Annotated in this window: 53 protein-coding genes and 1 pseudogene (1 of these 54 only partly in view); 19 read left to right on the forward strand and 35 right to left on the reverse strand. The window is 62.8% G+C overall.

Annotation, left to right across the window (positions count from 1 at the left end; all coding sequences use genetic code 11):
• The 13 genes from ACUY1T_RS11795 to puuE all read right to left on the reverse strand — a co-directional run.
• On the reverse strand, positions 1 to 609 hold a 609-nt coding region (locus tag ACUY1T_RS11795), incomplete at its 3' end, for a pyruvate kinase (protein ID WP_446022997.1).
• Complete coding sequence (locus tag ACUY1T_RS11800) at positions 606 to 1,910, reverse strand: glycerate kinase type-2 family protein (RefSeq protein ID WP_446022998.1); 1,305 nt, start codon at positions 1,908 to 1,910, stop codon at positions 606 to 608. The genes ACUY1T_RS11800 and ACUY1T_RS11795, both read right to left, overlap by 4 nt.
• 221 nt (positions 1,911 to 2,131) lie before the next feature.
• Positions 2,132 to 3,145: a 2-hydroxy-3-oxopropionate reductase gene (locus tag ACUY1T_RS11805; RefSeq protein ID WP_446023000.1), complete on the reverse strand. Its 1,014-nt coding sequence runs from the start codon at positions 3,143 to 3,145 to the stop codon at positions 2,132 to 2,134.
• A gap of 115 nt (positions 3,146 to 3,260) precedes the next feature.
• A complete protein-coding gene (gene hyi / locus ACUY1T_RS11810; protein WP_446023002.1) occupies positions 3,261 to 4,034 on the reverse strand; it encodes a hydroxypyruvate isomerase in 774 nt (257 codons plus the stop codon).
• Between the two features lie 207 nt (positions 4,035 to 4,241).
• Positions 4,242 to 6,017 carry a glyoxylate carboligase gene (gene gcl / locus ACUY1T_RS11815; RefSeq protein WP_446023003.1) on the reverse strand — a complete coding sequence of 592 codons (1,776 nt, stop codon included), beginning with the start codon at positions 6,015 to 6,017 and terminating at the stop codon, positions 4,242 to 4,244.
• 185 nt (positions 6,018 to 6,202) lie between these two features.
• Complete coding sequence (locus ACUY1T_RS11820; protein ID WP_446023005.1) at positions 6,203 to 6,688, reverse strand: ureidoglycolate lyase; 486 nt, start codon at positions 6,686 to 6,688, stop codon at positions 6,203 to 6,205.
• Positions 6,689 to 6,964: 276 nt separating this feature from the next.
• Entirely contained in the window at positions 6,965 to 7,798 is an 834-nt protein-coding gene (locus ACUY1T_RS11825; protein WP_446023007.1) for a bifunctional allantoicase/(S)-ureidoglycine aminohydrolase, read from the reverse strand.
• A 143-nt stretch (positions 7,799 to 7,941) separates the two neighbouring features.
• Positions 7,942 to 8,670, reverse strand: coding sequence for an amino acid ABC transporter ATP-binding protein (locus ACUY1T_RS11830; protein ID WP_446023009.1), 729 nt, complete (start codon positions 8,668 to 8,670; stop codon positions 7,942 to 7,944).
• Positions 8,651 to 9,307, reverse strand: coding sequence for an amino acid ABC transporter permease (locus ACUY1T_RS11835; protein ID WP_446023011.1), 657 nt, complete (start codon positions 9,305 to 9,307; stop codon positions 8,651 to 8,653). Before ACUY1T_RS11835 ends, ACUY1T_RS11830 begins: the two co-directional genes overlap by 20 nt.
• Entirely contained in the window at positions 9,304 to 9,981 is a 678-nt protein-coding gene (locus tag ACUY1T_RS11840; protein WP_446023013.1) for an amino acid ABC transporter permease, read from the reverse strand. Before ACUY1T_RS11840 ends, ACUY1T_RS11835 begins: the two co-directional genes overlap by 4 nt.
• A gap of 8 nt (positions 9,982 to 9,989) precedes the next feature.
• Complete coding sequence (locus ACUY1T_RS11845; protein ID WP_446023015.1) at positions 9,990 to 10,817, reverse strand: transporter substrate-binding domain-containing protein; 828 nt, start codon at positions 10,815 to 10,817, stop codon at positions 9,990 to 9,992.
• A 268-nt stretch (positions 10,818 to 11,085) separates the two neighbouring features.
• The gene (locus tag ACUY1T_RS11850; RefSeq protein WP_446023017.1) at positions 11,086 to 11,940 is read right to left on the reverse strand and encodes a MurR/RpiR family transcriptional regulator; all 855 of its coding nucleotides are present in this window, start codon (positions 11,938 to 11,940) and stop codon (positions 11,086 to 11,088) included.
• 35 nt (positions 11,941 to 11,975) lie between these two features.
• Complete coding sequence (gene puuE / locus ACUY1T_RS11855; RefSeq protein ID WP_446023019.1) at positions 11,976 to 12,908, reverse strand: allantoinase PuuE; 933 nt, start codon at positions 12,906 to 12,908, stop codon at positions 11,976 to 11,978.
• 567 nt (positions 12,909 to 13,475) lie between these two features.
• Between puuE and ACUY1T_RS11860 the strand changes: the two genes are divergently transcribed.
• The 3 genes from ACUY1T_RS11860 (at position 13,476) to ACUY1T_RS11870 (ending at position 17,225) form a co-directional block, all read left to right on the forward strand.
• Positions 13,476 to 14,222: an aspartate/glutamate racemase family protein gene (locus ACUY1T_RS11860; RefSeq protein ID WP_446023021.1), complete on the forward strand. Its 747-nt coding sequence runs from the start codon at positions 13,476 to 13,478 to the stop codon at positions 14,220 to 14,222.
• 105 nt (positions 14,223 to 14,327) lie between these two features.
• On the forward strand, positions 14,328 to 15,704 hold the full coding sequence (locus tag ACUY1T_RS11865) for an NCS1 family transporter (RefSeq protein WP_446023023.1): 1,377 nt from the start codon (positions 14,328 to 14,330) through the stop codon (positions 15,702 to 15,704).
• A 63-nt stretch (positions 15,705 to 15,767) separates the two neighbouring features.
• Positions 15,768 to 17,225, forward strand: a complete 1,458-nt coding sequence (locus tag ACUY1T_RS11870) for an NCS1 family nucleobase:cation symporter-1 (RefSeq protein WP_446023025.1) — start codon at positions 15,768 to 15,770, stop codon at positions 17,223 to 17,225.
• 97 nt (positions 17,226 to 17,322) lie between these two features.
• On the opposite strand, the gene ACUY1T_RS11875 is transcribed toward ACUY1T_RS11870, so the two are convergent.
• From ACUY1T_RS11875 to uraH, 3 genes are all read right to left on the reverse strand, one after another.
• Positions 17,323 to 18,009, reverse strand: a complete 687-nt coding sequence (locus ACUY1T_RS11875; RefSeq protein ID WP_446023535.1) for a GntR family transcriptional regulator — start codon at positions 18,007 to 18,009, stop codon at positions 17,323 to 17,325.
• Between the two features lie 186 nt (positions 18,010 to 18,195).
• Positions 18,196 to 19,407, reverse strand: a complete 1,212-nt coding sequence (locus tag ACUY1T_RS11880) for a urate hydroxylase PuuD (protein ID WP_446023027.1) — start codon at positions 19,405 to 19,407, stop codon at positions 18,196 to 18,198.
• A gap of 92 nt (positions 19,408 to 19,499) precedes the next feature.
• Positions 19,500 to 19,853 carry a hydroxyisourate hydrolase gene (gene uraH, locus ACUY1T_RS11885; RefSeq protein ID WP_446023029.1) on the reverse strand — a complete coding sequence of 118 codons (354 nt, stop codon included), beginning with the start codon at positions 19,851 to 19,853 and terminating at the stop codon, positions 19,500 to 19,502.
• Positions 19,854 to 20,052: 199 nt separating this feature from the next.
• Here uraH and uraD point away from each other — a divergent pair, with 199 nt between their 5' ends.
• The 3 genes from uraD to ACUY1T_RS11900 all read left to right on the forward strand — a co-directional run bounded on the left by uraD (position 20,053) and on the right by ACUY1T_RS11900 (position 23,041).
• The gene (gene uraD, locus ACUY1T_RS11890) at positions 20,053 to 20,583 is read left to right on the forward strand and encodes a 2-oxo-4-hydroxy-4-carboxy-5-ureidoimidazoline decarboxylase (RefSeq protein ID WP_446023031.1); all 531 of its coding nucleotides are present in this window, start codon (positions 20,053 to 20,055) and stop codon (positions 20,581 to 20,583) included.
• Between the two features lie 304 nt (positions 20,584 to 20,887).
• Entirely contained in the window at positions 20,888 to 22,270 is a 1,383-nt protein-coding gene (locus ACUY1T_RS11895) for a uracil-xanthine permease family protein (protein ID WP_446023033.1), read from the forward strand.
• A gap of 159 nt (positions 22,271 to 22,429) precedes the next feature.
• Positions 22,430 to 23,041 carry a phosphoribosyltransferase gene (locus tag ACUY1T_RS11900; protein WP_446023034.1) on the forward strand — a complete coding sequence of 204 codons (612 nt, stop codon included), beginning with the start codon at positions 22,430 to 22,432 and terminating at the stop codon, positions 23,039 to 23,041.
• Positions 23,042 to 23,137: 96 nt separating this feature from the next.
• Here the strand turns inward: ACUY1T_RS11900 and ACUY1T_RS11905 are convergent, their stop codons facing one another.
• Both ACUY1T_RS11905 and ACUY1T_RS11910 read right to left on the reverse strand, forming a co-directional pair.
• Positions 23,138 to 23,491: a phasin family protein gene (locus ACUY1T_RS11905; protein WP_446023036.1), complete on the reverse strand. Its 354-nt coding sequence runs from the start codon at positions 23,489 to 23,491 to the stop codon at positions 23,138 to 23,140.
• Positions 23,492 to 23,619: 128 nt separating this feature from the next.
• The gene (locus ACUY1T_RS11910) at positions 23,620 to 24,327 is read right to left on the reverse strand and encodes a glutathione S-transferase N-terminal domain-containing protein (protein ID WP_446023038.1); all 708 of its coding nucleotides are present in this window, start codon (positions 24,325 to 24,327) and stop codon (positions 23,620 to 23,622) included.
• Between the two features lie 360 nt (positions 24,328 to 24,687).
• On the opposite strand from ACUY1T_RS11910, the gene ACUY1T_RS11915 reads away from it, so the two are divergent.
• Positions 24,688 to 26,391, forward strand: coding sequence for an L-lactate permease (locus tag ACUY1T_RS11915; protein WP_446023039.1), 1,704 nt, complete (start codon positions 24,688 to 24,690; stop codon positions 26,389 to 26,391).
• Positions 26,392 to 26,429: 38 nt separating this feature from the next.
• Here ACUY1T_RS11915 and glcC read toward each other — a convergent pair whose 3' ends face one another.
• Positions 26,430 to 27,206: a transcriptional regulator GlcC gene (gene glcC, locus ACUY1T_RS11920; protein ID WP_446023040.1), complete on the reverse strand. Its 777-nt coding sequence runs from the start codon at positions 27,204 to 27,206 to the stop codon at positions 26,430 to 26,432.
• A gap of 202 nt (positions 27,207 to 27,408) precedes the next feature.
• Here glcC and glcD point away from each other — a divergent pair, with 202 nt between their 5' ends.
• The 4 genes from glcD (at position 27,409) to ACUY1T_RS11940 (ending at position 31,842) form a co-directional block, all read left to right on the forward strand.
• Positions 27,409 to 28,911 (forward strand): glycolate oxidase subunit GlcD, encoded by a 1,503-nt coding sequence (gene glcD / locus ACUY1T_RS11925; protein WP_446023042.1) that lies wholly within the window; start codon positions 27,409 to 27,411, stop codon positions 28,909 to 28,911.
• Positions 28,912 to 28,913: 2 nt separating this feature from the next.
• Positions 28,914 to 30,020 carry a glycolate oxidase subunit GlcE gene (glcE, locus tag ACUY1T_RS11930; protein WP_446023044.1) on the forward strand — a complete coding sequence of 369 codons (1,107 nt, stop codon included), beginning with the start codon at positions 28,914 to 28,916 and terminating at the stop codon, positions 30,018 to 30,020.
• Between the two features lie 18 nt (positions 30,021 to 30,038).
• Positions 30,039 to 31,274 (forward strand): glycolate oxidase subunit GlcF, encoded by a 1,236-nt coding sequence (glcF, locus tag ACUY1T_RS11935; protein WP_446023046.1) that lies wholly within the window; start codon positions 30,039 to 30,041, stop codon positions 31,272 to 31,274.
• Between the two features lie 166 nt (positions 31,275 to 31,440).
• Entirely contained in the window at positions 31,441 to 31,842 is a 402-nt protein-coding gene (locus tag ACUY1T_RS11940; protein ID WP_446023048.1) for a GlcG/HbpS family heme-binding protein, read from the forward strand.
• 84 nt (positions 31,843 to 31,926) lie between these two features.
• Here the strand turns inward: ACUY1T_RS11940 and ACUY1T_RS11945 are convergent, their stop codons facing one another.
• Positions 31,927 to 33,576 carry a BCCT family transporter gene (locus tag ACUY1T_RS11945; RefSeq protein WP_446023050.1) on the reverse strand — a complete coding sequence of 550 codons (1,650 nt, stop codon included), beginning with the start codon at positions 33,574 to 33,576 and terminating at the stop codon, positions 31,927 to 31,929.
• Positions 33,577 to 33,854: 278 nt separating this feature from the next.
• Between ACUY1T_RS11945 and ACUY1T_RS11950 the strand changes: the two genes are divergently transcribed.
• A complete protein-coding gene (locus ACUY1T_RS11950) occupies positions 33,855 to 34,106 on the forward strand; it encodes a hypothetical protein (RefSeq protein ID WP_446023052.1) in 252 nt (83 codons plus the stop codon).
• A gap of 216 nt (positions 34,107 to 34,322) precedes the next feature.
• On the opposite strand, the gene ACUY1T_RS11955 is transcribed toward ACUY1T_RS11950, so the two are convergent.
• Positions 34,323 to 35,231 (reverse strand): choline sulfate utilization transcriptional regulator, encoded by a 909-nt coding sequence (locus ACUY1T_RS11955; protein ID WP_446023053.1) that lies wholly within the window; start codon positions 35,229 to 35,231, stop codon positions 34,323 to 34,325.
• Positions 35,232 to 35,376: 145 nt separating this feature from the next.
• Here ACUY1T_RS11955 and betC point away from each other — a divergent pair, with 145 nt between their 5' ends.
• From betC to ACUY1T_RS11975, 4 genes are all read left to right on the forward strand, one after another.
• Entirely contained in the window at positions 35,377 to 36,903 is a 1,527-nt protein-coding gene (gene betC, locus ACUY1T_RS11960; RefSeq protein ID WP_446023055.1) for a choline-sulfatase, read from the forward strand.
• A gap of 2 nt (positions 36,904 to 36,905) precedes the next feature.
• Positions 36,906 to 38,567: a SulP family inorganic anion transporter gene (locus tag ACUY1T_RS11965; protein WP_446023057.1), complete on the forward strand. Its 1,662-nt coding sequence runs from the start codon at positions 36,906 to 36,908 to the stop codon at positions 38,565 to 38,567.
• Positions 38,568 to 38,580: 13 nt separating this feature from the next.
• Complete coding sequence (betT, locus tag ACUY1T_RS11970; RefSeq protein WP_446023059.1) at positions 38,581 to 40,635, forward strand: choline BCCT transporter BetT; 2,055 nt, start codon at positions 38,581 to 38,583, stop codon at positions 40,633 to 40,635.
• A 166-nt stretch (positions 40,636 to 40,801) separates the two neighbouring features.
• A complete protein-coding gene (locus ACUY1T_RS11975; protein ID WP_446023061.1) occupies positions 40,802 to 41,068 on the forward strand; it encodes a DksA/TraR family C4-type zinc finger protein in 267 nt (88 codons plus the stop codon).
• Between the two features lie 31 nt (positions 41,069 to 41,099).
• Here ACUY1T_RS11975 and ACUY1T_RS11980 read toward each other — a convergent pair whose 3' ends face one another.
• Positions 41,100 to 41,504: a hypothetical protein gene (locus tag ACUY1T_RS11980; protein ID WP_446023063.1), complete on the reverse strand. Its 405-nt coding sequence runs from the start codon at positions 41,502 to 41,504 to the stop codon at positions 41,100 to 41,102.
• Positions 41,505 to 41,718: 214 nt separating this feature from the next.
• On the opposite strand from ACUY1T_RS11980, the gene ACUY1T_RS11985 reads away from it, so the two are divergent.
• The 3 genes from ACUY1T_RS11985 (at position 41,719) to ACUY1T_RS11995 (ending at position 44,476) form a co-directional block, all read left to right on the forward strand.
• A complete protein-coding gene (locus tag ACUY1T_RS11985) occupies positions 41,719 to 42,618 on the forward strand; it encodes a DMT family transporter (protein WP_446023065.1) in 900 nt (299 codons plus the stop codon).
• A complete protein-coding gene (locus ACUY1T_RS11990) occupies positions 42,615 to 43,184 on the forward strand; it encodes a gamma-glutamylcyclotransferase (protein WP_446023067.1) in 570 nt (189 codons plus the stop codon). Before ACUY1T_RS11985 ends, ACUY1T_RS11990 begins: the two co-directional genes overlap by 4 nt.
• A gap of 86 nt (positions 43,185 to 43,270) precedes the next feature.
• Positions 43,271 to 44,476: a diguanylate cyclase gene (locus ACUY1T_RS11995; RefSeq protein ID WP_446023068.1), complete on the forward strand. Its 1,206-nt coding sequence runs from the start codon at positions 43,271 to 43,273 to the stop codon at positions 44,474 to 44,476.
• A gap of 63 nt (positions 44,477 to 44,539) precedes the next feature.
• Here ACUY1T_RS11995 and ACUY1T_RS12000 read toward each other — a convergent pair whose 3' ends face one another.
• The 13 genes and pseudogenes from ACUY1T_RS12000 to ACUY1T_RS12060 all read right to left on the reverse strand — a co-directional run.
• On the reverse strand, positions 44,540 to 45,307 hold the full coding sequence (locus tag ACUY1T_RS12000) for a MauE/DoxX family redox-associated membrane protein (protein WP_446023070.1): 768 nt from the start codon (positions 45,305 to 45,307) through the stop codon (positions 44,540 to 44,542).
• A 53-nt stretch (positions 45,308 to 45,360) separates the two neighbouring features.
• Positions 45,361 to 45,456 (reverse strand): annotated as a pseudogene (locus ACUY1T_RS12005) (carbohydrate ABC transporter permease); the annotation flags it as partial.
• Positions 45,456 to 45,971 (reverse strand): N-acetyltransferase family protein, encoded by a 516-nt coding sequence (locus ACUY1T_RS12010; protein ID WP_446023072.1) that lies wholly within the window; start codon positions 45,969 to 45,971, stop codon positions 45,456 to 45,458. The pseudogene ACUY1T_RS12005 and the gene ACUY1T_RS12010, both read right to left, overlap by 1 nt.
• 10 nt (positions 45,972 to 45,981) lie before the next feature.
• Positions 45,982 to 46,842: a diaminopimelate epimerase gene (dapF, locus tag ACUY1T_RS12015; RefSeq protein ID WP_446023074.1), complete on the reverse strand. Its 861-nt coding sequence runs from the start codon at positions 46,840 to 46,842 to the stop codon at positions 45,982 to 45,984.
• Positions 46,843 to 46,853: 11 nt separating this feature from the next.
• Positions 46,854 to 47,795 (reverse strand): N-acetyl-gamma-glutamyl-phosphate reductase, encoded by a 942-nt coding sequence (gene argC, locus ACUY1T_RS12020; RefSeq protein WP_446023076.1) that lies wholly within the window; start codon positions 47,793 to 47,795, stop codon positions 46,854 to 46,856.
• Between the two features lie 92 nt (positions 47,796 to 47,887).
• A complete protein-coding gene (locus ACUY1T_RS12025) occupies positions 47,888 to 48,961 on the reverse strand; it encodes a pyridoxal phosphate-dependent aminotransferase (protein ID WP_446023078.1) in 1,074 nt (357 codons plus the stop codon).
• Positions 48,962 to 48,989: 28 nt separating this feature from the next.
• On the reverse strand, positions 48,990 to 49,847 hold the full coding sequence (locus ACUY1T_RS12030) for a ThiF family adenylyltransferase (RefSeq protein ID WP_446023080.1): 858 nt from the start codon (positions 49,845 to 49,847) through the stop codon (positions 48,990 to 48,992).
• 29 nt (positions 49,848 to 49,876) lie between these two features.
• A complete protein-coding gene (locus ACUY1T_RS12035; RefSeq protein ID WP_446023082.1) occupies positions 49,877 to 50,587 on the reverse strand; it encodes a 2OG-Fe dioxygenase family protein in 711 nt (236 codons plus the stop codon).
• A gap of 29 nt (positions 50,588 to 50,616) precedes the next feature.
• Positions 50,617 to 51,663, reverse strand: a complete 1,047-nt coding sequence (locus ACUY1T_RS12040) for an iron-containing redox enzyme family protein (RefSeq protein WP_446023083.1) — start codon at positions 51,661 to 51,663, stop codon at positions 50,617 to 50,619.
• Positions 51,664 to 51,695: 32 nt separating this feature from the next.
• Entirely contained in the window at positions 51,696 to 51,998 is a 303-nt protein-coding gene (locus ACUY1T_RS12045; protein ID WP_446023085.1) for an indolepyruvate ferredoxin oxidoreductase subunit alpha, read from the reverse strand.
• 759 nt (positions 51,999 to 52,757) lie between these two features.
• Entirely contained in the window at positions 52,758 to 53,606 is an 849-nt protein-coding gene (locus ACUY1T_RS12050) for a carbohydrate ABC transporter permease (protein ID WP_446023087.1), read from the reverse strand.
• Complete coding sequence (locus ACUY1T_RS12055) at positions 53,603 to 54,490, reverse strand: carbohydrate ABC transporter permease (RefSeq protein WP_446023089.1); 888 nt, start codon at positions 54,488 to 54,490, stop codon at positions 53,603 to 53,605. The genes ACUY1T_RS12050 and ACUY1T_RS12055 overlap by 4 nt, the downstream gene beginning before the upstream one ends.
• Positions 54,491 to 54,643: 153 nt before the next feature.
• A protein-coding gene (locus tag ACUY1T_RS12060; protein WP_446023091.1) for an ABC transporter substrate-binding protein crosses the window boundary here: on the reverse strand, positions 54,644 to 55,770 show its 3' portion. The gene runs 178 nt beyond the window's last position; the window shows 1,127 of its 1,305 coding nt (coding positions 179–1,305); the start codon falls outside the window, past its right edge; it ends in the stop codon at positions 54,644 to 54,646.

Genomic DNA, 55,770 nt, shown 5'->3' on the forward strand with positions numbered 1-55,770 from the left:
GACGGCCAGGTAGTCGACGCCGATCTCGATGGCGGTCTGCAGGTCGGCCTTGTCCTTGTCGGTGAGCGCCGGGGCCGAGAGCCCGCCGCCCTGCTTGTTGATGCCCTTGTTGTTGGAGAGCTTGCCGCCGGTGACCACGGTGGTGTGGACCTGCGCCCCCTCGACCCGGGTGACGTCGAGCACCAGGCGGCCATCGTCGAGCAGCAGGCGGTCGCCGGCGGTGACGTCGTCGGCCAGTTGGGTGTACTCGCAGCCGACGCGGCTGGCGTCGCCGGCCTCGGTGTCCATGGCCATGTCGAGGACGAAGGGCTGGCCCTCCTGGAGCACCACCGCGCCGTCGCGAAAGCGGGCGATGCGGATCTTGGGCCCCTGCAGGTCGCCCAGCGCGGCGACGCTCTTGCCCAGGCGGTCGGCGATCTGGCGCACGGCGACTAGCCGGCGGCGGTGGTCGGCGGCGCTGCCGTGGGAGAAGTTGAGGCGCACCACGTCGACGCCGGTGCGGATCATCGCCTCCAGCACGCCCTCGCGATCGCTGGCCGGGCCCAGGGTGGCGACGATCTTGGTGCGGCGGATGGGGTCGTGAATGGGAGCATGGGGCGGAAGCGTCATGGTGTCCTCGGCAAGACCAGGATGGCACGGAAGTCGTTGACATTGGTACGGGTCGGTCCGGTGACAATGAGCCGGTCCAATGCCTGGAAGAAAGTATACGCGTCGTTGCGTGACAGGTAAGCGGCGGGGTCGAGGCCTTGCTCCTTGGCACGGGTCCAGTCATCGGGTGAGAACAGCGCACCGGCATTGTCCTCGGAGCCATCGATGCCGTCGGTATCGATGGCCAGGGCGTGAATTCCCTCAGCGCCTTGCAGCGCTTCGAACAGCCCCAGCAGGTACTCCACGTTGCGCCCGCCCCGCCCATCTCCGATCACGGTGACGCTGGTTTCGCCACCGGAGAGAATCAGCAGCGGCGAGGCGATCTCGTCGCGCGCCTCCAGCGCCATGCGCGCCTGGGTCCGGCCCAGCTCGCGGGCCTCGCCCTCCAGGTCGTCGCCCAGCACACGAACCGTCACCCCGGCCTCCTCCACCGTAATCCTGGCAGCCTCCAGGGCATCGTGAGCCCGGGCCAGGGTCACGCTGTCGTCGCGCTCGAATGCTTCGTCGTCGGGCGAAGGCGCGGAGTGGTCCCGCTCGAGGTGCTGCCGAACATGGGCTGGCACATCGATGGCGTAGCGCTCGAGCACCGCCAGGGCGTCGGCCGGGGTCGAGCGGTCGGGCAGGGTCGGCCCGGAGGCGATCTGCGTGGCCACGTCGCCAGGGATGTCGGAGATCAGCCAGGTCACTACCTGGGCGGGATGCGCCGCCGCCGCCAGGCGGCCGCCCTTGATCGCCGAGAGGTGCCGGCGCACGGTATTCATCTGGCTGATCGGTGCGCCGCAGCGCAGCAGTCCGCGGTTGATCGCCTGCTTGTCGGCAAGCGTGATGCCTTCCGCCGGCAGCGTCATCAATGCCGAGCCGCCACCGGAGATCAGCGCGATGACGCGGTCCTCCTCGCCGAGCTCCGCGACCGCATCGAGCATGCGGCGGGCCGCCTTCTCGCCCAGATCATCGGGCATCGGGTGGGAGGCTTCCAACACCTCGATCACGCTGCATGGCTCGCCATGGCCGTAGCGCGTGACCACCAGGCCGGAGAGCGGCGCCTCGGGGCAGCGCATCTGCCAGGCGCGCTCCAGCGCCGCCGCCATGGAAGCAGCCGCCTTGCCGGCGCCCACCACCACGGTGCGCCCGGGCGGCGGGTCGGGCAGCAGATCGGCCACCAGGGAGTCGGGATGTACGGCGGTGACGGCGACGTCGGCAAGTCGACGCAGCCACTCCGACACGTCTACCGAGTGATCCAGGGAAGGGAGTTCATGCGACATGGGCGCACCTCGAGCGGAAGACAACGACGACGGTAACAGCAGGGTACACAGGAAAAAAGCCCGGCGGCGGGCGGGGTCCAGCCGGGGATCCCGCCGCCGGGTCAAGGACCGCACGGGGAGTGCGATCATCGACGAGCGACGATCCGCCGCTCATCGGGAGGGAAACACTGGTGGCGCCGTCGGCGCGACTGACAGCCAGTCAGGTTCCCGCGGCAAGCCGATCAGCTTCCCACTTCGTGGTCGGCGAGCACCTCCAGCGCGCGCAGGATGCCGGCATGATCCCACTCCCCGCCGCCATGCGCGGCGCAAGCCTGAAACAGCTGCTGGGCGTTGGCGGTGCCGGGCAGCGCCAGGTTGAGGCTGCGCGCCCCTTCCAGCGCCAGGTTGAGGTCCTTCTGGTGCAGCTTGATCTTGAACCCCGGGTCGAAGGTGCGCTTGATCATGCGCTCGCCGTGCACGTCGAGGATCTTCGATTGGGCCAGGCCGCCGAGCAGCGATTCGCGTACCTTGGCCACGTCGGCGCCCGCCCTGGAGGCGAACAGCAGGCCTTCGGCCACCGCCTCGATGGTCAGGGCGACGACGATCTGGTTGGCCACCTTGCAGGTCTGACCGGCGCCATGACCGCCGATGTGGGTGATGGTCTTGCCCATTACCTCGAGGATCGGCCTGGCACGGGAGAAGCCCTCTTCGGTGGCCCCCACCATGATGGTCAGCGCCGCGTTGATGGCGCCGCCCTCGCCACCGGAAACCGGCGCGTCGACGTATTCGCCGCCGGCCTCATGGATACGCTTGGCGAAGCCCTGGGTGGCAATGGGGGCGATGGAGCTCATGTCGATGACCAGGGTGCCCGGCTTGAGCCCTTCGATGACACCGCCCTCACCGAACAGCACCTGCTCCACATCGGGAGTATCCGGCACAATGGTGATAATCACCTCGGCCTGCTCGGCCACGGCACGGGGGCTGTCGAGTTCGGTCATGCCCTTCTCGGCCAGGGTGGCGTCCAGCGTGCCGCGCTTGACGGTGACGAGTTCGTGGCCGGCATCCAGCAGATGCCCCGCCATGGGACGGCCCATGATGCCGAGGCCAATGAAACCGATCTTGCTCATGATGATTCTCCTTTCAGCTTGTCTTTGTCGTTTCAACCAACCCGGCGGCTGTTGCGGATGACGCCGCCACTTGGGGCTGATCCGTCGGCAGGCGGAAGGGGACCGGTCGCAGAGGAGGTCTTTTGCCATGGATGGCAAAAGTAGCGCCCAGGGATGGGTTCACAGCGCCTCCTCGATGGTCCGACACTTCGGGACCGGTCGCCGATGCCCCGTGCCCAGCTCCGTTGCCTGCTCCCGCTCGCCTCTATGACCGATCCAGCCAGCCCAGCCCTTCTTTCGTCGTCGTCTTCGGCTTGTACTCGCAGCCGATCCAGCCGTCATAGCCCAGCCGGTCGAGGTGGGCGAACAGGAACGGGTAATTGATCTCGCCGCTGCCCGGCTCGTGGCGGCCGGGGTTGTCGGCCAGCTGCACGTGGGCGATGCGTTCCAGGTGCTTCTCGATGGTCGGCGCCAGGTCGCCCTCCATGATCTGCATGTGGTAGATATCGTACTGCAGCTTCAGGTTGCCGCTGCCCACCTCGTCGAAGATCGCCAGGGCCTGTTCGGTGCGGTTGAGGAAGAAGCCCGGAATGTCGCGGGTGTTGATCGGCTCGGCCAGCAGCAGGATGCCGGCGGCCTCGAGCTTCTCCGCAGCGTAGCGCAGGTTCTCCACCAGGGTGCGGCGCGCCTGCTCCAGGCTCACGCCCTGGGGCTGGACGCCGGCCAGGCAGTTGACCTGCTGGCAGCCGAGCACGGTGGCGTAATCGATGGCCTTCTCGACGCCGGCGCGGAACTCCTCGACGCGATCCGGATGACAGGCGATGCCGCGCTCTCCGGCGCCCCAGTCGCCGGCCGGCAGGTTGTGCAGCACCTGGACCAGACCGTGCTCGTCGAGAAGCGCCTTGAGTTCGGCGGCCGTATAGTCGTAGGGAAAGAGGTACTCGACGCCCTTGAAGCCGGCCTGAGCGGCGGCCTTGAAACGGTCGAGGAAATCCTCCTCGGTGAACAGCATGCTGAGGTTCGCGGCAAACTTGGGCATGGTTGACTCCTTGGGTCGTGGCCAGGACTCACACTGCGCTGTCAAGCGGGGCTGATCCGGCGACGGACTACGAGGAGGCGCTGTGAACCCATCCCTGGGCGCTACCGATGCCATCCATGGCATCGGACCTCCTCTGCGTCCTGTCCCCGGCGCCCTCTCGGCGCGTCCTGCGGATAAGTCGGGAAACGGAGATTTCGCAGCGTTTCCTCAGGTCAATTGGGCAATTGAAGTTGGCGCATCTTCCCCTTCCTCGGCCAGCGCCTCGAACTCGTTGATGCCGTCGAGGTCAGTGCCCATGGCAATGTTGGTTACCCGCTCGAGGATCACCTCGACCACCACTGGAACGCGGTACTGAGCCATCAGTTCGCGCGCCTCCTTCAGCGCGGGTACGATCTCGTCGGGCCGCGTGACGCGCAGCGCCTTGCAGCCGAGCCCCTCCACCACCGAGACGTGATCGACGCCGTACTCGTTGATCTCCGGGCAGTTGATGTTCTCGAACGAGAGCTGCACGCAGTAATCCATGTCGAAGCCGCGCTGGGCCTGGCGGATCAACCCCAGGTAGGAGTTATTCACCAGCACGTGGATGTAGGGCAGGTTGAACTGCGCCCCCACGGCCAGCTCCTCGACCATGAATTGGAAGTCGTAGTCGCCGGAGAGCGCCACCACCTCGGCGCTCGGGTCGGCCTTGCACACGCCAAGCGCGGCGGGAATGGTCCAGCCCAGCGGGCCGGCCTGGCCACAGTTGATCCAGTGGCGCGGCTTGTACACGTGCAGGAACTGGGCACCGGCAATCTGCGACAGGCCGATGGTGCTGACGTAGCGGGTGTTCTTGCCGAAGACCTTGTTCATCTCCTCGTAGACGCGCTGCGGTTTCACCGGCACGTCGTCGAAGTGGGTCTTGCGCAGCAGGGTGCGCTTGCGTTCCTGGCAGGACTCGGCCCAGGCGCTGCGATCCTTGAGCGTGCCCGCTGCCTTCCGCTCACGTGCCAGCTCGACGAACAGCTCGAGGGCTGCCTTGGCGTCGGAAACGATGCCGTAGTCGGGGCCGAAGATGCGCCCGATCTGGGTCGGCTCGATGTCGACGTGGACAAACTTGCGTCCCTTGGTATAGGTCTCGAGGTTGCCCGTGTGGCGGTTGGCCCAGCGGTTGCCGATGCCCATCACGAAGTCGGACTCGAGCAGGGTGGCGTTGCCGTAGCGGTGCGAGGTTTGCAGTCCCACCATGCCGGCCATCAGCGGGTGGTCGTCGGCGATGCTGCCCCAGCCCATCAGGGTGGGGATGACCGGCACGCCGGTGAGTTCGGCGAACTCGACCAGCAGTTCGCTGGCGTCGGCGTTGATGATGCCGCCGCCGGCAACCAGCAGCGGGCGCTCGGCCTCGTCGAGCATGGCCATGGCCTTCTCGACCTGGGCGCGGGAAGCGCGTGGCTTGTAGGCCGGCAGCGGCTCGTAGGTGTCGGGGTCGAACTCGATCTCGCTCATTTGCACGTCGATCGGCAGGTCGATCAGTACTGGGCCCGGGCGCGATGAGCGCATCAGCTGGAAGGCCTGCTGGAAAGCGCGCGGCACCTGGGCCGGCTCCAGCACGGTGACCGCCCACTTGGTCACCGGCCCGGCAATCGCCTGGATGTCGACCGCCTGGAAGTCCTCCTTGTGCAGCTTGGCGCGCGGCGCCTGGCCGGTAATGCACAGGATCGGGATGGAATCCGCGCTGGCCGAGTAGAGCCCGGTGATCATGTCGGTGCCGGCGGGGCCGGAGGTGCCGATGCACACGCCGATATTGCCGGCCTTGGTGCGGGTATAGCCTTCGGCCATGTGCGAGGCGCCCTCGACGTGACGGGCCAGCACGTGGTCGATGCCGCCGATCTTGCGCAGGGCGGCGTAGAACGGGTTGATGGCGGCACCGGGCACACCAAAGGCGACGTCGATGCCTTCCTTGCGGAGCACGTGAACGGCGGCTACTGCTGCGGTCATTCGAGCCATGACGGTTCCTCCCGTGGGTGGCCTTGTTCTTGTGGAGAGTTGTTTTTGGAAAATATTTCTGTATTTCGAGATTAGAAGCCGAAACCCGCCCCGTCAACACAAACTGGAAAATATTTTCATAAAAACTCCTAGACACAAAAAACCCAGGCAAAAACAGCTGCCTGGGCTCTCTCGATTCGGAAGGCTCAAAGCGTAATGCGAAGCGCCAGCGGGTACTCGTCGCAGTTATTGCCCTCGCCGCCGCGATCGACGACCAGGAACTCCCCTTCGCGCTCCAGCACCGACTGGATGGCGTGCCAGGTGCCCGCCCGATAGTTGACCCCCTGGCGGCCATCGGTGACGAAGGCGCGCACCTCGGCGGGGTCAATGGTCTCGCCCGGCGGTGCCACCACGATCACGAAGCGCTCCTCGTGCAGCGGCATGAAGGCCTGGCTGCCCTGGGGATGGCGTTCGAGAAAGTCGAGTTCCAGCGGGATCGAGACCGGCTGGCTGACGAAGATGCTGATCAGCGCCCTCGCCTGCTCGCCCAGGGTCTCGACCTTGGCCAGATCGTGGTAGCGGCGGGTGCGCCCGGCATTGATGTGAAAGTAGTCCGCCGTGCGGGTGTCGATGACGTCGCCGAAGGGCGCGAAGGCCTCCGGCGTCAGCGGTTCGGCTTTAAGATCCAGCATGTTAGCCCCTCAAGTCTATTCGGCAGTTAGCCTGAATCACCGGGGCTGTTCCGGGGGCAGGCCCCGGAGCGCCGGACCGGCGATGAGGCGCTGTGAACCCATCCTTGGGCGCTACATTTGCCCTGCTGCGCTCTCGCATCCTGCTCCGCTTGCAGGACCTGTGCTGGCCATCCATGGCCAGCCCGTTCGGAGCAGTGCTCCTCACCCATGGCAAATGACCTCCTCTTCGGCCTGCCCCCGGCGCCCCTAGGTCGCGGTTCTAGCGTCACGGTCCTTTCAGCGAGCACCCAAACGCAGCGCCGCGTGGCGGTTCACGTCCTTGTAGAGCAGATATCGGAACGGCCCCGGGCCGCCCGCATAGCAGGCCTGCGGGCAGAAGGCGCGCAGCCACATGAAATCGCCCGCCTCGACCTCGACCCAGTCCTGGTTGAGATGGTAGACCGCCTTGCCCTCGAGCACGTAGAGACCGTGCTCCATGACGTGGGTCTCGTCGAAGGGAATCACCGCGCCGGGCTGGAAGGTGACGATGTTGACGTGCATGTCGTGACGCACGTCGGCCGGGTCGACGAAGCGCGTGGTGGCCCAGCGACCTTCGGTGCCGGGCATCGGGTTGGGCTCGAGATCGTTCTCGTTAACCACGAAGGCCTGCGGCACCTCGATGCCCTCGACATATTCGTAGGCCTTGCGCACCCAATGGAAGCGCACCGGCGCATTGGACTCATTGCGCAGCTGCCAATGGCAGCCCGGCGGCAGGAAGGCGTAGCCGCCCGGCGTCATCTCGTGGCGCTCGCCGGCGACGGTCAGGGTCATCTCGCCCTCGACCACGAACAGCACGCCCTCGGCAGCGGGGTCGAGTTCGGGGCGCTCGCTACCTCCGCCCGGGCTCACCTCCATGATGTACTGCGAGAAGGTCTCGGCGAAACCGGAGAGTGGGCGCGCCAGCACCCACAGCCGGGTCTCCTCCCAGAACGGCAGGTTGCTGGTCACGATGTCGCCCATCACCCCCTTGGGAATGAAGGCGTAGGCCTCGGTGAACACCGCCCGGTCGGAGAGCAGCTGGGTCTGGGGCGGGTGTCCGCCATGAGGGGCGTAGTAGCTTCGGCTGGCCATCGCTCGTCCTTTGACGTGGAAATTTGGGGTTTATTATTCACGCTAGTCATCGGCCTATTTCGGGACAAGGCCGAGATAGACTTATCGTATACAAAAGAACTCCCAAAATGAACACACTTTGCCACTCAAGCGAGTGCGGCGAGCTAGAGAACGGCAGAGATGAACTGCTGCAGCTCCTTCGTCCCGGGGTTGCCGAATAGTTCAGCCGGCGGCCCGGCTTCGTGGATGAGCCCCTCATGCATGAACACAACACGATCGGCTACATCACGAGCGAAGCCCATTTCGTGGGTCACCAGGATTAGCGTCATGCCTTCTTCGGCCAGTGCTTCCAGCACCCTGAGAACTTCCCCTACCAGTTCGGGATCCAGCGCCGAGGTGACTTCATCGCACAACAGCACCTTGGGACGCATGGCCAATGCACGGGCTATGGCGACGCGCTGCTGTTGCCCGCCAGAGAGTTGCGCGGGATAGGCATCGTACTTATCGGAGAGCCCCACCTTTCCTAGTACTTCATGGGCTATCCGCTCCACCTCGTCGCGGTTCTCGCCGCGAACCACAATCGGCGCCAGGCACACATTCTCGCCTACCGTCTTGTGGGGAAAGAGATTGAAGCTCTGGAACACCATGCCGACGTTTTCGCTGAGCTCCTTCGGGGACATCGCTTCACCATCCAAGCGCTTGCCGGCAATGGTGATGTCGCCATCGTCGTGCTTTTCCAACTGGTTCAGGCAGCGTAGCAGGGTGCTTTTCCCCGAACCGCTGCGACCGATGATCGCCACTACCTCTCCCTGACCGACCTCGAGATCTATGCCTTTCAGCACTTCCAGGTTGCCGAAGGCCTTATGGACGTTCTTAACGCAGACCAGCGTCATAGAGTTTTCTCTCCAGATGGCGCGCGTAGCAGGACAGGGGATAGCACAGCGCAAAGTAAAGAAGGGCCACCAGCGTAAAGATAGTGAAGGGCTCGAAGGTGGCGTTATTGAGCATGGTGCCGGCCTTGGTCAGCTCGACGAAGCCAATGATCGAAGCCAGCGCGGTTCCTTTGATGACCTGCACCGAGAAGCCCACGGTGGGCGGAACCGATAGGCGCAGCGCCTGGGGCAGGATGACATGCCGCATGGTCTGGAAATAATTCATGCCCAGTACCCGCGCTGCGTGCCACTGGCCTTTGGCAACGGCTTCCAGACAGCCGCGCCAGATATCGCATAGAAAGGCGCTGGTGAAGAGCGTCAAGGCAATCGACGCAGCCAACCACGCCGAGATGTGGTGACCCAGCGCGGCCATCCCGAAGAAGATCAGGAACAGTTGCATCAGCAACGGCGTACCCTGGAAAAGATCCACGTAAAGAGCAGTCAAGCGCTGCAGCAAACGGCTGCTGGAAAGGCGCATGAGCGTCAGCAAGAGCCCCACAGAGGCACCGCCCACGAAGGCAATCAGCGATAGCACGATGGTCCAGCGTGCGGCCAGCAGCAGGTTGCGCAGAATGTCCCAGAAGGTGAACTCGATCATCGTTGCTCTCCTTGCTGATAAGCGAAAAGCCTCTTGCCGGCCAACATGAAGGCTCGCCGCATGACGAAGGCCAGCAGCAGGTAGACCAGAGTGATCAACAGATAGACTTCGAAGCTTCTGAAATTGCGCGACTGGACGAAATTGGCGGCATAGGTAAGGTCGAAGACCGAAATTTGCGACACCACCGCCGAGCCTAGCATGACGATGATCGACTGACTGATCAGCGCCGGGTAGACGCGAGCGAAGGCAGGCACCAGCACGACGTGACGGTAGCTTTGCAGGCGCGTCATACCCAGCGCCCGGGCTGCTTCCAGTTGCCCTTGGGCCGTTGCATTGATGCCCGCGCGCAGGATCTCGGCACTGTAGGCGGCCAGGTTGAGAGTCATGGCGAGAAAGGCAGCGGTGATGGCATCGATCTCGATGCCGAGCCCCGGTAAGCCGAAGAAGATGAAGAAGAGCTGGACGATGAAGGGCGTATTGCGTGTGATCTCCACGTAACTCCCCATACCGAACCGCGTCCAGGGCCGCCCATGCAGGCGGAGATAGACCACCACCACCGCCAACGCGATGCCTGACAACGTGGTCACCACGGTCAAGATGACCGTGGTGGTCAGTCCACGCACCAGCTCGCTGACGTACGGCAGCAGCGTCAGGAAGTCGAGCGTCGGTCCCATGAATCGCCTCAGCTACCGAAGTTTTCTGGCAAGTCGGCGCTGAACCAGCGCTGCGAGAACTCGTTGAGGGTACCGTCTTCCAGGGCCTGGGCAATCAAGCGGTTCACTTCCGCCATCAGTGCCGGCTCATTCTTGTTCATGCCCACGTAACAGGGGGAGTCACGCAATTGATAGAGGAGCTCCGGTGCACGGCTACCATTGCGCGCGGCAATCTCGGCCGCCACCACGTTGCCTGTGGCGATGTAGTCAACCCGGCCCGCCAGGAAGGCCGCAATGGTCGTGGCGTTATCTTCAAAACGCTGAATGGTGGTGCTGGAAGGCGCGACTTCCGACAGCTCCATGTCTTCCACGGCACCGCGGGTCACCCCAATGGTCTTGCCCGCCAGTTCTTCCGGAGAACTCGCGCTCTCGTTGGCATCAGCGGAGAATATACCGAGGAAGAACGGGGCATAGGCAGCGGAGAAATCGATCGCCGCTTCACGCTCTGGATTCTTGCCTAGACTCGAGATCACCAGATCCACCATACCGGTTTGCAAGTAAGGAATCCGGTTGGCGCTGGTGACCGTCACCAGCTCCAGCCTCACCCCCATTTGGTCGGCCAAGTAGTTGGCCATGTCGATATCGTACCCGCGTGGCTGCAGGTCAGCATCGACCGAGCCAAAGGGAGGAAAGTCCTGGGGCACGGCAATGCGGATGATGCCGCGCGATTCTATGGCTTCCAGGGTATCTGCCTCAGCCGTGGCAGTACCCATGGCACCGAGCACGACAGCAACGGTCAAGGCCGAGGCCAGGAGTCGTGACGTCAGGAACGTTAGGTTGCGGAATATGGCTTTCATTGATCTCTCCGGGATTGACATCGTTGTATTATGCCGGGGGATGAAAATTTCGTTGCAGCATAGCGCCATCGGGAAACTTTCGTTTCACACACAAGCAAAAGCAACACCAATTCGAAACATAAGCAACACAATCAAAACCTTGCTGACAATGGCAAAGCGAAGAGAGACATGTGAGGTGAATACAGGAGACAACCAAATGCAACAAAATGGGGCAAATTCCGCGCAAGCGCACCAAAATGCAGCAACACGAAAGAAAGGAAAGGCGTGCCTACAGGCTCGACGTAGCAAGCTCGCCTAGATCGTCATACAGATCGTTGATAGCGGCGATTCTCTTCCGCCCATGGGCCAGGTTCTGATGCAAGACGCCATTGGACAATAGACAAATCAGACTCATGGCGCTGGCATAACTGTCGAATGCCGAGAGGCTCTCCAGCGGCACCTCTAAATACCAATCGACCTGCTCGGAGAAGCCAACGGCTGTCGGGTCCCCGATCAGTACCGTACGGGCCGGGGAACGTTCCAGCGCATTGACCAGATCCCCAAAAGGGGCAGGACGCCGTCGAAAGCCGAACAGGATTACCACGTCATCGGCCTCGAGCCCAACGAGTTCCTCGGCCAGGGATTGGTTGGGCTGAGGGGCGAGATGCACCCCGGCGCGCGCTTGGATCAATTGCTGCCGGCAGTGCAACGCCAACGGAAAGCTATTGCGGAAACCTGCCACGACGACGGAGCGCGCCTTGGCGAGCCGCTCGACGAGTTGTGCAAAGGCATCGGCAGAGAGACTGCCCAGTAACCGTTGAAGATTCTCCTGTTCACGCTGCTGGTGACGCTGAAAAGGCGCCCCCGCCTCTCCCTGCATGGCATTGGCATCGGTCACCATCGGTACGCCCAGGTTGCGGAGCTGTCGGGCGTGATCCTTCACATCCCGGTAGTTGGCAAAACCGAGGCGCTTGAACAGGCGGCTCACCGTTGCCTTGGAAACGCCCGTCAGGCGTGCCAGATCGGCGGCGCTGTACACCGCAAAATCATCGAAATGGTCGAGTACAAAGCTCGCCACACGCTGCTCCTGTGCACTCAGCGAGTCGTATCGAGCAGCTATACGCTGTCCTATGTGGGGCGTCATCGCATCCCGTTTCCGATCTCCGTGGTTGGCGTTCCTTAACGCGGCTCTGCGGGATGATGCTCCACCCAATGCCGCGCAATGTCCACCCTGCGAGTTACCCACACCCGGTCGTGGGCCTCGATATGGTCGAGGAAGCGCTGCAGGGCGCGGAAGCGGCCGGGGCGGCCAAGCAAGCGGCAGTGCATGCCCACCGAGAGCATCTTGGGTGATTCCTCGCCCTCGGCGTAGAGTACATCGAAGGCGTCGCGCAGGTAGGTGAAGAAATGCTCGGCCGTATTGAATCCCTGCGGCGCGGCGAAGCGCATGTCGTTGCTGTCCAAGGTGTAGGGCACGATCAGGTGGTCATGCTCACTGCCCTGACTGTCGGTCACTCGCGTCCAGAACGGCAGGTCGTCGCCGTAGTAGTCGCTATCGTAGAGGAAGCCGCCCTCGTCGAGCACCAGGCGCCGAGTGTTGGGGCTATCGCGTCCGGTGTACCAGCCCTGCGGCTTCTCGCCGTAGAGCCGCTGGAAGATCTCCATGGCGCGCTGCAGGTGCGCGCGCTCGACGTGCTCCGGCACCTCCTGATAATGGATCCAGCGGTAGCCGTGGCAGGCGATCTCGTGGCCCAGCTCCTTGAAGGCGTGGGCCACCTCGGGATGACGCTCCAGTGCCATGGCCACGCCGAACACCGTCAGCGGCAGGCCGCGCCGCTCGAACTCGCGCAGGATACGCCAGACACCGGCCCGCGAGCCATATTCGTAGATCGACTCCATGCTGAGATGGCGGTCGGGAAAGGCCGGAGCGCCGATGATCTCGGAGAGGAACTGCTCGGAGCCGGCGTCACCATGCAGCACGCAGTTCTCGCCACCCTCTTCGTAGTTGAGCACGAACTGCACGGCGATCTTCGCCTGGCCTGGCCAGTTGGCATGGGGCGGGTTGCGGCCATAACCGACGAGATCACGGGGGTAGTCAGGGCTAACGCTCATGAGCACTTCCTCTTGTTCTTTACTGCCGTTACGCGGTGCGCAACAAGCTTTGCCAAATTTGCGCAACAATAACTGTATACAAAAATCAAGATAGCCTGTATCCAACCAAGCTGCAACCAGGCTCCGCATTACGCCAAGATGGATCAGCACGGGCATCGCTAGCTGACAGTAAACGCCTCACCTTATCCACCAGGGTAGACGACGAAGCGATACGCCTCTTATTTTGTATACAAAAATACCCCTTGCTTGCAACTTAGTTCCTGGATTCGCCAGTAGCACCTCCCTTCCTAGCGCTTTGCAAGGAGGGAAGGGCCGAATCGAGGCGTAAAAGTGTATACACTTTACCAACAAGATAGTCACCAATGAAGCTATTGGCGCATTGATTTCGACCTAAGTCTAGTCATGGAAATTTCCGCCTCGTGACACGCAAGCACCACAATTAGCTGAAATTAATGAGTTTTCCTCAGAGACACCAGACGCAGTGAAATACTTGCGCTCACGGCTCTCAACACCTATTTTGTGTACAAAGATATTTTTTATTGTTCACAAGAATAGTTCGGAGCTCGCATGCGCCTACGCATCATCAACCCCAACACCACGGTCGCCATGACCCACAAGATCGGCGAGGCGGCGACGCGTATTGCTGCTCCCGGCACGACGATCGTGGCTACCCAACCGGCCCATGGCCCGGTTTCCATCGAGAGCCACTTCGACGAAGCCATCAGCGCGGTGGGTGTACTGGAGGAAATACTGGCCGGGGAGAAGGAGGCCACCGATGCCTACGTGATCGCCTGCTTCGGCGACCCAGGCTTGCTGGCGGCGCGTGAACTCACCCGCGCCCCGGTGATCGGCATCGCCGAGGCGGCCTTCCATGCGGCCAGCCTGATCAGCACCCGGTTCTCGGTGGTGACCACCCTCTCGCGCACCGCCATCATCGCCGAGCACCTGCTGGAACAATACGGTTTCCGTCACCACTGCCGCCGGGTCCGCGCTGCCGAGATTCCCGTACTGGACCTGGAGGAGAACGGCTCGGCAGCGCTCGGCCGCATCATCGATGAGTGCCGTCGGGCGCGCGACGAGGATGGCATCGGCGCCATCGTACTGGGCTGCGGCGGCATGGCCGACCTGACCGAGACCATTTCCCGCGAGGTCGGACTACCGGTGATCGAAGGCGTCACGGCCGCGGTCAAGTTGGCCGAGGCCATCGTCGGGCTTGGGCTCGGCACCAGCAAGCACGGCGACCTGGCGTTCCCGCGCCCCAAAGCCTTCAACGGCCGTTTCGAGGAGTTTTCGAACCTCACGCCTGAATGCTGAGCCCCTGACCAACAACAACACACCTTGAGCACGTCACGCCACAGAGCCCGGGAGCAACACCGGGCACAACCACAACACAGAGCAACGACTTGCGAGGACAGACCCATGCAACACACCAACCCTCACAGCACGGCGGCCGACCCAGCCTCCTTGGCAGCGGCCGAGTCCGGCGCCTCCAAGGCGCTGGGGGAGGAGTCGCTCGCGCCCCAGAAGACGCGCATCATGGGGCGCACCTCCTACTTCCTGGCCTGGTTCGGTGGCTGCGTGTCGATCGGCACCTTCGCCATGGGCTCCAGCGTCGTGGGTACCCTGAACCTGATCCAGGCGACCCTGGCCATTGCCATCGGCTGCTTCGTGATCGGCATCGCACTCGCGCTGAACGGCGCGGCCGGCTACAAGTACGGCATCCCCTTCATGGTTCAGGCACGCAGCGCCTTCGGTTTTGCCGGTACGCGCCTGCCGGGCCTGGTGAGGGCCGTACCCGCGGTGGTGTGGTACGGCTTCCAGAGCTGGATCGGCGCCGGGGCACTGAACATGGTCTCGGCCACGCTGTTCGGCTTCGACAACCTGGTGTTCTATTTCATCGCCTTCCAGTTCCTGCAGATCGGCCTGTCGGTGATGGGCTTCCAGGGTATCAAGTGGCTGGAGAACATCGGCAGCGCCTTCATCCTTGCCTCGCTGGTCTACATGTTCTATGCCACGGTACAGCGCTACGGTGACGAACTCTCGGCCAGCCTGCTGACCATGGAGGGTTCGTGGGGCATGCCGTTCTGGGGCGCGACCATGCTGTTCCTGGGCATCTACAGCACCATGATGCTCAACGTCAGCGACTATTCTCGAGAACACAAGCAGGGCACCGGACAGGGCTTGCTGACTACCATCTACGCCATGTCGATCCTGCCCTGCACGCTGTTCATGGGCCTGATCGGTTACATGGTCTCCGAGGCCACCGGCACCGCCGACCCCATCCAGGTGTTCGCCAACGCGGTGGACAACACCCCGTTGCTGATGACCACGCTGCTGTTCATCGCCTTTGCCCAGGTCACCACCAACGTGCTCAACAACGTGGTGCCGCCGACCTACGTGCTGATGGACGTGTTCAAGCTGAAGTTCGCCACCTCCACGGTGATCGTCGGCCTGCTGGCCTTCGCCACCTTCCCCTGGAAACTGGTCCAGCCCGATTCCGCCGCCGGCCTGCAGCTGTTCGTGCAGACCTACTCCGCCTTCCTCGGCCCGATCTTCGCCATCCTGGTGGTCGACTACTACCTGATCCGCCGTCGAACCCTCGATCTCGGCAAGCTCTATGACGAGAACGGTCCCTACCAGGGCGTCAACAAAGCGGCGCTGATCGCCACCGCCGTGGGCATCGCTGCGGCACTGACCTTCTCCGCAGTCTCCTGGTACGCCAGCCTGATCCCGGCCGGCGTCACCTATTACCTGCTGATGAAGCACTGGGCCCCCTGCCAGCGCTTCCGCCAGTGATCCCCGCCCCGCCCTGCGTTGCCGGGCGGGCGCGCTCACCCAACAATCACAAGAGTGACGACCATGAAAGAGAGCGAGCTGGACATACAGCGCATCGATCCGACGCTTTACAACGAGGATCTGGCCCCACTGAAGCACAAGGACCGCAACTGGGGCGCCTTCGAGATCTTCAACGTCTGGTCCAACGACATTCAGAGCCTGTTCGGCTATACCCTGGCCGCCTCGCTGTTCCTCGCCTATGGGCTCAACGGCTGGGCGGTCATGGCGGCCATCATTCTCGCCGGGGTGATCGTCATGTTCCTGGTCAACCTGACCGGCAAACCCAGCGTGAAGTACGGCATTCCCTTCCCCGTGATGGTGCGCGCCAGCATGGGCGTTCGCGGCGCCAACCTTCCGGCCATGCTGCGCGCCATCATCGGCATCTTCTGGTACGGCGTGCAGACCTACTTCGCTTCCACCGCCGTCGCGCTGCTGATCGTCGCACTGTTCGGGGCCGGCAACGGGGCAACCTTCCTGGGCCTTTCCGGCGTGGCCTGGCTCTCGTTCGTGATCGTCTGGGTGTTCCAGATCGCGATCTTCTGGCAGGGCATCGAGCGCATCAAGCACTTCCTCAACTGGGCCGGTCCGCTGGTCTACGTGGTGATGGTGGTGCTGATGATCGTGGTCTGGTACCAGGCAGGCAGCGAGCTGCTGCCCGCCATCAGCACCATCTTCAGCGGCGGCGGCGAGCGCAGCGGTAGCGCCGTGGCGGCTTTCCTCGCCATCGTCGGCACCATGGTGGCCTACTTCGCTGCGGTGGTGATCAACTTCGGCGACTTCACCCGCTTCGTGAAGACCGAGCGACAGATGAAGCTAGGCAACCTGCTCGGCCTGCCGCTCAACGTGGCCTTCTTCTCGTTCATCGCGCTGATCATCACCGCCGGCACTCTGGTGCTGTTCGGCGACGCCCTGACCAACCCGGCCGACATCGTCGAGCGGGTCGACTCCCTGCCGCTGACCATCGTCGCCGCCTTGACTTTCTTCGCCGCCACGGTGGGCATCAACCTGGTGGCCAACTTCATCCCGCCGGCCTACGACCTGGCCAACCTGTTCCCCAGCAAGATCAGCTTCAAGGTGGGCGGGCTGATCACTGCCGTGGTGGCCTTCTTCGTCGGCGCGCTGTGGGTCTCGGTGATTAGCCAGATCGGCGTGCCGGGATTCGTCAACGCGCTCGGTGCCATCGTCGCGCCCTTCTACGGCATCATCGTGGTCGACTACTACCTGGTGAAGCGCCAGCACCTCGACATGCAGCAGCTGTTCTCCTCCGAGCCGGGCACGGCCTACTACTACGTGAAGGGCTGGAACACCCGGGCGCTGGTGGCCTTCGGCGGCGCGGCGCTGTTCTCGATCTCCACGGTGCTGGTGCCGGCGCTCGCCGGGCTCGATGGCTACGGCTGGATGATGGGCGCCGCACTCGGCGGGCTGTTCTACTACGGCCTCATGCACAGCTACCGCGCCGCACCGGTGGCACCGGCCACCTGATCGAACCATCCAACGACATACACGGAGAAACGCAAACCGCCGGACGCTTGGGCGTCCGGCGGTTTGCTGTGAGGAATGGAGAGGCGTCGAGTGTCGGTCAGGCCCCGAATATGCGATGCAGGTCGGGGGTTTCCGCCTCCTCCTCGACGATCGACAGCGACGCCTCGATCGCCTTGAGGTGACGGCTCATGAAGGCCGTGGCACGCTCGCCGTTGCGTGCCTCGAGATAGCCGATCAGGTCGTCGTGGTCGTGGGATTCGCAGCCCAGATGCCCCGAGCTGCCGTAGACCGCCAGGATCAGCGACGAGCGCGAGCAGAGCTGGCCGACGAAAGCGGCCAGGGTGGCGTTGCCCGATAGCTGGGCCAGACGTTCATGGAAAGCGGCGGAGAGCTTGATCGCGCGGCTCTGCTCGCCCGACTTGAGCGCCTCGCGCTCGCGCCGGGCCATGTCGCGCAGTTCCCGCACGTCTTCGGCGGTGATACGCCGGGCCACTTCAGGCATCAGGCCGCACTCCACCATCTGGCGAGCGTCGAAGACGTCCTTGGCTTCGTCGGCGGTGGGGCGCGTGACGCTGGCACCGCGGCGCGGCGTGAGGGTAACCAACTGTTCCAGGGCCAGGCGCTGGAGGATCTTGCGGATGCCGGTACGGCTGATGCCGAACACCTCGGCCAGGGCATCCTCGCGCAGGCGCGCGCCGGGGCGCAGGCGATGTTCGATGATGGCATCGCTGATAGTGCGGTAGATCGCCTCATGCCGCTCGGCGCCATCGCCATTCTTGCCCATGCGCCGGGGCTTGGCCTTGCCCGCATCGCCAGCTTCGGCCAGACGCTGCCGCTGGTTCATGATCCCCCTCCTCGCATGCCAACACTGGTAGCCATTGTATACGCAACCTCCATCAACTATCGAACCAATGAAGACGCCCAGCGCCGCCGAGAGCGAGCTGGGGCGTCTGCGGTTCTCGGCGGGTGACTACTCCGACCAGGCGGCGATGACCTCGCGCTCCTCGTCAGTCATGCCGGTCATGTTGCCAAGCGGCATGTACTTGCTGCCCACCACCTGCTGGATGCGCTCCTTCTGCCCGCGAATCTGGTCCGCGCTGTCGTAGGCGATGCCGGCAGGCGGCGCGGAGAAGCCCGGCTGGGTCGGCTCGCGCGAATGACAGGCCACGCAGTGCTGGTCGATCAGGGCGTGAACCTCCTCGAAGCTGGGCCCCTCGGCCTCCGCCAGGGTCGCTCCACCGGTCGTGGCCTGTCCACCGGGCATCGCCAGCCAGAAGGCGACCAGGATCAGCGCCGTGCCCGCCGCCGGGTAGGCCGGCTGGATCTTGCCCATGTGCATCAGTACGAAGAACTGGCGGATCAGCGCACCGGCAAAGATGAACAGCGACATCAGTACCCAGGCGTATTCGTGGTTGTACACGAACGAGTAGTGGTTGCTGATCATCAGCAGCACCACCGGCAGGGTAAAGTAGGTGTTGTGCACCGAGCGCTGCTTGCCACGCTTTCCGTCGAGCGGGTTCGGCTGCTCGCCGGCCTTCATCGCGTTGACCATGCGCCGCTGGCCGGGAATGATCCAGAAGAACACGTTGGCCGACATGGCGGTGGCCATCACCGCACCAGTCAGCAGGAAGGCGGCACGCCCCGAGAACATCTGTACGCTGAGGTAGGCGACCACGATCATCAGCACGGCGACGGCCAGACTGAGCACCCCGTCGCGCTCCATGTTGGGGCTGATGCGTTTGCACATCTCGTTGTAGATCACCCAGCCCGCCAGCAGGAACACCAGCGCCAGCACGTTGGCCTGCCAGCCACTCAGGTTGGCGGCCCACTCCCAACTGCTGTTGGGGTTGACCAGATAGAAGCCCGGGTTGGTCATGTAGAGCAGTACGAACAGGGCAAAGCCGGACAGCCAGGTGGTATAGGACTTCCAGAACGACCAATGGAGATCCTCGGGCAGCTTGGCAGGTGCCGTCGCGTACTTCTGGTTGTGATAGAAGCCGCCACCATGCACGGCCCACATCTCGCCGAACACGCCCTTGTCGCGATCCTCGGCTGCCTTGGGCTTGCGCAGTCCGTTGTCCAGCATCACGAAGTAGATCGACTCGCCGATCCAGGCGATGGCCGCGATGACGTGAAGCCAGCGCAGCATGAAATTGACGAATTCCAGCAGGTAAGCTTGCATCTTAGGGGTCTCGATCAGTGTTGTTGTTCAACGGCCCAGAGCCGAGCGCAGCCATAGTTGAATAGGCGAGAAGTACTTGCCTTGGTACTTCCTTAGCTGCCGCGGTAGGTGGAGTACCCGTAGGGCGACAACAGCAGCGGCACATGGTAGTGCTGAGAGCCATCGGCCACGCCGAAACGCAGCGGTATGACGTCGAGGAAGCGCGGCTCGTCGGCCTGGATGCCCTGCCGACGCAGGTAATCGCCGGCATGAAATACCAGCTCGTACTCGCCGACCTGGAAGTCGTCGCCTTCCAGGATGGGTGCATCGCAGCGGCCATCGTCATTGGTGGTCACCGTCTTGAGTGCCGTGCGCTGCGCGCCATCCAGGCGATAGACTTCGATACGGATGCCTTCACCGGGGCGGCCTTGGGCGGTATCCAGCACGTGAGTGGTCAGTCGTCCCATCTCGTTACTCCTGTCGTTAGCCCGAGACTGCCTGCGGCAGCTTCGGGTCAAGCCAGTGCCTGGCGGGAGCCGATGCTCGCCGCGCTATCATGAAGACAGTTTTAGCTATTTTGGTGGTACATTTCAAAGTTTTTTTGTATACACTTTTGAAATGACATGCTTCGATCACTGCATGACAGCCCTGACCATGGAGATCACGATGAACGACAAGACACTCGCGCCGCGCCCCAGCACGCTCGACCGCGACGAATTCGTGGCCCGCTTCGGCGACATCTACGAGCACTCCCCCTGGGTGGCCGAGCTGACCTGGGAGCACGGGTTGCAGCCGGCGCAGGACACCCCGGCAGGCCTCGCCGAGGCCATGGGCCAGACGCTGAGCAGCGCCACGGCGGAACGCCAGCTCGAGGTGATTCGCGCCCACCCCGACCTCGCGGGCAAGGCCGCCATCGCCGGAGATTTGACCGACGACTCCACGCGCGAGCAGGCCGGCGCCGGGCTCGACCAGTGCACGCCCGAGGAGATGGCCCGCTTCGAGCGCCTCAATGCCGCCTACAAGGAAAAGTTCGGCTTTCCTTTCGTCATGGCCGTGAAAGGCAGCGATCGCCATGCCATTCTCGCCGCCTTCGAGACCCGCCTGGAGAACTCGCAGGAGGAGGAGCGTCGTACCGCCATCGAGCAGATCAACCGCATCGCCCGCTTCCGCCTGGAGGAGCGTGTCGCGAATCGATGATCTCGCAGACTTCCCGGCCTTCGGCCGGCCTGCGATATGGCGCAGTGCTATCGGCCCATGGAAACCCGCCAGCGACATCGTGGCGGGTTTTTTCGTTGCCGTTCGAGCATCGTCGACAGCCAGAAAACATGACCAAACGGTCAAAATAAAACTTTCAAGCTATTGCTTTTAAACAAAAATCAATTCTCGTAGACAAAAATAACAGCAAATTGTCTTTTAAAAGACAACGTATTGTGTACATTTCTTGGCAGGGTGTGGTGCATGGACACGCACCACTGCGACAACAACAACCGAGAGCCTGACCATGACCGACGCTGGAAAGCCTTCTCAGCCAACCAAGCCTTCACGCACCATCAACCAGAATCCTGACGCCATGCCGCCATTGGGCAAGGCGATTCCACTCGGGTTGCAACACATCATGGCGATGTTCGCCGGCAACGTGACGCCGCCGATCATCATTGCCGGCGTGATCGGTGCCACCGCCGGCGAGCAGATCTTCCTCATCCAGGTCGCCCTGTTCGTGGCCGGCGTATCCACCCTGGTGCAAACCATCGGCATGGGCCCCATCGGTGCCCGCCTGCCGATCGTGCAAGGCACCAGCTTTGGCTTCCTGCCCGTTGCCCTGCCGCTGGCCAAGGCTTTCGGCTTGCCGGCTGTGCTAGGGGCTTCCTTCATCGCCGGCCTGCTACAGATCCTGCTGGGGGCGTTCCTCAAGAAGATTCGCCACTGGTTCTCACCAGTGGTGACCGGCATCGTGGTACTGCTGATCGGCATCACCCTGATGCCGGTAGGGCTGAACTATGCCGCTGGCGGCGTGGGTTCCGCGGACTTCGCTTCTCCCACCAACCTGTCACTGGCCCTCTTCGTGCTGGTGGTGACCATCGCGGTGCACCAGTTGGGTCGCGGCTTCATCAAGGCGTCCTCGATCCTGTTCGGCTTGTTGGCCGGCTACCTGGTCGCCATTGCACTGGGCATGGTGGACTTCACCAACCTGCGCGATGCCGCCTGGTTCGCCCTGCCCCAGCCCTTCGTCTACGGCATGGAGTTCTCCATGACCGCGATCGTCGGCATGACGTTGATCATGTTCGTGGTGGGGCTCGAGACCATCGGCAACATCTCGGCCATCACGACCGGCGGGGCCGGCCGACCGGCCACCGATCGGGAGCTCTCGGGCGGCGTGATGGCCGACGGCGTGGCGACCTCCTTCGCCGCCGTATTCAATACCCTGCCCAACACTGCCTATGCCCAGAACGTCGGCCTGATCACCCTGACCGGCGTGGTCAGCCGCCACGTGGTGACCATCGGCGGCCTGTTGCTGATTGCCATGGGCCTGTTTCCCAAGCTAGGGGGCCTGGTGGCTGCCATGCCCCACGCCGTACTGGGCGGAGCCGGCGTCGTGATGTTCGGTATGATTGCCTCGGCCGGGCTCAAGATCATCAAGGAGTGCGAACTCGACCAGCGCGCCATGCTGATCATTGCAGTGTCGCTGAGTCTCGGTATCGGGCTGCCCGCGGTGGAAGCGATATCGGAAACCATGCCGGGCCAGGCCGGCCTGCTGTTGAAGTCGGGCCTGGTACCGGCCGCCGTGGCCGCCCTGCTGCTGGATGCCATCCTGCCAGGCAAGCCGCGGCGCAAGGCCGCCGAGGAGCCGGTAGCCGCAAAGCGCGAGGTGCGCTCCAACGTCTAGCCTTCGTGGCCGGCCCAGGCTTGCCTGGGCCGGCTTTGGCTCTCCTCTTCCCCTCTCCCCCCTTCTCTCCGCCCGGCCACCTTCATCCTGACGCTGCTCCCGACTACTGTCCTCCTGGGTTCTACACTGGTGACAGCAACACCATGAGGAGGATGCGCCATGTTTCGCGATCGCCTGGACGCTGCCGAGCAACTCGCCAACCGCCTCTCTCACCTGAAAGGCGCCAACCCCCTGGTCCTGGCCATTCCCCGCGGCGGGGTGCCCATGGGACGCTATCTGGCCGATGCCCTCGAGGGGGAGCTCGACGTCGTGCTGGTGCGCAAGATACGCGCCCCGGGCAGCCCCGAGTTCGCCATCGGCGCCATCAGCGAGGACGGCACCATGAAGCTCGAGGAAGCTGCCTCGCACTTCTCGCGGGAGGCTGTCGAGCGCGAGGCAGAGCAGCAGCGCAAGCTGCTTGGGGAGCGACGCCAACGCTATAGTCCCGTTCGCCCGCCGATTCCACCCGAGGGCCGGGTGGTGGTGATCGTCGACGACGGTAGTGCCACCGGCGCCACCATGGAGGCAGCACTGAAGACCCTGCATGGCCGCACCGAGCGCCTGGTTGCGGCGCTCGGGGTAGCCTCGCCCAGCGCCGTCACCCGGTTGGAAGCCATTGCCGATGAGGTGGTGTGCCTGGCAGCGCCGCACAGCTTCATGGCAGTCGGTCAGTATTACGCTGACTTCGGTCAGGTCGAGGAGGAAGAGGTCATGGAGCTGCTCGGTAAATGACGCCCGCCCCAAGCTGGGGAGGAGCTTTCACAGAGCAAAGAAAAGGCCGCCACCCCGAGGGGCGACGGCCTTCTTCGTCAGCGACGGTGCGGCGACTTACTTGGTCGCGGCGCTGGCAGCCTTGACGTTCTGCTCGGTCAGTTGCTGACCCTTCTGCAGGAACTCCTGGCTCAGGTCGACCACCTTCTTGGTGTCGCCCTGCAGACGCTCGCCCAGCTCCTTGACGGCTTTCTGCTGAGTCTCGAACACCTGCTTGAGGCCTTCGGAGTCCTTGACGTCGACCCACGCACGGGCCTGGGCCAGGCTCAGGTCGGAGTAGCTGCGGAAGGCTTCCAGCTGGGCCGAGAACAGCTTCTCGTAGTACTCCAGTGCCAGCGAGCCATAGGCACGCGCCGGAGCGATGAACAGAGATTCGAATTGCTGGGTTGCTTTGTCTTGGGTCTTGCTCATGAGACACCTCCTACGTTGCGTTGCCAAGGCAGGATTGCGCCTTGTTGCAATGCAACATAGCACCCCGGATTGTGCTTTTCAACATTTTTTGTGCAGTGCAGCATACAGGTCGCATTCCCTGCACGGCGTCAGCGATAGGCGCCTTCGATATCCGTTATGCGCATGGCCCTGCGCCCGAGCCCGTCGTGTAGATCCAGCATGCGCTCGATCCAGCCATAGACCGGGTCGGCATTCGAAACCAGGTCGGCAGTGGACACCACCCTGGCCCACATGAAGGAGCCGAACACCAGATAGTCGGCCGCGGCGGGTGCCTTGCCATCGATGAAGTCGGCCTCCTTCAAACAGCCTCGCAGGGGCTCGAGGGCAGCATCAAGCTGCGCCAGGCCCTTGGCGGGCGAATGGAACTCTTCGAGGGTACGCCCGAAGCGCTTTTCCCGCGTTTCGCGAAAGTAGTCGCGGTCCTTGGGATCGATGGCGTTGAGCAGGTCCATGACGATGGTACGCAACATCGCCGGGTGCAGGGCACGTTCGGCGTAGTGCTTGAAGAAACGCGCCCGGGCTTCAGCCACGCCTTCGCCCAGCAGAGGGGCCTCGGGATAGATGCGGTCCAGGTAGCGCAGAATCTCGTAGCTGTCGGTGACTGTCTCGTCGCCGTCGACCAGCACCGGCACCTTGTCGTAATCGGCGAAGGCCAGCGCCGCCTTGTCGCTGAAGTGCCACGGGCGCGTTTCCACCTCCAACCTCTTGTGGGCCAAGGCATAGCGCACGCGCCAGCAGTAGGGGGAAAAGCGCAGCCCTTCGTCGATGCCGCAGAGATCAAAAAGAACCCTTGCCATGACGCCTCCTGGCGAAATCGATTGTCGTCTCTGGATAGTGCCAGCCTTCCTGGCAGGATGCCAATCGCACCACGCTCGACTAAGCCGGAGTCAGCATCTTGTCCATTAGTCTAATAACGAATGGCGCCAAGACGACTGATCACACGCACCACTCACTTCTATTTCGTTGTTATTCATAGACAAAAAATTTTCCGGCAAGCCTCGCCAGAAAGCCCAATATTGGTAAGACCAATGATCCAAGGATGGCAACTTCCGTTCGCTCTTCGTATCGTTGGCACCCCTGCCGGTACAGGCAGGGGGTGCCCCGCCGGGTGGCCCACACCTGCCGGTCTCTAACAAGGAGAAATCCGAGGAAACGTCATGACGGATACAACCCTAGCGCTACTCGCCTTCACGCCGCTGATACTGGCCGGCGTATTGCTGATTGGCTTTCGCATGGCTGCCAGAACTGCCATGCCCATCGTTTTCGTGGTCACGGCACTGATCGGGCTGTTCGCCTGGGAGATGAGCTTCAACCGGGTGCTGGCTTCGACGTTTCAAGGTCTGATCCTGACCGTCTCGATCCTGTGGATCATCTTCGGCGCCATCCTGCTGCTCAACACGCTGAAGCACTCCGGCGGTATTGCAGCCATTCGCAACGGCTTCTCGGGTATCAGCCCCGATCGCCGCGTGCAGGCGCTGATCGTGGCCTGGCTGTTCGGCTGTTTCATCGAGGGTGCCTCGGGCTTCGGCACGCCGGCCGCGGTTGCCGCGCCGCTGATGGTGGCGCTGGGCTTCCCGGCACTGGCCGCCGTGGTCGTGGGCATGATGATCCAGTCCACCCCGGTCTCCTTCGGTGCCGTCGGCACGCCGATCGTGGTGGGCGTGACCGGTGGCATCAACTCGAACGCCATCACCGAGCAGTTGGAAGCAGGCGGCTACACCTGGCTGGAATACTTCCGCCTGATCGCGGCCGAAGTGGCCATCGTGCACGGTATCGTGGGCATCCTGATGCCGCTGATCATGGTGGTGATCATGGTGCGCTTCTTCGGTGCCAACCGCTCCTGGAAGGAGGGGCTCTCCATCGCCCCGTTCGCGATCTTTACCGGCGTGGCCTTCGTGGTGCCCTACACCCTGGCCGGTGTGCTGCTGGGGCCGGAGTTCCCTTCGATGATCGGCGCCATGGTGGGCCTGGCCATCGTCGTGCCGGCGGCCCGACGCGGCTTCCTGCTACCCAAGGACAGCTGGGACTTCCCCGAGCGCGACGCCTGGCCGGAAGGCTGGATCGGCAAGTTCGAGATCAAGATCGACGATATTGCCGGCAAGACACCGCTCTCCACCTGGATGGGTTGGCTGCCCTACGTACTGCTGGCCGTTTTCCTGGTCGCCTCGCGCACCATCGACCCGCTGCGTGAAGCGCTCAATGCCTGGACCTTCGGCTGGGCCAATATCCTCGGCGAGGCGGGCGTCTCCGGCAGTATTGCCCCGCTCTACCTGCCGGGCGGCATCCTGCTGATGGTGGTGCTGGTCACTGCCGTGCTGCATCGCATGCGCATCGGTGAACTCAAGGCCGCCTTCGGCGAGTCCTCGCGCACCCTGCTCGGCGCCGGCTTCGTGCTGATCTTCACCATCCCCATGGTGCGGATCCTGATCAACTCCGGTGTCAATGCCGCCGACCTGGTCTCCATGCCGGTGGCCATGGCCCAGTTCGTCGCTGACAGCGTGGGCGATGTCTATCCCTTCTTCGCTCCTGCCGTGGGCGGTCTGGGGGCCTTCATTGCCGGCTCCAATACCGTATCGAACCTGATGCTGGCCGAATTCCAGTTCAACGTGGCCCAGCAGCTCGGCCTCTCTACCGCCTTCATGGTGGCGCTGCAGGCCGTAGGGGCCGCGGCAGGCAACATGATCGCCATTCACAACGTGGTAGCGGCCTCGGCCACCGTCGGCCTGCTCGGCCGCGAAGGCGAGACCATCCGCAAGACCATCCTGCCGACGCTCTACTACCTGGTGTTCGCCGGCGCGATCGCCATGGTCGGTTTCTATGTGCTAGGCGTGTCGGATCCGCTGTTGCGGGTCAGCGGCTAAGCACACCGACGCCGCTTTTCGACTTCCGGACAGCGGCGTCACCCCCACTCCTTCAAACGCATGGCCGAACGCTCCAGGCGCTGGTCCTCGGCCTCGATCTCGCGCAGTTGCGCCTCGATGCCGGCGAGATGATCGAGCGCAGCGCGACGGGCCGCCTCGGGCTTGCCCTCCATCACCGCCCGATGGAGGCGGGCATGCTGACGGTTGATCATCTGCCGCGGCACCTCGCGATGGTAGAGGTTCTTCACCGACGCGAACACGGAGCTGAGCAGCAGGTCGGTAAGCGACTGCAGCGTATGCACCAATACCGGGTTGTGGGAGGCCTGGCAGATCGCCAAGTGGAAGGCGTGGTCGAGATGGGCCAGCCGCTCGACGTCGATTTCCTCGCCAGCCTCGACATATTCCGCCATGGCCTCGTAGCGGCGCTGGATCATGACTCGGTCGGCCGGCGTGGCACGCTCGGCTGCCAGCCTGGCCGACTCGCCCTCGAGCAGCGAGCGCACCTCCAGCAGGTCGAACAGGGTGCGCGGGTGATCACGGAACAGGTGCATCAGCGGGCTGTCGTCGCGGCCCGTCACCAGCTCCGCTACTACTGAACCCCGCCCCTGCCGGGTGACGATGATGCCTTTGCTGCGCAGTACGCGCAGCCCCTCTCTCAACGAGGTCCGCGAGACGCCGAGACGATCGCACAGGCGACGCTCCGATGGCAGCAGCTGTCCTGGGCGGAACACGCCATCGAGGATCAGTCGCTCGAGACGCGCCGCCACTGCATCGGGCGTGCGCATCGGCAGCATCTGTTCACTACCCTGAAACATGTCTTCCTCCGGACCTGTGAAGTTCACCTTGAGTCGGTCGGCCGAATGCGCCATGGTTTATGATGAAAATAATTTCCAACATAGCCAAAAATAACTGGTAATACCAGTAGACCGCAGACTGGACAGGTGGTCTCGCAAGGCGCAGATTGGGGCCCTGCACCAGGACAACCTTGCCGCCAAGACTCGCAATTGAGGCGCTTGCATGAACATCCTCTATGACGAACGACTCGACGGCCCGGCGCCGAAGCTGGACAGGGCGACCATTCGCGACAGCCTCACCCAGGCCATACCGGGCATGACCCTGCTGCACCGCGAAGAGGACATGCGCCCCTTCGAGTGCGACGGACTCTCCGTCTACCGCACGCTGCCGCTGCTGGTGGCGCTGCCCGATTCCCTCGATCAGGTCCAGCGCCTGCTGGTGGAGTGCCATCGCCTCGGCGTGCCGGTGGTGACCCGCGGTGCCGGCACCGGCCTTTCCGCCGGCGCACTGCCGCTTACGCACGGCGTGCTGCTGGTGTTGTCGCGCTTCTCGCGCATCCTCGAGATCGATCCCGAGGCGCGCATCGCCCGGGTCGAGCCCGGCGTGCGCAACCTGGCGATTTCCGAAGCGGCCTCGCCCTACGGGCTCTACTACGCGCCGGACCCCTCGTCGCAGATCGCCTGCTCGATTGGCGGCAACGTGGCCGAGAACGCCGGCGGCGTGCACTGTCTCAAGTACGGTCTCACCGTGCACAACGTGGTCAAGGTCGAGGTGCTGACCATCGAGGGCGAGCGCATGACGCTGGGCAGCGACGCGCTGGACGCCCCCGGCTTCGACCTGCTGGCACTGTTCAACGGCTCCGAGGGCATGCTCGGCGTGGTCACCGAGATCACCGTCAAGCTGCTGCCCAAGCCCGAGGTGGCCAAGGTGCTGATGGCCAGCTTTGACGACGTGGAGAAGGCCGGTAACGCCGTGGGTGCCATCATCGAGGCTGGCATCATCCCCGGCGGCCTGGAGATGATGGACAAGCTCGCCATCATTGCCGCCGAGGACTTCATTGGCGCCGGCTACCCGGTGGATGCCGAGGCGATCCTGCTGTGCGAACTCGACGGCGTCGAGGCCGACGTCGACGACGACTGCGAGACCGTGCGCGCGGTACTCGAGAAAGCCGGCGCCACCGGCATTCAGCAGGCCCGCGACGACGCCGAACGCGCCAAGTTCTGGGCCGGGCGCAAGAACGCCTTCCCCGCGGTGGGGCGCATGTCGCCCGACTACTACTGCATGGACGGCACCATCCCGCGGCGCGAGCTGGCCCGCGTGCTCAAGGGCATCAGCGACCTCTCCGAGCGCTATGGGCTACGCGTGGCGAACGTGTTCCACGCCGGCGACGGCAACATGCACCCGCTGATCCTGTTCGACGCCAACCGCGAGGGCGAACTGGCCGTGGCCGAGGCGCTGGGCGGCGAGATCCTCGAGCTGTGCGTCCGGGTCGGCGGCACCATCACCGGCGAGCACGGCGTCGGCCGCGAGAAGATCAACCAGATGTGCGCCCAGTTCCGCCCCGACGAGCTGGCCACCTTCCGCGCCGCCAAGGCCGCCTTCGATCCTCGCGACCTGCTCAACCCGGGCAAGAACATTCCCACCCCGGCGCGCTGCTCGGAGTTCCGCACCATCAAGAGCGCGGCGGATACTGGCGTTACCACGCAGCAGGGTGGGCAGGAGTGACCATGGCAAACGCAACGACTCCCCAAGACCACGACGCCAGCGCGGCCCTGGCCGAACGCATCCGCCAGGCCAGCGCCGACGGCACGCCGCTACGTATCATCGGCGGCGACACGCGTTACTTCTATGGCCGCGAGGTAAAGGGCAGCGAACTCTCCACCCGCGAGCACTGCGGCATCAGCTTCTACGACCCGGTAGAGCTGGTGGTCTCGGTACGTGCCGGCACGCCCTTGGCAGAGCTCGAGGCGGCCCTGGCCGAGCATGGTCAGATGCTGCCCTTCGAGCCGCCGCGCTATGGCACGGTCAGCACCGTGGGCGGCATGGTCGCTACCGGCCTCTCCGGCCCGCGCCGGCCTTGGGCCGGTAGTGTGCGCGACTTCGTGCTGGGCGCCCGGGTGATCAATCACGAAGGCATCGAGCAGCGCTTCGGGGGCGAGGTGATGAAGAACGTGGCCGGCTACGACCTGTCGCGGCTGATGGTCGGCGCCCAGGGCACCCTGGGGCTGATCACCGAGGTCTCGTTCAAGGTGCTGCCTAAGCCTGGCGCCACCCATAGCCTGCACCTGGAACTCTCCCTCGACGAGGCCCGCCAGCGCCTGGCCGAATGGGGGCGCAAACCGCTGCCCATCAGCGCCGCCGCCTGGCTCGACGGCGCCCTGCACCTGCGCCTGGAAGGCGGTCCGAGCTCGGTGGCCGCCACCCGCGCGCGCATCGGCGGCGACGATCTCGACAACGGCTTCTGGGCTGCCCTGCGCGACCAGCACCTGCCCTTCTTCCGCGCCGGCCTGCACCACGAGACCAAAGCACCGTTGTGGCGACTCTCGCTGCCTCACCGCGCTCCGCCGCTGGAGCTGCCCGACGTCGACGAGCGGCTGATGATCCACGACTGGGCCGGCGCCCAGCGCTGGCTGCGTGCCGACCTCGACGCCGAGGCCGTAAGACAGGCCTGCCAGGCCGCCGGCGGCCACGCCACCTGCTACGGCCCGCGCCCGGCCGAGGTGGAGCCTTTCGCGCCGCTGCCCGAGGTGCTGATGAAGTACCACCGCAACCTCAAGGCCCAGCTCGACCCCAAGGGCATCTTCAACCCCGGCCGGCTCTACGCGGCGTTCTGAGACGCACAGGATCGAGACATGCAGACGCACTTCACCGAGGAAGCCCTCAAGCAGCCACACATCCAGGAGGCCGACCGCGTCCTGCGCAGCTGCGTGCACTGCGGCTTCTGCAACGCCACCTGCCCCACCTACCAGTTGCTGGGCGACGAGCGCGACGGGCCGCGCGGGCGCATCTACCTGATGAAGCAGATGCTCGAGAATCCCGACGACAATGAGAACGTCACCGAGCAGACCCGCCTGCACCTGGACCGCTGCCTGACCTGCCGCAACTGCGAGACCACCTGCCCCTCCGGCGTGGAGTACCACAAGCTGCTCGACATCGGCCGCGCCGAGATCGAACGCCGCGTGCCGCGCAGCACCGCCGACCGCGCCCAGCGCTACGCCCTGCGCAAGGCGCTGGTGGAGCCCAAGCGCTTCCAGGCGCTGCTCAAGCTGGGCCAGACCTTCCGCCCGCTGGTGCCGGGCAAGCTCAAGGACAAGCTACCGCCCAAGCCGGTGGATGCCGGCACGCGCCCCGACCACAAGCGCCACGCACGGCAGATGCTGATTCTCGAAGGCTGCGTGCAGCCGGGGCTCTCACCCAATACCAATGCCGCCACGGCGCGGGTGCTCGACCGCCTGGGCATCGGCCTCACGCCGGTGGCCGAAGCCGGCTGCTGCGGCGCCATCGACTTCCACCTCAACGCCCAGGACGACGGCCGCGCCCGCGCGCGAGCCAACATCGACGCTTGGTGGCCGCATATCGAGGCCGGCTGTGAGGCGATCGTGCAAACGGCTAGCGGCTGCGGCGCCTTCGTCAAGGAGTACGCCGAGATCCTCGAGCACGACCCGGCCTACGCCGAGAAAGCCAAGCGCGTGAGCGAACTGGCCAAGGATCTGGTCGAGGTGCTGCGCGACGAGGATCTGCAAGATCTGAAGGTCGACGCGGGCCGCCGGCTGGCGTTCCACTGCCCCTGCACCCTGCAGCACGCGCAGAGACTCGGCGGCGCGGTGGAAAGCGTGCTGGTCAAGCTCGGCTTTACCCTGACGCCGGTCCAGGACGCCCACTTGTGCTGTGGTTCGGCGGGCACCTACTCGATCACCCAGCCGGAGCTCGCCACGCAGCTGCGCGACAACAAACTCAACGCCCTGGAGGCCGGCAACCCGGAGACGATCGTGACCGCCAACATCGGCTGCCAGACGCACCTCAACGGCGCGGGGCGCACGCCGGTCAGACACTGGATCGAAATCGTCGACGAGGCCCTACCCCGGTAGCGAGCTGCGGGCTGCGGGCTGCGAGCGATATCACCCCGCCGTAGCCCGTAGCCCGTAGCCCGTAGCCCGTAGCCCGTAGCCCGTAGCCCGTAGCCCGTAGCCCGTAGCCCGTAGCCCGTAGCCCGTAGCCCGTAGCCCGTAGCCAATACTAAACAAGGAGAGCCCCATGAAGACCAAACCCGTACTCACCCTGAACGACGTCAACGCCATCCTCGACGCGGCCCAGAAAGAAGCGGAAGCCAACGGCTGGAAAGTGACCATCGCCGTGGCCGACGACGGCGGCCACCTGCTCGGCCTGCGCCGCCTCGACGGCGCCCCGGCCATGACCCCCGACATCGCCACCCAGAAGGCGCGCAGCTCGGCGCTCGGCGCCCGCGAGACCCAAGCCTTCGAGGAGATGATCAACGGCGGGCGCAACGCCTTCCTCTCTGCCCCCTTGCAGGGCCTGCTCGCCGGCGGCGTGCCGGTGATGGTCGAGGGCCAGATGGCCGGCACCGTGGGCGTCTCCGGCGTCAAGCCCGACCAGGACGTGCAGATCGCCAAGGCCGGCATCGCCGCCGTCGCTTGAGGTGAAACGTACAAGGCCGACCGCAATGCGCTGCAACAGCAGTCGCCGCGGCCGGCCTTTATTTACGGTGCCGTTGCCAACGGATCAAACCCTCCTGGAGCGGAGCTGTCGCAGCTCACCGTTTAGCGCCTTGATGATGGTGTAACACATCAGCAGCATCACGACGGAGAACGGGATCGCCGTCGCCGTCACCCCGGCCTGAAGCGCCGCCAAGCCGCCGCCGATCAATAGCACGATGGCGATCAAACCCTCCACCGTGGCCCAGAACATGCGCTGCGGCCTGGGTGCATCGATCTTGCCGCCGGCGGTGATGGTATCGATCACTAGCGAACCGGAGTCCGACGAGGTGACGAAGAAGATCAGCGCCAGCACGATGCCAATGGTCGACATCAGGCCCGTCAACGGCAGCTCGTTGAGCATGCCGAACAGCGACAGCTCAGGTCTGTAGTTGTCGATCACGTATTCCCTGACCAGGCTGGTGTCGGGGGCGGCATAGAGCTGATCGAGAGCCACGCTGCCGAAGACACCCATCCAGATGAAAATGAACAGGCTGGGAATCAACAATACGCAGAGCACGAATTCCCGCACCGTGCGCCCTCGCGATACTCGAGCGATGAACATGCCAACGAACGGTGCCCAACTGATCCACCAGGCCCAGTAGAAGATCGTCCAGTCCTGGCGATAGGCGTCATCGTCACGGCCGAAGGGAGCCGATAGCGGGATGAAATCCGCCACGTAGGTCACAAGCCCCGTCCAGAACCCGCTCAGGGCCACCAGTGTCGGGCCGGCAAACAGCACGAAGAAGAAGAACAGCACGGCCATGATCATGTTGAGTTCGGAGAGCTTCTTCACACCGCCCTCGAGCCCGCGCCAGACCGACACCAGCGCCACCGCCGTCACCAGCAGGATGATGATGACCTGAGCGGTGGTACTGACTTCCAGCCCGAAGACGAAATTCATCCCCGCGTTGGCCTGCTGCGCGCCGAGCCCGAGTGAGGTGGCCAAGCCAAACAGGGTGGAAAACACCGCCAGAATATCGATCACATGCCCCCACCAGCCCCATACCCGTTCACCCAGGATGGGGAAGAAAGCCGAGCGGATGGAAAACGGCAGCCCCTTGTTGTAGGTAAAGATGGCCAGCGCCAGCGCCATCACCACATAGACTGCCCAGCCATGAATGCCCCAGTGGAGGTAGGTGCCGGCAAGCCCCAGGGCCGTCGCTTCGGGAATGGCCGCCGGATCCAGCTCACCGCCGGCCCCGAAAGGGGATGCTACGCCCAATGGCAGGGAAACGTTGGCGTGATAGACCGGTTCCAGCACCCCGAAGAACAGCAGCCCGATGCCGATACCGGCGGCGAATAGCATGGCAAACCATGAAAGGTAACCGTAATCCGGCCTGGCGTCGGGACCACCCAACCTCACCGAGCCGTAGGGTAGGACGACGAGCGCGATACAGAACAGGATGAAGAAATCCACCACCAGCATGAAATACCAGTCCAGCGTCCCGGTAGCAAAGCCGACGATGGATTGGAAAATGCTTCCCGCTCGCTCCGGAAACAGTAGGGTGAGGATGATGAAAACCACCGACGCCAGTGCCGAGACGGCGAAGACCCGATTGTGGATATCGAAGCCGATGGGGCCCAGTCGCCCTTCGATATTGTCCTGGCCAACGGTGTAGTCCGTTTGCATGTCGCTCGTCCCGGGGAGTGCCGCCGGATCGTTCGGGGTCCTCATGGGAGTTCCCTCTTATCATAATATTAAGAATTATTTAGAGTTTTTCTCATGAGCTTATAGGAGACGGGTCGTTCTTTCCAATGGCACTCCGTTGGCTGATGTAGTGCGGCACGAACCTTTCTGTGCGAAGAGCAACGGCCATCTATACTTGACAGCGCCAGACCGCCGCTCGGCTGTTGGAGCATGACAACTGGAGCGCGACGAGGCACCTGACAAGAGGCATTCACGGCCAGCCTGGGAGGAGTCGACGGGGCTGCGCCCAACGGGAGGAACCCACGATGATCAAGAAACTCTTTGCCGCACTGGTGCTGATGGCCTTCATTTCGCCCGCCTGGGCCGGCCAGTGCCCCATGCTCATGGGGGAAATCGACCAGGCGCTGGAGGACGAGGAAAAAGTCTCCCAGCTCAGTGAGGAGGATCTCTCTCGGGTAAGGGATCTGCGCGAGCAAGGCGAGCAGTATCACACCGACGGCGATCATGCCCAGTCGGAAGAGGCCCTGAACGAGGCCAAGGAGATTCTCGGCGTTTAGGAGCCTGTCGGACTTAACGCGGATCTACTGCGAGTTCCGGTCTTTCGGCCAATTTCATTCGATCTGATTCGTTAAATAGCGGGCTATTCGCTTCATCAGACCGATGAACTTGTCTCGAAATCCGAATCTCTCGCTACGATCGGTCAAATCCGACACACTCCTGTGTCTACGCCGGGCGTGGCTCGCTGCGTCCGGCGTATTTTCTGGCCTACCCTTTCAAGCCTGCTGCGCCTGACCCGCGCATTCCAGCACCCACTCCTGCAGTGCTCGCTTCGCCTCGCCGGGAGAATCCGGCCGCGCATCGACCAATCCATAGCCGCGCGCCGAACGCAGGCGCAGGTCGTGTAACCCCACCAGCATGCCACTCTCCAGCAGTTCGTCGACCAGGCCATGCCAGCCCATCCCGATCCCCTGCCCGGCAATCGCCGCCTGGATCAACAGCGTGTAGTTGTTGAACGTCAGCTCCGACGATTCGAGGTGGGCAATACCGCCAAGCTGCGCGAAGTAGCTCGGCCAGTCCAGCCAACGCTGCCCTTGATCGGCGGTCAACGTCAACAGCGGTGCCTTGCTAAGCGTCTGGAGGTCCTCGATCGGTCCGTATCGCTGCAGGAACCCTGGGCTGCAGATCGGAAAGACATCCTCACGGAACAGCAGCGGGACGCCACTGGCGAGCACGCGCTCGTCGCAGAACACGATCGCCACGTCGACCTCCTGGACCCGCCAATCGAGCACGCCCTGATTGGTGACGATACGCACGTCGATATGCGGATGACGCTCCCGGAAGCGTGGCAGCCGCGGCATCAGCCAATAAGCCGCGAACGAGAAATCGGTCAGGATGTTCACGTGCGGATGGCGCTGCTTGTGCTGTAGCCGCTCGATGGTGCGATCGATGGTCGCGAAGCCCTCCTGCACGCTGACGAACAGCGCATGCCCCGCCTCGGTCAATTTCACGCCACGGTAGATGCGCTCGAACAGCGACAGGCCGAGCTGCTCTTCCAGGGCGCGAACCTGCTGGCTGACGGCCGATTGGGTCGAGCGCAGCTCCCGTGCGGCGGCGGTGAAGCTCAGGTGCCGGGCTGCCGCCTCGAATACCCGCAGGCTGTTGGGCGACGCCGACCTAGTCATCCACGACATTAGCTCAACTAATGCCTCCCATAAAAATTTAGCGAGTTTACAGGCCTTGAGATTAGCAGAGAGACTGCCACAAGAACCAGCCACGGTTTGGCTCAAGCATCAAATCCAGCGCGCAGCGACAAGCAAGAGAGGCCCCATGACTCGCAAACGACCCAATATCCTGTTTCTGATGGCCGATCAGGTGACGGCATCGGCGCTGCCCATTTACGGCCACCCGCTGGTCAAGACACCCAACCTGTCGCGCCTGGCCGCCGAGGGCGTGGTCTTCGACTCGGCCTACTGCAATAGCCCGCTGTGTGCGCCCTCGCGCTTTACGCTGATGGCCGGCCAGTTGCCCTCGCGTATCGGCGGCTACGACAATGCCGCCGAGTTCGCCGCCGATATTCCAACCTTCGCCCACTACCTGCGCGATGCCGGCTATACCACCGCACTGTCGGGCAAGATGCACTTCTGCGGCCCGGACCAGTTGCATGGCTTCGAGGAGCGCCTGACGACCGACATCTATCCGGCCGACTACGGCTGGTTCGTCGACTGGGAGAACTTCGAGACACGGCCGAGCTACTACCACAACATGTCCTCGGTGATTCAGGCCGGCCCCTGCGTGCGCTCCAACCAGCTCGATTTCGACGACGAAGTCACCTTCCGCGCCAAGCGTTTCCTCTATGACCATGTTCGCAGTGGAGAGCAGCGTCCCTTCTGCCTGACCGTGTCGCTGACCCACCCCCACGACCCCTACACCATTCCGCAGGAGTACTGGGACCGCTACGACCACGACGCCATCGACATGCCCCGCGTGCCCTACTCGCGCGAGCTGATGGACCCGCACTCCAAGCGCCTGCGTCACGTCTATCAGCTCGACGAGGGCACCGTCAGCGACGAGCAGATCCGCAACGCGCGCCACGCCTACTACGGGGCGCTCAGCTACGTCGACGACCAGATCGGCGCCGTGCTGAAAACCCTGGAAGAGACCGGCCTCGACGAAGACACCATCATCGTCTTCTCCGGCGACCACGGCGACATGCTCGGCGAGCGCGGCCTCTGGTACAAGATGAGCTGGTTCGAGGACTCGGCCCGCGTACCGATGATCTTCCACGCCCCCGGCCGTTTCACGCCGGGCCGCGTACGCGAGTCGGTGTCGACCATGGACCTGCTGCCGACCTTTGCCGAACTCGCCCATGGCGGTATCGCACCGGAGTACGCCGTACCCGTCGACGGCCGCAGCCTGCTGCCACATCTGACCGGCACAGGCGGCCACGACGAGGTGATCGGCGAGTACCTCGGCGAAGGCGCCATCGCACCGCTGCTGATGATCCGCCGCGGACGCTACAAGTTCGTTCACAGCGCGCCCGACCCCGACCAGCTCTTCGACCTCGAAGCCGACCCGCTGGAACTCGACAACCTGGCTCAGGACCCCGCGCACCTGGACCTGTGCAAGCAGTTCCGCGACGAGGTCGCTCGTCGCTGGGACTACGCGCGGCTGCACGATGAGGTGATCGCCAGCCAGCGGCGCCGCAAGCTGGTCTCTCGTGCGCTCATGAAAGGCAAGGTCACGCCCTGGGATCACCAGCCGACGTTCGATGCCAGCACCCAGTACATGCGCAACACCATCGATCTAGACGATCTCGAGCGGCGCGCGCGCTTCCCGGCGGCCTCCGTCGAATAGCCATGATGACGTCGCCGACCGACATGCACCGGCAACCGGCCAGGCGACTACGCTGGTTGCCGTTTCTCGGCTGGCTGCCGCAGCAGACCTCGCGCTCGCTGCGTGCCGATGCCATTGCCGGGCTGACCGGCGCGGTGTTGGTCGTGCCTCAGGGAGTGGCCTATGCCCTGCTGGCCGGGCTACCCCCGGAATATGGCCTCTACACCGCCATCGTCCCGGCCATCCTGGCGGCACTGTTCGGTGCCTCGCGGCAAATGGTCAGCGGGCCGACGGCGGCGCTGTCGATCGCCCTGTTCGCCACCCTGCAGCCCTTCGCCGAAGCGGGTAGCGGCGAGTTCATCGACCTGGTGCTGACGCTGACCTTTCTCGCCGGCATCTTTCAGCTCTTGCTGGGGCTGGCACGCCTGGGCGTGCTGGTCGATCTCGTCTCGCATTCGGTGGTGACGGGGTTCACCGCCGGTGCCGCACTGATCATCGCCACCAGCCAACTGCCCTATGCCTTGGGTCTGAGCGCGATCGAGAACGACGGCTTTCTCGCTATCTGGCCACGCTTGCTGGAGCGACTCGGCGACATCCGCCCCGATGCGGTGCTGATCACCGGCTTCACGCTCGTCGCCTGCCTGGCGTTTCGGCGCTGGCTGCCACGCTGGCCAGGCATGCTGCTGGTACTCATGGCTGCCTCGCTGCTGGCCGCCTGGCTCGACCCCGGGCACGGCGAGATCCCACGCATCGGCGAGGTCCCGGCCGGCCTACCACCGTTCTCGATGCCGGATCTCTCGTTCGACACGCTGCGCCTGCTGACGCCCGGCGCCATTGCCCTGGGTCTGCTGGGCCTGGTCGAAGCCACGGCAATTTCCCGGGCGATGGCGGTACGCACGGGCGAACGTCCGAACGGCAATCAGGAATTCATCGGCCAGGGGCTATCCAACATCGGCGGCGCCTTCTTCTCCGCCTACGTCTCCTCGGGGTCGTTCACCCGTTCGGGACTCAATGCCAGCGCCGGGGCCTGCTCGCCGATGGCGGCGGTTCTATCGGCACTGTTCCTGATTCCGCTCATGCTGCTGGCGGCACCGCTTCTGCATCACGTGCCGCTGCCGGCCATGGCGGGCCTGCTACTGCTGGTCGCCGCCCGGCTGATCGACTGGCACAGCATTCGCGAGGCACTGAGCACCAGCCGCTCGGAAATGGCCGTCTTGCTGATCACCTTCTTCAGCACTCTGCTGTTGGCATTGGAATTCGCCATCTACTTCGGCGTGCTGGCCTCGTTGGCCCTCTACCTGCGCCGCACCACCCGCCCGCCGGTGGTGGAAGGCACGCTGTCCCAAGCTCCCCAAACGATCCAGCAGGCCGTGGAGGAGCCGGGCTGCAACGTCGTCAGGATCGACGGATCGCTGTTCTTCGGTGCCTGCGAGTCGGTCGCACGACGGCTCGAGCGCTGCGACCGACCGAACCTGGTGATCCTGGCGGCAGGCATCAACTTCATCGACCTGAGCGGTATCCACCTCCTCCAGCGCCAGGCACGCCTTTGTCATGCCAGGGGCGGGAAGCTGTACCTGGCCTGGACCAAACCCGACGTCATGGCCCGCTTGCAACGGGCCGGCCTCGTCGATAACGACAACGACAACAATCCGAATCACAACAAGCCAAGGGCAATAATAACTTGAGAGGCACTCCCCCATGACACTCCCACACCCCGACAACGAATCGAGCAATCGACTCAACCCGGCCGTCTTCCACGGCTCGGTGGCCGGCATCGTGCTCTTCCTGATCTATGCCATCGCCTTCACCGAACACGCCACGGCATTCTTCAATGCCGGGCTGGACTGGATCGGCAACACCTTCGGCTGGTACTACATGCTGGCGGTGGTCGCCTACCTGGTCTTCGTGGTCATGATCGGCTTCTCGCGATTCGGCAAGATCCGCCTGGGTCCCGATCATTCGCGCCCGGAATTCTCGCTGCTGTCGTGGTCGGCCATGCTGTTCGCCGCCGGGCTTGGCGGCGCTATCCTGTTCTTCGTGGTCTCCGAGCCGCTGACGCACTACCTGAATCCGCCCCTCGGTGAAGGCGGTACCGCCGAGGCACAACGGCAAGCCATCGTGCAGACCTTCATGCACTGGGGCATCTCGGGCTGGGGGCTGTACGTGCTGATGGGCATGTCGCTGGCTTATTTCAGCTATCGCCACAGGCTGCCGCTGGCGATTCGCTCGACGCTCTATCCGCTGCTGGGCAAGCGCATCTACGGCCCCATCGGCAATGCCGTGGATATCACCGCGGTTCTGGCTACCGTGTTCGGCATCGCCACCGCGCTGGGCATCGGCGTGATGCAGATGAACTACGGGCTGACCTACCTGTTCGGCATACCGGAGGGGCTGCCCGCCCAGGTCATGCTGATCCTGCTGGTGGTGACCCTGGCCACCCTGTCGGTGGTGAGCGGCGTGAAGCGCGGCATCCGCCGGCTATCGGAGCTCAATTTACTGCTGGTCGCCGGCCTCGTGCTGTTCGTGCTGCTTCAGGGCGATACGCTCAAGCTGCTCAACGCCCTGGTCATGAACATCGGCGACTACCTGGTCGCGCTTACCGGCAAGAGCTTCGACACCTATGCCTACGCGCCCGAGGCACAGGGCTGGTTCAGCGGCTGGACGGTGTTCTTCTGGGGCTGGTGGATCGCCTGGGCACCCTTCGTCGGACTGTTCCTGGCCCGTATCTCCCGCGGACGTACCATCCGCGAATTCGTCGCCGGCGCCCTGTTCATCCCGCTGATCTTCGTGATGGTGATGATGTCGGTCTTCGGCAACAGCGGCATCGACATGGTCGATCAAGGCCTGGTAGTACTCGGCGAGCAAGCCCTGAACAGGCCCCCGGCCACCATCTACACCTTCCTCGAGCAACTGCCTTTGGTCGGTGTCACCGCTACCGTCGTGCTGGTGCTGAGCATCGTCTTCTTCGTCACCTCGGCCGATTCGGGCGCACTGGTACTGTCCAATTTCACCTACGTGCTGCGCGACGTGAATCACGACGCCCCCGCTCGGCTGCGCATATTCTGGTCGGCCATCATCGGTTTGATCACCCTGGCACTGCTGATGGCCGGCGGACTGCGCACCCTGCAGAGCGCCGTGGTGATCACCGCCCTGCCGTTCTCGGCGATCATCTTCCTGACCATGATCGGCATGTACCGCTCTTTGAAGGTCGAGACCGGCAAGGCCGATGCTCGCCATCTGGTGGGTGCCAGCACCGCCGCCGCCAGCGACTGGCGCGAGCGTCTCGACCGCACTCTGGACGGCACCACGCAGAATGGCGCCGAGGCCACGTTGCGCCACGCCATTCGCCCGGCACTGACCGAGCTGGCCGAGGAGCTGACCCGGCGCGGACAACAGGCCAGCGTCAGCGAACGGCAGGTGGACGGCACCCAACTGCTCTTCCCGACGCTGCAGGTCGATTTCGACGGCGCTCCCAGCTTTATCTACGGCATCCAGCCAACACGACTGCAGCCGCCGAGCTTCCTGCCCGCGGATGACGACTACTACCTGCGTCTCGACGTCCATCTCGCCGAGGGCGGCCTGGGCCAGGATCTCAACGGCTATACGCGCCTGCAGGTCGTGCACGACGTGCTCAACGAGTATCAGCGCCATCTACGCTTCCTGGCCCACGCCAGCGAACAGGGGTACCTGGAAACCATCCCCAATCGGCCTACGGAAGGAGATGTCATACCACAGGCCGAACCCACGCCCTAGCCAGTCCGTTCATACTAGCGGCTGACCCGATGAGCCCCACCAAGGTGGGGCTCGTCTTCTTACAAGGCCCGCCGGTTGACAAGATCCGCCGGTTGGCAAGGTCCCGCCGGATACTCCAAACTGTATGGCTAGAGAGTCGGCACACGAAGCGCCGAAGGAGGCAAGCATGGCAGGTGGCTGGTCGCGGGACGGAGCGGTACAAGAGCAGATCGACAGCACCATAGAGGATGCGTTGCAGCGAGCACGCAGCGAACTGCCCCGGGGCGAGAGCCTGACGCACTGCGAGGAGTGTGAAGAGCCGATTCCCCAGGCACGCCGCGAGGCCATGCCCGGCGTACGCCTGTGCATCGCCTGCCAGAACGAGCGCGACAAGCAGCGTACGGTCTACAGCGGCTACAACCGACGCGGCAGCAAGGACAGCCAACTGCGCTGAGCCTACTGCCGGCACGACCTGTCGCTCTAGATCATTCGTCGAAGGGACAGCGCATGAGAGACACCTCGGCATCGTCGCGGTCGAGCCAGGTCAGCGTCATCGCTTCGTGATTTTCGAGCTGCAGGCGAATCTGCTCGCTGCTCCGTGTCCCCTCGCCTGAACATTCGAGCTGCGCCGACCATTCGTCCTCGGCCTCCTGCGATACCTCCATCTCGCAGACGTTTTCGTATCCCTCGAAGCGTGACGGTGAAATCATGATCACCCGCTCTTCGCCGCCCCCCGCACACCAGGCGGGCTTGGCCGCCCAGCGCCCCACATACGCTACGGCATCCTGGAGCGCCGGCTCGTCATCCGGCGCCGCGGCCTGCTCGTCATCGCAGCCGGTCAGCACAATAGCGGCACACAGCAGTGCTTGTCCGTAGTGTCGTACTTCCATGGTGTCACCTCGGCGCTTGCGTCGTGTCTGCCTGACGATCACTTGGTGGCTTTCAGGATAGGCATGAATTGCGTGCCGGTATGCCTAGTGACCGGAACCGTGCCTCGCGGCATCTCTTAGCCGCCTTATCATTTGCACCACTGCGACGGCTCGATATCATGTGGCCTTTCGCGAGCCCCGATGCAGCGGGGCCATATCCGTTCGAGAGGCCTCCATGCCGCTGCTCTATTTTCTACCCCCGCTGGGTGCCGTGCTGATCTGGTCAGGCAACATGACCATCAACCAGCTTACCGTGGGTACCATCGCCCCCAGCAGCATCGCTTTTTTGCGCTGGGTACTGGCGCTGGCCGTGCTGACCCCCTTCGTGTTGCCGGCCGCCTGGCGTCACCGCCATGCGATCCGCCGCGAATGGCCCAAGCTCGCCATCCTGGGCCTGCTCGGCATGGGTCTGTGGCAAGGGCTCGCCTACGTGGCTGCCGAGACCACCTCGGCCACCAACATGGGTATCCTTGCTGCCATGGTGCCATTGCTGACGGTACTGCTCAGCGCCTTGATCCTGCGTGAGGCGCCCAGCCTCGGCGGTACACTTGGCGGTCTGCTTGCGCTGTTCGGCGTGCTGGTCCTGCTCGGGCGCGGCGACCCGCTCTCGCTGCTCGAACTGCAGGTGGCGCTCGGCGATCTGCTGATGGTGATCGCGGCGACCTGCTACGCGCTCTACGGCGTGATGCTCAAGCGCTGGCCGCTGGGCCTGCCGCCCTGGGTGGTGCTCTACGCCCAGGTGGTGTTCGCCGTGCTGTTCCTGCTGCCGCCCTACCTGATGGGGCCGATGACCCCGGTGGACGGTCAGAACGTATGGCTGATCCTGTATGCCGGTATCCCCGCCTCGATCATTACGACCTTTCTGTGGATGCGCGCCATCCGCCAGATCGGCGCCAACCAGGCCAGCATCTTCATCAATTTGATGCCGCTGTTCAGCGCCCTGATCGCCATGGCCTTCCTTGGCGAGCGCATCGCCGTGTTCCATCTGGTGGGTGGCGTACTGGTGCTGACCGGCGTGCTCATGGCCCAGACCCTGACCCAACCGCTGATCCGTAGAGCCACCCGCAATATATGACCGTCGATACCACCTCGCTCAATCGGAAGAGAAACTTCTTCACCTCTGGCCAGACACTGTGGGTGTTCGGCTACGGCTCGCTGATCTGGAAGGCAGAGTTTCCCTTCCACGAGCGACGCCCCGCCCATATCGAGGGCTGGGAACGGCGCTTCTGGCAGGGCTCCCACGACCACCGCGGCACGCCGCAGGCACCGGGGCGCGTGGCCACCCTGGTGGAATCTCCTGGCGCGGTCTGCCAGGGCATGGCCTACCGTATCGACGCCGACACGCTGGGCCCGCTGGATTATCGTGAAAAGAATGGCTACCTGCGCGAACGGGTAATCCTGCACTTCCACGACGGCAGCCACGCCGAGGGACTGATCTATCTCGCGACAGAAGACAACGCCGCCTTCCTCGGCGACGCCCCGCTCGACGCCATCGCCCGGCAGATCGCCACCGCCCATGGCCCCAGTGGCGCCAATCGAGACTACTTACTTCACCTTGCTGAAGCGCTGGAGAACCTCGGTGCACAGGATGAGCACGTGTCCGCCCTGGCGGCGCGGGTAAGAAGCATAAAAGAGACGTAAAAAAAGTAAAGTTAGGCCTCTACCCGCCGATATCCCTTTCAGAGCACCAAACCAAAAAATGGTGCCATCTACGTGAGGGGCCGGCTGTGAAAGATACCTTGCTGCAAGCAGTGGAAGCCGATTTGGCCAGGCCTTGGAATCGCCTGCGCTTCACCCCTGCGGTGGAGGCCCGTTTCGAGGCCGACACCGCCACCCGACGCAGCCGTCATCTTCAGATCGCCGGCATCTTGGCGCTGGTCATCTACGATCTCTACATCATCAACGACTATGCCTTCCGTCCCGAAGCCGTGCATATCGCAGCCTGGATCCGCTTCGGGCTGATGACACCGCTGGCCATTGCGGCCCTCTACTGCGTGCGTCGTGGCCTGTCGCCGTTCCTGCGCGAATCGGCAATGGCGGCCACCATCGTCGTGGCCATGCTGCTTTCCAACGTGATCTTCTACCTGTCCAAGTCCCCCTATTCGTTTCTCGATACCTTCTCGTTCGGCTTGATCCTGCTGGTCGGCAACATCGTCTTTTCGCTGCGTTTCGGTTTCGCCATCGTCTCGTCGCTGCTCTGCGCGCTGATCATGGCGGGGTTCGTGGCGTCCTACGAGCCCATGGAGACGGAAGTGAAGCTCAACACCTTCGTCGTCTTCACCTCGAGCGCGCTCTTCACGCTAGTGGCCAACTATCGTCTGGAAGTCAGCGAACGGCAGTCCTACCTGCTGTTCCTGCGCGAGCAGTTGCGCAACCAGGCCGCCCTGCAGGACAACCAGGCATTGGCCAAGATCTCGCTTACTGACCCGTTGACCGGCGTCGCGAACCGGCGCCATTTCGATACCATGCTGGAACAGCGCTGGGACGAGGCACTCGCCGAGAACACCGTGCTCGGCATGCTGGTCATCGATATCGATCACTTCAAGCACTACAACGACTATTACGGACACCTGCAGGGAGACGCCTGCCTGCGCCAGGTCGCCCAGGAGATGCAGAACCATATCCGCCAAGAGGTCGATCTGGTGGTGCGCTATGGTGGCGAGGAATTCGTCGTGCTGCTGCCGAACGCCTCGGCTTCCTCGACGATGCGCGCCGCCCAGCGTATTCGTCAGGGCATCGAGACACTCGCCATTCCCCAGGCAGGCCCGGGAGTGATCACCGTAAGCGTCGGCGCGGCCGCTCTGCGACCTCACAAATCGATGGAACCCGCCGCGCTGCTCTCGATCGCCGACGCGGCGCTGTTCCAGGCCAAGCGCGCGGGGCGCAACCGCAGCGTGCTGGCGCCACTGCAGGATGGACCGCTCACCGTCTAGACGCACGAAGCTAGAGCCGGGCTGCTCCAGCCTGCGATGAAAATACGGCTCTTGAGGGATGCGCTACAGCACGTACATGCGCAACGGCATCCAGATGCCCATGCCGACCATGATCAGGTTCTCGGTCAGCGAGACGAAGCCCAGCGGCACCTTGCTGTCACCACCGACGCAGGCGCACTTGAGCTCACGCCTGTCGATGTAGACCGCCTTGAACACCGAGACCGCACCCACCGTACCGATGAACAGCGCCACGGGCGCGGCCAGCCAGACCAGGGCCCCCGCCAGCATCAGGATGCCCGCCAGCGTCTCGGCATAGGGGTAGACATAGCCGTAGCGCACCTGACGCTGAGCCAGCAGGTCGTAGTTGAGAAACATCGTGCTGAAGCTCTCCACGTCCTTGAGCTTCTGCAGCCCCAGCAGGGCCATGGCGATAGCCACGAAGTACTCCGGCATTCTGGGGCTCACCAGCGAGCCGGTCGCTGTCCAACTGACGGCGAGCCCCATCAGCAGGGCCGTGGCAAACAGCGCGATTACCGGCTGGTAGGTGGTCTCCTCCTCGCCCGGCGAATCCAGGCCGAAATACTCGCGCAGCTCGTCGTAGCCGCCGATACGTCGGCCATCGATGAAGGCCTGGGGCGTCGTATCCACCCCCTGCTCCTTCATGAAGCCTTCCGTCTCCTCCCGCGTGGTCAGGTGGTGATCCTCGACATCGAATCCCTTGCGCTTCAGCAGGTCCTTGCTCTTCAGGCCGAAGGGGCACAGATGCTCTTCCATGACCATGCGGTAGAGCTGGGCCTGCTTGCCCTTCCTCGTCGTCTGTCCTTGAGCCATGACATCTCTCCTTGGGTCATGCATTCACCCCAAGGGTAGTCAATCGACCTTTATCAGCGAATCCCCGCCCTCAGGAACGACTGCACGAACTGGCGCGGGAACAGCAGGAAAGCCACCAGCAGCAGGGCGATGCTGAGAAGGGTGGCGGCTAAAGGGTCACACGACGCCCAACCATCACGAGGTCATGCTCGACATCTCCCATACGGGCGACCTTGGGCATGAAGCCCCAGCGCTCGAACTGGAACTTCTCGAACAGCCTGATACTGGGCGTATTGGAAGCGAAGATGGTGGTCGCCAGCACCTCGATACCCATGGCCGGGGCATGCTCGATTGCCTGCCCCAAGATATAGCTCCCCAGCCCCTTCCCCTGATAGTCCGGATGGAGGTACAAGCCCATGTCGGACGTAATGAAGTAGCCGGGCCGATCGTTCATGAAGTAGGAGTAGTTCAGGTACCCGATCACCCCCCTCTCCGGCGCCGCAGAATCCTCAGCCACCCAGATCGGTCGGCGGCTGCCGCGATGGCTGTGGAGCCACGCCTCACGGGACTCAGCCGTCAGAGGCTCCACATCACAGTTACTCTGCCGCGTCTCGATGGCGTGGTTGTAGATCTCGACGATTCGGGGCAGGTCGTCAATGGTTGCTTCGCGATGGGTAAAGCTCATGTTGTAGGTCTCACTTATCCTTAGCGAGGTAGGAGTTCAGGTCTTGCGACAGATTGGCGGCAAAGACCGCTTTCACTGGGCCCGTCAGATGAACGCCGGTTGCCTTATCGATCTGCACGTTGACAGTTCCGCCCGGCATGTGCACCGTCACCTCAGCATCGACAAGGCCCAACTGGTGACAGGCAATGGCCGCCGCGCAGCTGGAGCTGCCAGAAGCAAGGGTGTAGCCTGCGCCACGCTCCCAGATTTCGATCTCGAGTGTCTGGCGATCAACGACACGCGTGATCTGGACATTGACCCTTTCCGGGAAAAGATCGGATTCACAGAGCGCAGGCCCCACCGTACGCGCCGTGTTCTCCGTAACAGGCAGGTCCAGCACGACACAGTGCGGGTTGCCCAAGTTGACGCAGGAGGCGGTCAGCGAGTGCTGCCCCACCTGCATCTTCACTCCCAGAACGACGGGAGCATCCAGCAGGACCGGAATCTCACTCGACCTCAGGGTATAGTGCCCCATCGCTACCTGGATCAAGTCGTCCTGGCCGCCCAGATAGGCCACATCCACCACCGTATCCGACATCATTAGGTGGACTTGCGCCGTCTCTGCCGTCACATAGCCCGCATCGCGCAGGTACCGAGCAAAGATCCTCAGCCCGTTTCCACTCTTCTCGCACTCTGTGCCATCCGGATTGAAGATGCGCAGCCCGTACTGCCCATTATCAAGGAGGGGGCCGTACAAAATGCCGTCGCTCCCGAGACCGTGGTGACGGTCGCAGATACGCCGAATGGCCGCCGGGTCCAGGATAAGGTCGCAAGAAGCAGGATCGAGAACCAGATAGTCATTCCCCAGGGCATCGTATTTGATAAATTCCAACGGCAGCTCCTTCAACGAATGTCGACGCCGAGGGACTCATCGAGCCCCAGCATCAGATTCAGGTTTTGCACTGCCGCACCGGAAGCGCCCTTGCCGAGGTTATCCAGCTTGGCCACCAACAGGCCCCGGGAACCATCTTCGGATCCGAAGAGATGAATATGTACCTCGTTGCTACCATCCAAGCCATGTGGCGTTAGGAACGGCGCCGTATCCGGATCGACCTTGTTAAAGGCTTGGAGCTTCACGAAGTCTTCCGCGCGATAAGACGCTTCGAAAGTGTCCTGCAGGCGATCCAGCTGTCTGCCGCTTACCTCCTGCAGCGGGATGCTCACCAGCATTCCTTGGCGGTAGTCCCCCACACTCGGAATGAAGATAGGGGCATGGGCCAGGCCGCTGAGCACCTGGATCTCCCGGACATGCTTGTGCTGAAAATCCAGGCCATAGGCCGCCACAGCGGGGTTCTGGGACTCCCCGCTCTCATAGCGCTCGATGAGCTGCTTGCCCCCCCCGGAATAGCCCGAGACGGCATTGATGGCGTAGATATCATCTGCCGACAGAACCCCAGCAGACACCAAGGGTGCCAGCATCAAAATAGCTCCTGTGGCGTAGCACCCGGGATTGGCCACACACTGCGCACCAGCAATCGCGACGCGCTGCCGGTCGTTGAGCTCCGGTAACCCAAAGACCCACCCCTCGGCGGTTCGGTGAGCCGAACTCGCGTCGAGCACGCGACAGCCTACCTCTTGCGCCAGCGCCGCCGCCTCTTTCGCTGCCGCATCCGGCAAGCAGAGCACGGCGACATCCACTTCCCGCATCAGACGACGCTTTTCGTTCACATCGCGCTTGAGTTTCGGATCGATACTTACGACTTCGATCTGGGGGTGGCGAGCCAGACGCTCACGAACCTGAAGCCCCGTAGTTCCTGACTCACCATCGATAAACACACTCTTCATATTGGTCACCTTATCCTCAGCGCCAGCGCGGCGTTACAACAGGCCGGCACTGAGACGCAACAGCCTGACAGTGAAAAATCAACCTCTGTCAGCTAGGCTATCTGGCCTGCCGACTCAAGGAGAACCGACTTGATCCTGGAAAGACCTTCCTCGAGTTCGGCCGTGGGGCGCACGAAGGTCAAGCGCATGCCATGCTTCTCGCCGAACAGTTCAGCGGGCATCGTCAGTACCCCCATGTCATGCAGCACCTTCCGGCAGAACTCCAGAGAGGACCCTGGGACATGCAGCCTGACCCAGCAGAAAGGAGTGCCTTCCGGTTCGACAATCGAAACCTGGCCGCCACATGAGGCTACCCAGCGCTGGAGAGTCACATACCCTTCCTTAAGGAGCGTCTTATAACCCTCCAATAGATCGGAACGCCGTGCAAGCAGCGTGGATCCGAGATGCTCGCAGAGTACCGAATTGGATATTGTGGTCAAATGCTTGTACTCCATTGCGTTGGCCACGACAGTTTCGTCACCACATAGCCAGCCGATGCGCAGCCCAGGCACCCCATAGACCTTGGAAAGCCCAGAGACCGATATCACTCTCGAGTCTTCATGCACCAGCGATTCCGAGAAATCGCAGAGATACTCTTCGTCCGCTATCAGGTACAGGTCGTATGACCTGGCCAGTTGGAGCAGCATGTCACGCTCAGCGGCCGTCAAAGCCTTCCCCGTTGGGTTGCATGGGGTATTGATCACGATGGCCCGTGTTGTGGGGCGAAATGCCGCCACAAGCTGGGCAAAATCGATCCGAAAGCCATCGCCATACGGCAGAGCGGTAACGGTACACCCACTGCGCTCAGGCACCAGCCAGGATTGCTGCCAGCCAGGCCGGAAGGTGATCAGATGATCACCAGGCTTGAGCAGCGTCCGGTAGAGGAGGTACAGGGCCTCCTGCCCTCCATGCGTAATGCCGATAGCACGCGTGCTACAGCCATAGAGTTCAGCGACATGCTCACGGAGCACAGTGGTGCCCCGATCGGCCCCGTAATCCAGCACGACCTGGCTTGTGTCCGGGAGATCTCCGACCTTCCAGCAGGGAGCGTTGCTGTCTCCTAGATCAATGTCGTAGCGCCCCTCGGCCTCCTGGAACACCCAGTCACGAATGCTTATGGTTTCCACCGTTACCGCCCCTTCTGCTAATGGCTGGTCATGCACTGCCAACCGATGCCGCATACCCCGATGATTCGGTGGCACCGGCCTCGCCAGCACTAGCCTCGGTGAGATTTTCCTTGAAAGCGCCGGCGCGCAGATCGAATTCATAGGAGTAGGGTGCCGGCTTTAACCCGGGCTCGATATTCAAGAGCTTCATAAGCGCCAGCATGGAGCCAAACGATGTTGCCATCAGGCAGGAAGCACTGAGAGAGGCGACCGACTTAGCTTCGAAATCCAGGCTTGGAGACTCTGTGTAGGCCTTGAACAGGCTGGACGGCGTGAGACCTTGGCCGAACCGTACCAGTTGCTCCGTCTCGGACTGGGCATCATTGATCCCGAAGAAGGACTCAAAGGTGATACCGTCGTGCTCGAAAACGTGCGCCGTCACCCCGAAGGCGACCGGACAGCAAATGATGACCGTAATCCCCTTAGCGCGTGCAGCCTTGTAGAGGAGTCGTCGCGGCGTCGCGACGAAGAAATCCAGGGTATCGCATACCACGTCGACACCCTCCAGGTACTCATCGACATTGTCCTCGGTGAGGAAGTCGACCACCTGCACATCTATCGCAGGATTGATCGCTTTCAGCCGTTCAGAGAGCACTTGAGACTTCTTCAGGCCGATGGTATCGACAGTACAGCCGAACTGACGATTCATGTTCTCGGGGCCGAAGGTGTCGGCATCCGCGATATTGATGCCCCCTACTCCCATACGCGCTAGACACTCAGCGTACGTGAAGCCGGTTCCCCCGCAGCCCGGGACGGCCACGCGCTTGCCCGCCAAGGCATCTAGCTCAGGCTGCGAAACAAGACCGATCATGCGGCTGAAAAGGATGTTGCGATCAAACTGATCCATTGTTGCTCTCCTGTCCTACTGGCTTTGGATTATGAAACTTCTGCCGCTGGTGATAGCTCACTCTCTTCAACCACTTTTTTCTCGAAGTCATCGCCGTGCCATCGATCGGCCCATCGGGAAAAGGCAATGACGAAAATGTCTCGGTGGCCCTCCTCTTCCACGGGCTCGATCTCGGAGACATAGTGGAACATGCGTCGGTCATCCAGCAGAGCTGCCTGGCCATCCAGTACAGTGGTCTTGAAGAAGGCCTCGCCTTCTCCGCCCACCGGGAGAAGGCTCATCTCACCCCCTGTCACACGGCTCCGCCGAATGACGGCGATCATCACATAATCATGCCCATCCTGATGGGGGCCCTCAGGAACCGTGACTCCTACCACCTCCGAATTCGTGATCACCCGGTACTGGTGTACATTGATCTGCCACTCGTCAGATGTATCGAGAGGGATCGACTTGGCGCCCTCAGCGATATAAGGTGTGAAGTCCACCTCCAGGGGCTCGTAGTGGCGTTTGATCCCGCCGGCCACCTTATTGTACTTCGGAAAGGTCATGTACGGGCGATGTGGCAGCATATGAAACTTCCACTCCCCACCCGAGAAAATCATCTTGTATTGAGAGAATCGACGATACCGATTGCCATTCCCAATATAAGGATCCGCCACAAGTCTGTTAAAGCTATCTATCACCCTCCCTCCAATTTCAGGGAGTTCAATGATAGCAAATCCGCTCTCATTTAGAGCCATAACACATCTCCGTTAGATTTTATGCTCTATTACACGGATGCAGCTTCGCGATTCTTCTCGAAGCACTTCAATAGCTGATCCAGATACCGGGAAGATGTATTCAAGCGTATAGCGGCACCAAGGGCGATATCACGACCAATTGCCGAATCTTTCTCGACAAGAGGCGCAACGACATGGTTAAACCAGCCATTTGCATGCTGTGTATCGATCACAATGTGAAGATCGTGATATTCGACACCTACCTCAGGCAACCCATTACGCCGCCAAGCTTTCACGACATGCTTGAATCGTCTTGGCGCAAGGTACTCCGTGACGCCGAAATAGCCGACTGCTTTAAAATAGTGGCGCCGTGATAAGGCTAGGCACGCCGACAAACTCCCCTGAACCAGAGCTTCAGGAAGCATCTCCTTATTAATCCGCTGCGCACTGATATCTAGGGAAGATAGAGCAGACTGGAACAGATGAGAGTGTACTTTATCAGGGTTGCCATTTCCCATTTCATCCCAATAGTTCTGACCAAGCTCAAGCTTCTGGTCGACAGGCAGGCCGATCTGCATAAGCGCCAGGATGTCATCGAAGCGGGGATCCAGGCTAGATTCTTGAATCAGATAGAATGCCAGGTCATCGGCATCTGCATGCTCTGATATGTAGTCATTGTATACAGGATGTACACTAGACTTATGACTGGAAATCAACCTCTTCAGCCATTTTACATATTCTTTACCACCGCAAGGGTATCCAGTGAGCATAGACTCGGCAACCAAGCCAGTCTCGTAGTCAAGAATTGCCTTTTCTAACACAGAGGCAACATCTCTAAGTATGGGCTGTGTTTCAACATCAATCTTTTCAAGTGCAACGGCCGAAAAATCAATATTATAAATAGCCGCAAGGCATTTATGAACATTTTCTCTTGCCTTCTTGTCACCACCCTCAAAGGCAGCACACACCAACTCCCCGCAACTAAAATTCAGCCTCTCTCTCAGCCCAAAGTCCTTGTTAAACCCCTCCCACTCAACTGAAGAAAGACATACACTTTTTTCAATCCAATCTAAAACATCGACACAATCCCTTCCCATTCGATCACCTCCATTTTCACACAAATGTATTTTCACGGGACATAAGAAACATCAACAACACCGCGACTTCTCTTGGAAAGACTTTTAGTTATCTTAGGAGCCCCCTCTGACAAGAGGCGGTTTAGCTGGATGTACTCTTCTTGACAACCACCAGCCTCACACGCAGAAAATATTGCATCCTCCGGACACTCAGGCTCACAAACGCCACAATCTATACAAGTATCTGGGCAGATAACAAGCAACTCCCTTGCCTCTCGAAATGCATCGACTGGACATACATCCACGCAGTCCGTGTGCTTACAATTTACGCACTCTCTCCCAACTACGTAAGCCACGCCTCCTCCCTTAACTCATCCCAAAAATAACTCCCAGAATTCACCTTGAAGAAAATCGCCACGATCAGTCACATTAACTTCCCAGCCGTCCACACATTATATTAAATCTCTAAATTAGTCGATAAGAATAATGGAATCGTTCTGTAAGATTACACCCCGACACCTTGTAAGCCATGTATTACACCATGGTAATATAATACTTACAAAAGTAAGCCATAGACTCCTAAGGAAGTGTTAATCCGCGAGTTCACCATAGCTCATCGACTATTTGATTCGATTTTTCACCCCCTTCGTCAAGTTGCTGTCCAACCCGTGCTGGGCACTGGAGATGGCGCCAGCAAAGCGCGGCGCTACTCGCTTGACGAAGTGCACCAAGGCGTCACTACCTACGGCCATATCTGGCGCTGGATATCCCATCGAACTCCCACCAGCGGGCATCATCATCCTGCGCGGCAAAATGAAGACTCCGACCTGCCAATAGGCGATCGAGAGCCTGCGGCAGGTGGACCGGCCCCTGCCGGCACCTCCCTGAGCATTGCCAGGTTCATCGTCACCAGGCTGCAGGGATTGTTGATCTCGTGCGCCACGCCCGAGACCAGAATTCCAAGCGAGGTCATCTTGTCGGCCTGAATCAACTTTTGTTGCTGGACCTGCAGCTCCTGGGTCGATGCCTGCGGTTTCACGGCGCGAGAATCGGCTCAATGGAATCCTGGATAATGTGAGGCCGAAGGCCGTGCCAGGGTCGCCGAGAATGAAAATTCAGCGAATCCCCGCCCTCAGGAACGACTGCACGAACTGGCGCTGGAACAGCAGGAAGGCGACCAGCAGCGGGGCGATGCTGAGCAGCGTGGCGGCGCTGACGGTGGCCCAGTTGACGCCGGTTTCCGGCGCCGAGAAGATGCCCAGCCCTACGGTGAGCGGGCGGCTCTCCACCGAGTTGGTCACCACCAGCGGCCATAGGAAGTTGTTCCAGTGGTGGCTGATCGAGACCAGGCCGTAGGCCAGGTAGGTCGGCTTGGCCAAGGGCACGTAGACCTTGAGCAGGATCGCCATCCAGCCGCAGCCCTCTACCCGGGCGGCTTCCTCCAGCTCGCGGGGAATGGTCTTGAAGGTCTGGCGCAGCAGGAAGATGCCGAACGCGCTGGCGACGTAGGGCAGGCCGATGCCGGTGATGGTGTCGACCAGGCCCAGGCCGCTGGCGATGCGGTAGTTCTCGACGATCAGCACCTCGGGAAAGACGAACAGCTGGATCAGCACCAACATGAACAGCACGTCGCGACCGGGAACGGGGAAGCGGGCGAAGGCGAAACCCGCCAGGGTGCAGACCAGGAACTGCGCCAGTACCACGCCGGTGACCAGCAGGAAGGTGTTGAGGTAGTAGCGGGCGAACGGCGCCTGGGCCCAGGCATTGGCGAAGTTGTCCAGTGTCAGCGGGGCGAACAAATCGAAGCGCACCATGTAGGCCGGCGGATGGAAGGCGGCCCATACCGCATAGACGAGTGGGAAGATCCAGATGATCGCCAGCAGCCAGGCGGCCGTCGTCTCGAGGCTTGGCACCCGCAGGACAAACGGGCGGCGTCCGAAAGCGGGGTTGACGGTCCGGTTCATTGGTAGTGCGTCCTGCGGTCGAGCACGGTGAACTTGAGCGTGGCCACCACTGCCAGCACCAGCAGGATCACCACCGTGATGGTGGCGGCGTAGGTGCGGTCGAAGAACGAGAAGGCGTTCTCGTAGACGTAGTAGAGCAGCAGGTTGGTGGCGTTGTTGGGCCCGCCCTTGGTCAGGATGAACAGGTGGTCGACCACACGCACGGCATTGATCAGCGCGTTGATCAGCACGAACAGTGTGGTCGGCATCAAAAGCGGGAAGGTCACCCGCCAGAAGAAGCTCCAGCGGCTGGTGCCCTCCAGGTCCGAGGCCTCCTTGAGTTCGGGCGGAATGCTCTGCAGCGCCGCCAGGTAGAAGATCATGAAGAAGCCGGCCTCCTTCCATACCGTCATCACGATCACCGAGGTCAGCGCCACGCCGGGGTCGCCCAGCCAGTTGACGCCGGAGAGCCCCAGCGCGCCGAGCAGCTTGTTGAACAGGCCGATCTGCGGGGCGTAGAAGAACATCCAGATGTTGGCCGCGGCGATCATCGGCAGGATGGTCGGCGTGAAGTAGGCCATGCGCACGAAGCCCCGCCCCGGCAGGCGGGCATTGACGAACAGCGCCATGCCCAGCGCCAGGGCGATGGAGGTAGGAATGGTACCCAGCGCATAGATCAGGTTGTTGCGTGCCACCCGCCAGAAGGTGCGGTCCTCGACCAGCATGGCGTAGTTCTCGAGCCCGACGAACTCCGGCGGGGCGCCGCGAAAGCCGGGCAGGAAGAAGCTGTTGATCAGCGTTGCCACGGTGGGCAGGTAGGCGAAGGTGCCGAGCAGCACCGCCGCCGGCAGCAGCAACAGCGCGCCATAGATCTGCATGCGTCGGTCGGCATTGTGGATCAGCATGGCTTGCCTCCTGCGCCGCGTCGGCGCCGGGGATAGGTCAATGAGGAGGTCATTTGCCATGGATGGCAAATGTAGCGTCCAAGGAGGGATTCACAGCGCCTCCTCATTGACCTTTGTCCCCGGCGCCCTCCTGCGTATGCGCCAAGTCTGGCCTCAACGTGAGCGAGCGTAGCGTCGCAGCGCCGCGTCAGCTTCCGCCTGGGCCTGCTTGAGCGCCTCCTCGGGCGACATCTGGCCGGTCAGCGCCGCCTGCACGGCGTTGTCCAGCGCCCGGCGTACGCGTCCGCCCTGGTAGGTGGCCAGTTCCGCGGTGGCGTGCTCGAGCTGGTCGCGGGCCACCGCCGCGGGCGGGAACTCCTCGACGTAGTTGCGCAGCGCCTCGGTCTCGTAGGAGGCCGGGCTTACGCCCATGTAGCCGGTCTCGATCGACCAGGCCGCGGCACGCTCCGGGTCGGTCATCCAACGGATGAAGGTCATCGCCGCGCGCTGCTCCTCCTCGCTGCTGCCCTTGAACAGGTAGAAGTTGCCGCCGCCGGTGGGGCTGCCGCGCTGGGTGTTCATGGGCAGCATGGCCACGCCGAAATCGAAGGAGGCCTCGTTGCGCACCGCGGTGAGGTTGCCGGTGCTGTGCCACATCATGGCGGTGGACTGCTCGAGGAAGTTCTGGCGCAGCGTGCCCCACTCGATGGTGCCGTCGGGCATCGCCTCGTGCTCCTCGGCGAGCGAAACCCAGTACTCCAGCGCCTCGATGGCGGCGGGGTCGTCGAAGTAGATCTCGGTGCCCTCCTCGTTCATCAACCGGTGGCCGTTCTGGAAGGCGAAGGCCTGGAACATCCAGTAGGGGTAGCCGGTGGAGGGCACCATGACGCCCCACTGTTCACCGCCCGACGCCTCGCGCACCGCGGCGGCCATCTCGGCCATCTCCTCCCAGGTCTCGGGGGGCGTCTCGGGGTCGAGCCCGGCCGCCTCGAAGGCGTCCTTGTTCCAGTAGAGCACGATGGTCGAGCGCTGGAAGGGAATGCCGTAGGTCTGGCCGTCAATCTGCCCATTTTCCATCAGTCCCGGGTAGAAGCCGTCGAGCCATTCGCGCTCCTCGTCGCTCTCGATGACCTCATCGAAGGCGACGATGGCGTCCTGCTCCAGCAGGTCGAACAGGTCGATGGAGAACAGCACCGAAAGCTGCGGCGCGTCTCCCGCTTCGATAGCCGACATTGCCCGCACGCGGGTGTCGTCGTAGTTGCCGGCATAGATGGCGTTCACCGTGATGTCCGGGTGCTCGT

This window comes from Billgrantia sp. Q4P2 (assembly GCF_052806135.1).

What these genes read in the sequence shown, in the direction of transcription:
- ACUY1T_RS11800 (WP_446022998.1), bottom strand. Translation starts at nt 1,910, where the DNA reads ATGTCGCATGAACTCCCTTCCCTGGATCACTCGGTAGACGTGTCGGAG.
- ACUY1T_RS11805 (WP_446023000.1), bottom strand. Translation starts at nt 3,145, where the DNA reads ATGGCAAAAGACCTCCTCTGCGACCGGTCCCCTTCCGCCTGCCGACGG.
- hyi (WP_446023002.1), bottom strand. Translation starts at nt 4,034, where the DNA reads ATGCCCAAGTTTGCCGCGAACCTCAGCATGCTGTTCACCGAGGAGGAT.
- gcl (WP_446023003.1), bottom strand. Translation starts at nt 6,017, where the DNA reads ATGGCTCGAATGACCGCAGCAGTAGCCGCCGTTCACGTGCTCCGCAAG.
- ACUY1T_RS11820 (WP_446023005.1), bottom strand. Translation starts at nt 6,688, where the DNA reads ATGCTGGATCTTAAAGCCGAACCGCTGACGCCGGAGGCCTTCGCGCCC.
- ACUY1T_RS11825 (WP_446023007.1), bottom strand. Translation starts at nt 7,798, where the DNA reads ATGGCCAGCCGAAGCTACTACGCCCCTCATGGCGGACACCCGCCCCAG.
- ACUY1T_RS11830 (WP_446023009.1), bottom strand. Translation starts at nt 8,670, where the DNA reads ATGACGCTGGTCTGCGTTAAGAACGTCCATAAGGCCTTCGGCAACCTG.
- ACUY1T_RS11835 (WP_446023011.1), bottom strand. Translation starts at nt 9,307, where the DNA reads ATGATCGAGTTCACCTTCTGGGACATTCTGCGCAACCTGCTGCTGGCC.
- ACUY1T_RS11840 (WP_446023013.1), bottom strand. Translation starts at nt 9,981, where the DNA reads ATGGGACCGACGCTCGACTTCCTGACGCTGCTGCCGTACGTCAGCGAG.
- ACUY1T_RS11845 (WP_446023015.1), bottom strand. Translation starts at nt 10,817, where the DNA reads ATGAAAGCCATATTCCGCAACCTAACGTTCCTGACGTCACGACTCCTG.
- ACUY1T_RS11850 (WP_446023017.1), bottom strand. Translation starts at nt 11,940, where the DNA reads ATGACGCCCCACATAGGACAGCGTATAGCTGCTCGATACGACTCGCTG.
- puuE (WP_446023019.1), bottom strand. Translation starts at nt 12,908, where the DNA reads ATGAGCGTTAGCCCTGACTACCCCCGTGATCTCGTCGGTTATGGCCGC.
- ACUY1T_RS11860 (WP_446023021.1), top strand. Translation starts at nt 13,476, where the DNA reads ATGCGCCTACGCATCATCAACCCCAACACCACGGTCGCCATGACCCAC.
- ACUY1T_RS11865 (WP_446023023.1), top strand. Translation starts at nt 14,328, where the DNA reads ATGCAACACACCAACCCTCACAGCACGGCGGCCGACCCAGCCTCCTTG.
- ACUY1T_RS11870 (WP_446023025.1), top strand. Translation starts at nt 15,768, where the DNA reads ATGAAAGAGAGCGAGCTGGACATACAGCGCATCGATCCGACGCTTTAC.
- ACUY1T_RS11875 (WP_446023535.1), bottom strand. Translation starts at nt 18,009, where the DNA reads ATGGGCAAGAATGGCGATGGCGCCGAGCGGCATGAGGCGATCTACCGC.
- ACUY1T_RS11880 (WP_446023027.1), bottom strand. Translation starts at nt 19,407, where the DNA reads ATGCAAGCTTACCTGCTGGAATTCGTCAATTTCATGCTGCGCTGGCTT.
- uraH (WP_446023029.1), bottom strand. Translation starts at nt 19,853, where the DNA reads ATGGGACGACTGACCACTCACGTGCTGGATACCGCCCAAGGCCGCCCC.
- uraD (WP_446023031.1), top strand. Translation starts at nt 20,053, where the DNA reads ATGAACGACAAGACACTCGCGCCGCGCCCCAGCACGCTCGACCGCGAC.
- ACUY1T_RS11895 (WP_446023033.1), top strand. Translation starts at nt 20,888, where the DNA reads ATGACCGACGCTGGAAAGCCTTCTCAGCCAACCAAGCCTTCACGCACC.
- ACUY1T_RS11900 (WP_446023034.1), top strand. Translation starts at nt 22,430, where the DNA reads ATGTTTCGCGATCGCCTGGACGCTGCCGAGCAACTCGCCAACCGCCTC.
- ACUY1T_RS11905 (WP_446023036.1), bottom strand. Translation starts at nt 23,491, where the DNA reads ATGAGCAAGACCCAAGACAAAGCAACCCAGCAATTCGAATCTCTGTTC.
- ACUY1T_RS11910 (WP_446023038.1), bottom strand. Translation starts at nt 24,327, where the DNA reads ATGGCAAGGGTTCTTTTTGATCTCTGCGGCATCGACGAAGGGCTGCGC.
- ACUY1T_RS11915 (WP_446023039.1), top strand. Translation starts at nt 24,688, where the DNA reads ATGACGGATACAACCCTAGCGCTACTCGCCTTCACGCCGCTGATACTG.
- glcC (WP_446023040.1), bottom strand. Translation starts at nt 27,206, where the DNA reads ATGTTTCAGGGTAGTGAACAGATGCTGCCGATGCGCACGCCCGATGCA.
- glcD (WP_446023042.1), top strand. Translation starts at nt 27,409, where the DNA reads ATGAACATCCTCTATGACGAACGACTCGACGGCCCGGCGCCGAAGCTG.
- glcE (WP_446023044.1), top strand. Translation starts at nt 28,914, where the DNA reads ATGGCAAACGCAACGACTCCCCAAGACCACGACGCCAGCGCGGCCCTG.
- glcF (WP_446023046.1), top strand. Translation starts at nt 30,039, where the DNA reads ATGCAGACGCACTTCACCGAGGAAGCCCTCAAGCAGCCACACATCCAG.
- ACUY1T_RS11940 (WP_446023048.1), top strand. Translation starts at nt 31,441, where the DNA reads ATGAAGACCAAACCCGTACTCACCCTGAACGACGTCAACGCCATCCTC.
- ACUY1T_RS11945 (WP_446023050.1), bottom strand. Translation starts at nt 33,576, where the DNA reads ATGAGGACCCCGAACGATCCGGCGGCACTCCCCGGGACGAGCGACATG.
- ACUY1T_RS11950 (WP_446023052.1), top strand. Translation starts at nt 33,855, where the DNA reads ATGATCAAGAAACTCTTTGCCGCACTGGTGCTGATGGCCTTCATTTCG.
- ACUY1T_RS11955 (WP_446023053.1), bottom strand. Translation starts at nt 35,231, where the DNA reads ATGACTAGGTCGGCGTCGCCCAACAGCCTGCGGGTATTCGAGGCGGCA.
- betC (WP_446023055.1), top strand. Translation starts at nt 35,377, where the DNA reads ATGACTCGCAAACGACCCAATATCCTGTTTCTGATGGCCGATCAGGTG.
- ACUY1T_RS11965 (WP_446023057.1), top strand. Translation starts at nt 36,906, where the DNA reads ATGATGACGTCGCCGACCGACATGCACCGGCAACCGGCCAGGCGACTA.
- betT (WP_446023059.1), top strand. Translation starts at nt 38,581, where the DNA reads ATGACACTCCCACACCCCGACAACGAATCGAGCAATCGACTCAACCCG.
- ACUY1T_RS11975 (WP_446023061.1), top strand. Translation starts at nt 40,802, where the DNA reads ATGGCAGGTGGCTGGTCGCGGGACGGAGCGGTACAAGAGCAGATCGAC.
- ACUY1T_RS11980 (WP_446023063.1), bottom strand. Translation starts at nt 41,504, where the DNA reads ATGGAAGTACGACACTACGGACAAGCACTGCTGTGTGCCGCTATTGTG.
- ACUY1T_RS11985 (WP_446023065.1), top strand. Translation starts at nt 41,719, where the DNA reads ATGCCGCTGCTCTATTTTCTACCCCCGCTGGGTGCCGTGCTGATCTGG.
- ACUY1T_RS11990 (WP_446023067.1), top strand. Translation starts at nt 42,615, where the DNA reads ATGACCGTCGATACCACCTCGCTCAATCGGAAGAGAAACTTCTTCACC.
- ACUY1T_RS12000 (WP_446023070.1), bottom strand. Translation starts at nt 45,307, where the DNA reads ATGGCTCAAGGACAGACGACGAGGAAGGGCAAGCAGGCCCAGCTCTAC.
- ACUY1T_RS12010 (WP_446023072.1), bottom strand. Translation starts at nt 45,971, where the DNA reads ATGAGCTTTACCCATCGCGAAGCAACCATTGACGACCTGCCCCGAATC.
- argC (WP_446023076.1), bottom strand. Translation starts at nt 47,795, where the DNA reads ATGAAGAGTGTGTTTATCGATGGTGAGTCAGGAACTACGGGGCTTCAG.
- ACUY1T_RS12030 (WP_446023080.1), bottom strand. Translation starts at nt 49,847, where the DNA reads ATGGATCAGTTTGATCGCAACATCCTTTTCAGCCGCATGATCGGTCTT.
- ACUY1T_RS12035 (WP_446023082.1), bottom strand. Translation starts at nt 50,587, where the DNA reads ATGGCTCTAAATGAGAGCGGATTTGCTATCATTGAACTCCCTGAAATT.
- ACUY1T_RS12040 (WP_446023083.1), bottom strand. Translation starts at nt 51,663, where the DNA reads ATGGGAAGGGATTGTGTCGATGTTTTAGATTGGATTGAAAAAAGTGTA.
- ACUY1T_RS12050 (WP_446023087.1), bottom strand. Translation starts at nt 53,606, where the DNA reads ATGAACCGGACCGTCAACCCCGCTTTCGGACGCCGCCCGTTTGTCCTG.
- ACUY1T_RS12055 (WP_446023089.1), bottom strand. Translation starts at nt 54,490, where the DNA reads ATGCTGATCCACAATGCCGACCGACGCATGCAGATCTATGGCGCGCTG.